This window comes from Pseudomonas khorasanensis, assembly GCF_014268505.2.
Taxonomy (GTDB): domain Bacteria; phylum Pseudomonadota; class Gammaproteobacteria; order Pseudomonadales; family Pseudomonadaceae; genus Aquipseudomonas; species Aquipseudomonas khorasanensis.
Map to the genome: position 1 here is coordinate 57389 of NZ_JABWQP020000006.1, position 55169 is coordinate 112557.

68 protein-coding genes and 1 pseudogene (1 of these 69 cut by a window edge) are annotated in these 55169 nt (G+C 58.1%); 12 read left to right on the forward strand and 57 right to left on the reverse strand.

Features of this window, described 5'->3' with window-relative positions:
- The first annotated feature begins 82 nt into the window (after positions 1-82).
- The 3 genes from HU727_RS15035 (at position 83) to tsaA (ending at position 2201) form a co-directional block, all read left to right on the forward strand.
- Positions 83-793 (forward strand): rRNA pseudouridine synthase, encoded by a 711-nt coding sequence (locus HU727_RS15035; RefSeq protein WP_186533038.1) that lies wholly within the window; start codon positions 83-85, stop codon positions 791-793.
- 73 nt (positions 794-866) lie between these two features.
- Positions 867-1337, forward strand: coding sequence for a YehS family protein (locus tag HU727_RS15040; RefSeq protein ID WP_186533039.1), 471 nt, complete (start codon positions 867-869; stop codon positions 1335-1337).
- 165 nt (positions 1338-1502) lie between these two features.
- Positions 1503-2201, forward strand: coding sequence for a tRNA (N6-threonylcarbamoyladenosine(37)-N6)-methyltransferase TrmO (gene tsaA / locus HU727_RS15045; protein WP_186533040.1), 699 nt, complete (start codon positions 1503-1505; stop codon positions 2199-2201).
- Positions 2202-2437: 236 nt separating this feature from the next.
- Here tsaA and fpr read toward each other — a convergent pair whose 3' ends face one another.
- Complete coding sequence (gene fpr, locus HU727_RS15050; RefSeq protein ID WP_007908723.1) at positions 2438-3217, reverse strand: ferredoxin-NADP reductase; 780 nt, start codon at positions 3215-3217, stop codon at positions 2438-2440.
- 133 nt (positions 3218-3350) lie between these two features.
- Here fpr and HU727_RS15055 point away from each other — a divergent pair, with 133 nt between their 5' ends.
- Entirely contained in the window at positions 3351-4277 is a 927-nt protein-coding gene (locus HU727_RS15055) for a LysR family transcriptional regulator (protein WP_085729869.1), read from the forward strand.
- Here HU727_RS15055 and HU727_RS15060 read toward each other — a convergent pair.
- From HU727_RS15060 to HU727_RS15070, 3 genes are all read right to left on the reverse strand, one after another.
- Entirely contained in the window at positions 4274-4636 is a 363-nt protein-coding gene (locus tag HU727_RS15060; protein ID WP_042557932.1) for a diacylglycerol kinase, read from the reverse strand. The two genes, HU727_RS15055 and HU727_RS15060, sit on opposite strands and share 4 nt — an antisense overlap.
- 74 nt (positions 4637-4710) lie before the next feature.
- On the reverse strand, positions 4711-5361 hold the full coding sequence (erdR, locus tag HU727_RS15065) for a response regulator transcription factor ErdR (RefSeq protein ID WP_186533041.1): 651 nt from the start codon (positions 5359-5361) through the stop codon (positions 4711-4713).
- Positions 5362-5585: 224 nt separating this feature from the next.
- Positions 5586-6332 carry a tRNA-uridine aminocarboxypropyltransferase gene (locus HU727_RS15070; RefSeq protein WP_186533223.1) on the reverse strand — a complete coding sequence of 249 codons (747 nt, stop codon included), beginning with the start codon at positions 6330-6332 and terminating at the stop codon, positions 5586-5588.
- Between the two features lie 189 nt (positions 6333-6521).
- Between HU727_RS15070 and HU727_RS15075 the strand changes: the two genes are divergently transcribed.
- Positions 6522-6947, forward strand: coding sequence for a PA3611 family quorum-sensing-regulated virulence factor (locus HU727_RS15075; RefSeq protein WP_186533042.1), 426 nt, complete (start codon positions 6522-6524; stop codon positions 6945-6947).
- On the opposite strand, the gene HU727_RS15080 is transcribed toward HU727_RS15075, so the two are convergent.
- Entirely contained in the window at positions 6948-7142 is a 195-nt protein-coding gene (locus HU727_RS15080; RefSeq protein ID WP_186533043.1) for a hypothetical protein, read from the reverse strand. It lies immediately after the preceding gene.
- A gap of 348 nt (positions 7143-7490) precedes the next feature.
- Between HU727_RS15080 and HU727_RS15085 the strand changes: the two genes are divergently transcribed.
- On the forward strand, positions 7491-8609 hold the full coding sequence (locus tag HU727_RS15085; RefSeq protein ID WP_186533044.1) for an LOG family protein: 1119 nt from the start codon (positions 7491-7493) through the stop codon (positions 8607-8609).
- A 54-nt stretch (positions 8610-8663) separates the two neighbouring features.
- Here HU727_RS15085 and recX read toward each other — a convergent pair whose 3' ends face one another.
- The 44 genes from recX to HU727_RS15305 form a co-directional block, all read right to left on the reverse strand.
- Positions 8664-9131 carry a recombination regulator RecX gene (recX, locus tag HU727_RS15090; RefSeq protein ID WP_186533045.1) on the reverse strand — a complete coding sequence of 156 codons (468 nt, stop codon included), beginning with the start codon at positions 9129-9131 and terminating at the stop codon, positions 8664-8666.
- Positions 9132-9139: 8 nt separating this feature from the next.
- The gene (recA, locus tag HU727_RS15095) at positions 9140-10198 is read right to left on the reverse strand and encodes a recombinase RecA (protein WP_186533046.1); all 1059 of its coding nucleotides are present in this window, start codon (positions 10196-10198) and stop codon (positions 9140-9142) included.
- Positions 10199-10281: 83 nt separating this feature from the next.
- Entirely contained in the window at positions 10282-10782 is a 501-nt protein-coding gene (locus HU727_RS15100; protein WP_186533047.1) for a CinA family protein, read from the reverse strand.
- A 67-nt stretch (positions 10783-10849) separates the two neighbouring features.
- Positions 10850-11368 (reverse strand): lysis system i-spanin subunit Rz, encoded by a 519-nt coding sequence (locus HU727_RS15105; protein ID WP_186533048.1) that lies wholly within the window; start codon positions 11366-11368, stop codon positions 10850-10852.
- Positions 11347-11913: a glycoside hydrolase family 19 protein gene (locus tag HU727_RS15110; RefSeq protein WP_186533049.1), complete on the reverse strand. Its 567-nt coding sequence runs from the start codon at positions 11911-11913 to the stop codon at positions 11347-11349. The genes HU727_RS15105 and HU727_RS15110 overlap by 22 nt, the downstream gene beginning before the upstream one ends.
- A gap of 36 nt (positions 11914-11949) precedes the next feature.
- Positions 11950-12204: a hypothetical protein gene (locus HU727_RS15115; RefSeq protein WP_186533050.1), complete on the reverse strand. Its 255-nt coding sequence runs from the start codon at positions 12202-12204 to the stop codon at positions 11950-11952.
- Positions 12204-13364, reverse strand: coding sequence for a glycine-rich domain-containing protein (locus tag HU727_RS15120; protein WP_186533051.1), 1161 nt, complete (start codon positions 13362-13364; stop codon positions 12204-12206). Before HU727_RS15120 ends, HU727_RS15115 begins: the two co-directional genes overlap by 1 nt.
- 9 nt (positions 13365-13373) lie before the next feature.
- Positions 13374-13814 carry a phage tail assembly chaperone gene (locus HU727_RS15125; protein ID WP_186533052.1) on the reverse strand — a complete coding sequence of 147 codons (441 nt, stop codon included), beginning with the start codon at positions 13812-13814 and terminating at the stop codon, positions 13374-13376.
- Between the two features lie 2 nt (positions 13815-13816).
- Positions 13817-14737 carry a gp53-like domain-containing protein gene (locus HU727_RS15130; RefSeq protein WP_186533053.1) on the reverse strand — a complete coding sequence of 307 codons (921 nt, stop codon included), beginning with the start codon at positions 14735-14737 and terminating at the stop codon, positions 13817-13819.
- Between the two features lie 41 nt (positions 14738-14778).
- Positions 14779-15246, reverse strand: a complete 468-nt coding sequence (locus HU727_RS15135; RefSeq protein WP_186533054.1) for a tail fiber assembly protein — start codon at positions 15244-15246, stop codon at positions 14779-14781.
- The gene (locus HU727_RS15140) at positions 15246-16172 is read right to left on the reverse strand and encodes a glycine-rich domain-containing protein (protein ID WP_186533055.1); all 927 of its coding nucleotides are present in this window, start codon (positions 16170-16172) and stop codon (positions 15246-15248) included. The genes HU727_RS15135 and HU727_RS15140 overlap by 1 nt, the downstream gene beginning before the upstream one ends.
- 128 nt (positions 16173-16300) lie before the next feature.
- Positions 16301-16816, reverse strand: coding sequence for a phage tail protein (locus HU727_RS15145; protein ID WP_186533056.1), 516 nt, complete (start codon positions 16814-16816; stop codon positions 16301-16303).
- On the reverse strand, positions 16813-17970 hold the full coding sequence (locus HU727_RS15150) for a phage tail protein (protein ID WP_186533057.1): 1158 nt from the start codon (positions 17968-17970) through the stop codon (positions 16813-16815). The genes HU727_RS15145 and HU727_RS15150 overlap by 4 nt, the downstream gene beginning before the upstream one ends.
- A 14-nt stretch (positions 17971-17984) precedes the next feature.
- On the reverse strand, positions 17985-18584 hold the full coding sequence (locus HU727_RS15155; protein WP_186533058.1) for a YmfQ family protein: 600 nt from the start codon (positions 18582-18584) through the stop codon (positions 17985-17987).
- Positions 18572-19618: a baseplate J/gp47 family protein gene (locus tag HU727_RS15160; RefSeq protein WP_186533059.1), complete on the reverse strand. Its 1047-nt coding sequence runs from the start codon at positions 19616-19618 to the stop codon at positions 18572-18574. Before HU727_RS15160 ends, HU727_RS15155 begins: the two co-directional genes overlap by 13 nt.
- Positions 19608-20006: a phage GP46 family protein gene (locus tag HU727_RS15165; protein ID WP_186533060.1), complete on the reverse strand. Its 399-nt coding sequence runs from the start codon at positions 20004-20006 to the stop codon at positions 19608-19610. Before HU727_RS15165 ends, HU727_RS15160 begins: the two co-directional genes overlap by 11 nt.
- The gene (locus HU727_RS15170) at positions 20006-20515 is read right to left on the reverse strand and encodes a phage baseplate assembly protein V (protein WP_186533061.1); all 510 of its coding nucleotides are present in this window, start codon (positions 20513-20515) and stop codon (positions 20006-20008) included. Before HU727_RS15170 ends, HU727_RS15165 begins: the two co-directional genes overlap by 1 nt.
- A gap of 141 nt (positions 20516-20656) precedes the next feature.
- Complete coding sequence (locus HU727_RS15175; protein ID WP_186533062.1) at positions 20657-21700, reverse strand: phage baseplate assembly protein; 1044 nt, start codon at positions 21698-21700, stop codon at positions 20657-20659.
- 4 nt (positions 21701-21704) lie between these two features.
- A complete protein-coding gene (locus HU727_RS15180; RefSeq protein WP_186533063.1) occupies positions 21705-22940 on the reverse strand; it encodes a DNA circularization protein in 1236 nt (411 codons plus the stop codon).
- A complete protein-coding gene (locus HU727_RS15185) occupies positions 22927-24489 on the reverse strand; it encodes a phage tail tape measure protein (RefSeq protein WP_186533064.1) in 1563 nt (520 codons plus the stop codon). Before HU727_RS15185 ends, HU727_RS15180 begins: the two co-directional genes overlap by 14 nt.
- Positions 24490-24619: 130 nt before the next feature.
- Positions 24620-24916: a phage tail assembly protein gene (locus tag HU727_RS15190; protein ID WP_007908778.1), complete on the reverse strand. Its 297-nt coding sequence runs from the start codon at positions 24914-24916 to the stop codon at positions 24620-24622.
- Positions 24913-25260, reverse strand: coding sequence for a phage tail tube protein (locus tag HU727_RS15195; protein ID WP_007908779.1), 348 nt, complete (start codon positions 25258-25260; stop codon positions 24913-24915). Before HU727_RS15195 ends, HU727_RS15190 begins: the two co-directional genes overlap by 4 nt.
- Before the next feature lie 67 nt (positions 25261-25327).
- Positions 25328-26824, reverse strand: coding sequence for a phage tail sheath subtilisin-like domain-containing protein (locus HU727_RS15200; protein ID WP_186533065.1), 1497 nt, complete (start codon positions 26822-26824; stop codon positions 25328-25330).
- Positions 26824-27006 (reverse strand): DUF2635 domain-containing protein, encoded by a 183-nt coding sequence (locus HU727_RS15205; RefSeq protein ID WP_186533066.1) that lies wholly within the window; start codon positions 27004-27006, stop codon positions 26824-26826. Before HU727_RS15205 ends, HU727_RS15200 begins: the two co-directional genes overlap by 1 nt.
- Positions 27003-27587 carry a phage tail terminator protein gene (locus HU727_RS15210; RefSeq protein WP_186533067.1) on the reverse strand — a complete coding sequence of 195 codons (585 nt, stop codon included), beginning with the start codon at positions 27585-27587 and terminating at the stop codon, positions 27003-27005. Before HU727_RS15210 ends, HU727_RS15205 begins: the two co-directional genes overlap by 4 nt.
- Before the next feature lie 95 nt (positions 27588-27682).
- The gene (locus HU727_RS15215) at positions 27683-28561 is read right to left on the reverse strand and encodes a hypothetical protein (RefSeq protein WP_186533068.1); all 879 of its coding nucleotides are present in this window, start codon (positions 28559-28561) and stop codon (positions 27683-27685) included.
- An 87-nt stretch (positions 28562-28648) separates the two neighbouring features.
- Positions 28649-29014 carry a phage tail protein gene (locus tag HU727_RS15220; RefSeq protein WP_186533069.1) on the reverse strand — a complete coding sequence of 122 codons (366 nt, stop codon included), beginning with the start codon at positions 29012-29014 and terminating at the stop codon, positions 28649-28651.
- Positions 29011-29328: a hypothetical protein gene (locus tag HU727_RS15225; protein ID WP_186533070.1), complete on the reverse strand. Its 318-nt coding sequence runs from the start codon at positions 29326-29328 to the stop codon at positions 29011-29013. Before HU727_RS15225 ends, HU727_RS15220 begins: the two co-directional genes overlap by 4 nt.
- Positions 29328-30452 carry a hypothetical protein gene (locus HU727_RS25735; protein ID WP_225919845.1) on the reverse strand — a complete coding sequence of 375 codons (1125 nt, stop codon included), beginning with the start codon at positions 30450-30452 and terminating at the stop codon, positions 29328-29330. Before HU727_RS25735 ends, HU727_RS15225 begins: the two co-directional genes overlap by 1 nt.
- Before the next feature lie 87 nt (positions 30453-30539).
- A complete protein-coding gene (locus HU727_RS15235; RefSeq protein WP_186533071.1) occupies positions 30540-31277 on the reverse strand; it encodes a hypothetical protein in 738 nt (245 codons plus the stop codon).
- Positions 31274-31564 (reverse strand): hypothetical protein, encoded by a 291-nt coding sequence (locus HU727_RS15240; RefSeq protein WP_186533072.1) that lies wholly within the window; start codon positions 31562-31564, stop codon positions 31274-31276. The genes HU727_RS15235 and HU727_RS15240 overlap by 4 nt, the downstream gene beginning before the upstream one ends.
- Positions 31561-35079, reverse strand: a complete 3519-nt coding sequence (locus HU727_RS15245) for a TipJ family phage tail tip protein (protein WP_186533073.1) — start codon at positions 35077-35079, stop codon at positions 31561-31563. Before HU727_RS15245 ends, HU727_RS15240 begins: the two co-directional genes overlap by 4 nt.
- Positions 35080-35148: 69 nt before the next feature.
- On the reverse strand, positions 35149-35754 hold the full coding sequence (locus tag HU727_RS15250; RefSeq protein ID WP_186533074.1) for a tail assembly protein: 606 nt from the start codon (positions 35752-35754) through the stop codon (positions 35149-35151).
- A 1-nt stretch (position 35755) separates the two neighbouring features.
- Positions 35756-36589, reverse strand: coding sequence for a C40 family peptidase (locus HU727_RS15255; RefSeq protein ID WP_186533075.1), 834 nt, complete (start codon positions 36587-36589; stop codon positions 35756-35758).
- A 2-nt stretch (positions 36590-36591) separates the two neighbouring features.
- Positions 36592-37275, reverse strand: a complete 684-nt coding sequence (locus tag HU727_RS15260; RefSeq protein ID WP_186533076.1) for a phage minor tail protein L — start codon at positions 37273-37275, stop codon at positions 36592-36594.
- A gap of 68 nt (positions 37276-37343) precedes the next feature.
- Positions 37344-37682, reverse strand: a complete 339-nt coding sequence (locus tag HU727_RS15265; protein ID WP_186533077.1) for a phage tail protein — start codon at positions 37680-37682, stop codon at positions 37344-37346.
- 36 nt (positions 37683-37718) lie between these two features.
- Positions 37719-38948, reverse strand: a complete 1230-nt coding sequence (locus HU727_RS15270; protein WP_186533078.1) for a phage tail tape measure protein — start codon at positions 38946-38948, stop codon at positions 37719-37721.
- A gap of 55 nt (positions 38949-39003) precedes the next feature.
- Positions 39004-39258 (reverse strand): hypothetical protein, encoded by a 255-nt coding sequence (locus HU727_RS15275; RefSeq protein WP_186533079.1) that lies wholly within the window; start codon positions 39256-39258, stop codon positions 39004-39006.
- 29 nt (positions 39259-39287) lie between these two features.
- Positions 39288-39638, reverse strand: coding sequence for a phage tail assembly chaperone family protein, TAC (locus HU727_RS15280; RefSeq protein ID WP_186533080.1), 351 nt, complete (start codon positions 39636-39638; stop codon positions 39288-39290).
- Between the two features lie 8 nt (positions 39639-39646).
- Entirely contained in the window at positions 39647-40138 is a 492-nt protein-coding gene (locus tag HU727_RS15285) for a phage tail tube protein (RefSeq protein ID WP_186533081.1), read from the reverse strand.
- Positions 40139-40229: 91 nt separating this feature from the next.
- The gene (locus HU727_RS15290) at positions 40230-40421 is read right to left on the reverse strand and encodes a hypothetical protein (RefSeq protein ID WP_186533082.1); all 192 of its coding nucleotides are present in this window, start codon (positions 40419-40421) and stop codon (positions 40230-40232) included.
- A 26-nt stretch (positions 40422-40447) separates the two neighbouring features.
- Entirely contained in the window at positions 40448-40795 is a 348-nt protein-coding gene (locus tag HU727_RS15295; protein ID WP_186533083.1) for a phage holin family protein, read from the reverse strand.
- A 522-nt stretch (positions 40796-41317) separates the two neighbouring features.
- Positions 41318-42061 (reverse strand): LexA family transcriptional regulator, encoded by a 744-nt coding sequence (locus HU727_RS15300; RefSeq protein WP_186533084.1) that lies wholly within the window; start codon positions 42059-42061, stop codon positions 41318-41320.
- Between the two features lie 1045 nt (positions 42062-43106).
- Positions 43107-43901, reverse strand: a complete 795-nt coding sequence (locus tag HU727_RS15305) for a hypothetical protein (RefSeq protein WP_217847132.1) — start codon at positions 43899-43901, stop codon at positions 43107-43109.
- Between the two features lie 371 nt (positions 43902-44272).
- Between HU727_RS15305 and HU727_RS15310 the strand changes: the two genes are divergently transcribed.
- Positions 44273-45133, forward strand: coding sequence for a hypothetical protein (locus HU727_RS15310; RefSeq protein ID WP_186533086.1), 861 nt, complete (start codon positions 44273-44275; stop codon positions 45131-45133).
- A gap of 89 nt (positions 45134-45222) precedes the next feature.
- Here HU727_RS15310 and HU727_RS15315 read toward each other — a convergent pair whose 3' ends face one another.
- The 5 genes and pseudogenes from HU727_RS15315 to HU727_RS15330 all read right to left on the reverse strand — a co-directional run bounded on the left by HU727_RS15315 (position 45223) and on the right by HU727_RS15330 (position 48334).
- Entirely contained in the window at positions 45223-46206 is a 984-nt protein-coding gene (locus HU727_RS15315; RefSeq protein WP_225919846.1) for a DUF4113 domain-containing protein, read from the reverse strand.
- Between the two features lie 144 nt (positions 46207-46350).
- A pseudogene (locus HU727_RS25970) lies at positions 46351-46434 on the reverse strand (DUF4113 domain-containing protein); the annotation flags it as partial.
- Positions 46435-46725: 291 nt separating this feature from the next.
- The gene (locus HU727_RS25870; RefSeq protein WP_256556348.1) at positions 46726-46854 is read right to left on the reverse strand and encodes a hypothetical protein; all 129 of its coding nucleotides are present in this window, start codon (positions 46852-46854) and stop codon (positions 46726-46728) included.
- 94 nt (positions 46855-46948) lie between these two features.
- A complete protein-coding gene (locus HU727_RS15325; protein ID WP_186533087.1) occupies positions 46949-47584 on the reverse strand; it encodes a transmembrane anchor protein in 636 nt (211 codons plus the stop codon).
- Positions 47585-47596: 12 nt separating this feature from the next.
- A complete protein-coding gene (locus HU727_RS15330) occupies positions 47597-48334 on the reverse strand; it encodes a HupE/UreJ family protein (protein ID WP_186533088.1) in 738 nt (245 codons plus the stop codon).
- Positions 48335-48847: 513 nt separating this feature from the next.
- Here HU727_RS15330 and HU727_RS15335 point away from each other — a divergent pair.
- The 4 genes from HU727_RS15335 to HU727_RS15350 are packed head-to-tail and all read left to right on the forward strand — an operon-like array spanning position 48848 to position 51472.
- Positions 48848-49141 (forward strand): metal-sensing transcriptional repressor, encoded by a 294-nt coding sequence (locus HU727_RS15335; RefSeq protein WP_186533089.1) that lies wholly within the window; start codon positions 48848-48850, stop codon positions 49139-49141.
- Between the two features lie 7 nt (positions 49142-49148).
- Complete coding sequence (locus tag HU727_RS15340) at positions 49149-50285, forward strand: nickel/cobalt efflux protein RcnA (RefSeq protein ID WP_186533090.1); 1137 nt, start codon at positions 49149-49151, stop codon at positions 50283-50285.
- Between the two features lie 12 nt (positions 50286-50297).
- A complete protein-coding gene (locus HU727_RS15345) occupies positions 50298-50735 on the forward strand; it encodes a YqaA family protein (protein WP_186533091.1) in 438 nt (145 codons plus the stop codon).
- The gene (locus HU727_RS15350) at positions 50732-51472 is read left to right on the forward strand and encodes a TraX family protein (RefSeq protein WP_186533092.1); all 741 of its coding nucleotides are present in this window, start codon (positions 50732-50734) and stop codon (positions 51470-51472) included. Before HU727_RS15345 ends, HU727_RS15350 begins: the two co-directional genes overlap by 4 nt.
- A gap of 40 nt (positions 51473-51512) precedes the next feature.
- On the opposite strand, the gene HU727_RS15355 is transcribed toward HU727_RS15350, so the two are convergent.
- Positions 51513-52823 (reverse strand): MFS transporter, encoded by a 1311-nt coding sequence (locus HU727_RS15355; RefSeq protein ID WP_186533093.1) that lies wholly within the window; start codon positions 52821-52823, stop codon positions 51513-51515.
- A 253-nt stretch (positions 52824-53076) separates the two neighbouring features.
- Here HU727_RS15355 and HU727_RS15360 point away from each other — a divergent pair, with 253 nt between their 5' ends.
- A complete protein-coding gene (locus tag HU727_RS15360) occupies positions 53077-53229 on the forward strand; it encodes a YHYH domain-containing protein (protein WP_225919847.1) in 153 nt (50 codons plus the stop codon).
- Between the two features lie 104 nt (positions 53230-53333).
- On the opposite strand, the gene chrA is transcribed toward HU727_RS15360, so the two are convergent.
- Positions 53334-54692, reverse strand: a complete 1359-nt coding sequence (chrA, locus tag HU727_RS15365; RefSeq protein ID WP_186533095.1) for a chromate efflux transporter — start codon at positions 54690-54692, stop codon at positions 53334-53336.
- Positions 54685-55169, reverse strand: partial view of a chromate resistance protein ChrB domain-containing protein gene (locus HU727_RS15370; RefSeq protein WP_186533096.1) — the 3' portion only. 460 nt of this gene lie beyond the right edge of the window; the window shows 485 of its 945 coding nt (coding positions 461-945); its start codon lies beyond the right edge, outside the window; the stop codon is at positions 54685-54687. The genes chrA and HU727_RS15370 overlap by 8 nt, the downstream gene beginning before the upstream one ends.

Sequence of the window (55169 nt, forward strand, 5' to 3'; positions counted from 1 at the left end):
AATTCAGCGCCTGCAAATGGAACCGGGCTTAACCGGCGCCAGACAGGTACAATGTTCACCCCTTTTTTGTTACGGCCCCGTCATGACTGACCCGATTCGCCTCTCCAAACGCCTCATCGAACTGGTCGGTTGCTCCCGCCGGGAGGCCGAACTGTTCATTGAAGGCGGCTGGGTCACCGTGGACGGCGAAGTCATTGACGAGCCGCAATTCAAGGTCGGCGACCAGAAAGTCGAGCTCGACAAGGACGCCAAGGCCACCGCGCCGGAGCCGGTGACCATTCTGCTCAACATGCCTGCGGGCATGGACGTCGAGACGGCCATGCAATCGCTGAGCGCCGAGACGCTCAGCGACGAGCACCGTTACGGCAAACGCCCATTGCGCGGGCACTTCCTGCGTCTGACCGCCAGCGCTGACCTGCAACCCAAGGCGAGCGGTTTGATGGTGTTCACCCAGGACTGGAAAATCCTGCGCAAGCTCACCGCCGATGCCGCGAAGATCGAGCAGGAATATATCGTGGAAGTCGAAGGTGACATGGTCGCCCACGGCCTCAACCGCTTGCAGCACGGCCTTACGCACAAGGGCAAGGAATTGCCACCGGTCAAGGCCAGCTGGCAGAACGAAAACCGCCTGCGCTTCGCCATGAAAAACCCGCAACCGGGCATCATCGCGCAGTTCTGCGAAGCGGTGGGCCTGAAAGTGATCGGCATTCGCCGCATCCGCATTGGCGGCGTTTCCATCGGCAAGGTCCCGGTTGGCCAATGGCGCTACCTGTCCGGCAAAGAGAAGTTCTAAGGCCCGGCCAGCCGCCACACATTTTTGGCAGTGCGCCCGCCGCGCTGCCCACCACGCATCAGGAAATACCGACATGGTTCATAACGACGTACTGCGCAGCGTGCGCTACATGCTCGACATCAGCGACAAGAAAGTGGTCGAGATCATCAAGCTCGGCGGCATGGATGTCGAGCTCACCGACGTGGTGACCTGGCTCGACAAGAAAGAAGAAGACGAAGAAGGTTTCGTGCGTTGCCCGGACGAAGTCATCGCTCACTTCCTCGATGGTCTGGTGATCTTCAAACGTGGCAAGGACGAAAGCCGTCCGCCACAGCCGATCGAAGTGCCGGTGACCAACAACATCATTCTGAAAAAGCTGCGGGTGGCCTTCGAGCTGAAAGAAGACGACATGCACGCCATTCTCAAGGCAGCCGAGTTCCCGGTGTCCAAGCCCGAACTGAGCGCGCTGTTCCGCAAGGTCGGCCACACCAACTACCGCCCGTGCGGCGACCAGTTGCTGCGCAACTTCCTCAAGGGTCTGACGTTGCGCGTTCGCCCTGCCTGATCCTTTCTCTGGCGACCTTCGCGAGCAGGCTCGCTCCCACACTGGAAATGTGTCGTTCGGTAATCCATGTGGGAGCGAGCCTGCTCGCGAGAGGCCGGTCCCGCCGACACAGGCTTGAGGGCTGCCGGGTTATCATGGCCCCCCTGCCCGCTTTGAATGCAGACCATGACTTACAGCGTTTCCCCAATCGGCTTCGTACGCTCCTGCTTCAAGGAGAAGTTCGCCATTCCGCGCCAGCCACAACTGGCTCCCGCCGCCCGTGGTGTTCTGGAACTGGTGGCGCCGTTCGATCAGGGTGACGCGGTGCAGGGGCTGGAGCAGGTCAGCCATGTCTGGCTGCTGTTCCTGTTCCATCAGGCCCTGGAAGAAAAGCCACGCCTGAAAGTCCGCCCGCCGCGCCTGGGCGGCAACAAGTCCATGGGCGTGTTCGCCACCCGGGCGACGCATCGCCCCAATGGTATTGGCCAATCGGTGGTGAAGCTGGACAAGGTCGAAAGCAATCGTCTGTTTATCTCAGGCATCGACTTGCTCGACGGCACCCCGGTTCTGGACATCAAACCTTATGTGCCGTACGCCGATATCATCCCCGATGCCAGAAACAGCATCGCCAGCGCGGCGCCGCCGTTGATCGAGGTGCGGTGGACGGACCCGGCGCTGCAGCAGGCGCATTCGCATGCCCAGCGCCTGGGCGAGCCATTGGTGGAGCTGATCGAGCAATGCCTGGCCCAGGATCCACGCCCGGCGTATCAAACGCCGGCGCCGGAGCGCGAGTACGGGGCGCAGTTCTGGGATCTGGACGTGCGCTGGCATTACCCGACGCCAGAGCAGATTTGCGTGCTGGAAGTAATCTGCGCCTCAGCCTGAGCTCCGAAAATAAAAACGCCGGCAGTGCCTCTCGGGTGACGCCAGCGCTTTGCGTACTGATCGTTCCCACGCTCTGCGTGGTAACGCATCCCGTGACGCTCTGCGTCACAGCGGACGCGGAGCGCCCGGGGCGGCATTCCCAAGCAGAGCGTGGGAACGATCAAATGGTGCCTGTCCTCCAGAGCATAAAAAAGCCCCCATTGCCTGGGCAGGCAATGGGGGCTTTTGCTTGGCGCTTACTTCTCGACGAATGCACGCTCGATCAGGTAGTCGCCCGGCTCGCGCATCCGCGCCGAGATCTTCAGGCCGAAGCTGTCGAGCACTTCGCTGGTCTCGTCGAGCATGCTCGGGCTGCCGCAGATCATCGCGCGGTCGTCCTGCGGGTTGATCGGCGGCAGGCCGATGTCGCTGAACAGCTTGCCGCTGCGCATCAGGTCGGTCAGGCGGCCCTGATTTTCGAACGGCTCGCGGGTCACGGTCGGGTAGTAGATCAGCTTGTCGCGCAGGGCTTCGCCGAAGAATTCGTTCTGCGGCAGGTGCTCGGTGATGAATTCGCGGTAGGCGACTTCGTTGACGTAACGAACACCGTGCACCAGGATCACTTTTTCAAAGCGCTCGTAGGTTTCCGGGTCCTGGATGACGCTCATGAACGGCGCCAGACCGGTGCCGGTGCTCAGCAGATACAAATGCTTGCCCGGGTTCAGGTCGTCCAGCACCAGGGTGCCGGTAGGCTTCTTCGAGATGATGATCTCGTCGCCTTCCTTCAAATGCTGCAACTGGGAGGTCAGCGGGCCGTCCTGCACCTTGATGCTGAAGAACTCCAGATGCTCTTCCCAGTTCGGGCTGGCGATCGAGTAAGCGCGCATAAGCGGGCGGCCGTTGGGCTGCTGCAGGCCGATCATCACGAACTGACCGTTCTCGAAGCGCAGGCCCGGATCACGGGTGCACTTGAAGCTGAACAGAGTGTCGTTCCAGTGATGAACACTGAGGACACGCTCGTGGTTCATGTTGCTCATGTACGTTTGACTCCTGGAGATTGGGTCTGCGCGGCTCGTCGAGGCTTAACGTGCGCAATTGCATCGCATTCTAATAGCGACGACAATATCTGTTAACTGGATTATTAAGATAAGGGTTATCGGTTATATCGATATGCGATTTACTCTCCGTCAACTGCAAGTCTTCGTCGCCGTCGCCCAGCAGGAAAGCGTGTCCCGTGCTGCGGGTCTGCTCAACCTCTCGCAGTCGGCTGCCAGCACCTCAATCACTGAACTGGAGCGCCAGTCCAGCTGCCAGCTGTTTGACCGTGCCGGCAAACGCCTGAGCCTCAACGCGCTCGGCAAGCAGCTGTTGCCGCAAGCGGTGGCCCTGCTCGATCAGGCCAAGGAAATCGAAGACCTGCTCAACGGCAAATCCGGCTTCGGCTCGTTATCAGTCGGTGCGACCCTGACCATCGGCAATTACCTGGCGACCCTGTTGATCGGCGGTTTCATGCAGCGTCACCCGGAAAGCCAGGTGAAGCTGCACGTCCAGAACACTGCCAATATTGTGCAGCAAGTCGCCCACTACGAAATTGATCTGGGTCTGATCGAGGGCGACTGCAGCCATCCCGACATTGAAGTGCAGAGCTGGGTCGAGGACGAACTGGTGGTGTTCTGCGCCCCCCAGCATCCATTGGCCAAACGCGGCAGCGCAACCATGGAAGAGCTGACCCACGAGGCATGGATTCTGCGTGAACAAGGCTCAGGCACCCGGCTGACGTTCGATCAGGCCATGCGTCACCATCGCAGTGCGCTGAATATCCGTCTGGAGCTGGAGCACACCGAAGCGATCAAACGCGCAGTGGAATCAGGTCTGGGGATTGGCTGCATCTCACGGCTGGCGCTGCGCGATGCGTTCCGGCGCGGCAGTCTGGTGCCGGTGGAGACGCCGGACCTGGATCTGGCGCGGCAGTTTTACTTCATCTGGCACAAGCAAAAATACCAGACCTCGGCCATGCGCGAGTTTCTCGACCTGTGCCGCGCCTTCACCGCCGGGGTGCAGCGCAGCGACGAGATCGTGTTGCCCACTATCGCTTAAAGCAGAATTACCGCCCACACCAACGCGATCATGCTCAGCGCGACAAACTGCGCGGCGCTGCCCATGTCCTTGGCGTTCTTCGACAGCGGGTGCAGCTCCAGCGAGATGCGGTCGATGGCCGCCTCAACCGCCGAATTCAGCAACTCGACGATCAGTGCCAGCAGGCACACGGCGATCAGCAAGGCCTGCTCGACACGGCTGACATTCAGGAAGAACGTCAGCGGAACCAGCACGACATTGAGCAGCACCAGTTGGCGGAACGCGGCTTCGCCGGTGAAGGCTGCGCGCAGGCCGTCCAGTGAATAACCGGAGGCGTTGAGGATGCGTTTCAGGCCGGTCTGGCCCTTGAAAGGTGACATATGGAGGAAACCAACCAAAAAGGAGTGAGGAAGCTAGATCAACAAAAGTCAAAAAAGCGTGAAACCGCCAGTCTTTACTGGCTCGGAATTGACTCAAGTTGTTGCAGCAATAATGCCGCTTGCGTGCGAGTACGCACATTCAGCTTGCGAAAGATTGCCGTGACGTGAGCCTTGATGGTGGCTTCCGACACGCTCAATTCATACGCAATCTGCTTGTTCAGCAAGCCTTCGCAGACCATGGTCAACACGCGAAACTGCTGCGGCGTCAGACTGGCCAGGCCATCGCTGGCGGCTTTGGCTTCGTCAGAGACGCTGACCGCCTCGAACGCCTGCGGCGGCCAGAACACATCGCCATCCAGCACTTGGCGCACTGCTTGCTGAATCACGCTCAGATCGCTGGATTTGGGAATAAAGCCGCTGGCCCCGAATTCGCGGGACTTGACCATCACCGACGCTTCTTCCTGGGCCGAAACCATCACCACCGGAATCTGCGGATACTGACCGCGCAGCAACACCAGGCCGGAAAAGCCGTAAGCGCCGGGCATGTTCAAATCCAGCAGAACCAGATCCCAATCGTCTTTTTCACTCAAACGGGTTTCCAGTTCGGCAATGCTCGCCACTTCCACCAGTCGTACATCCGGGCCCAGCCCCAGCGTCACCGCTTGATGCAGTGCGCTGCGAAACAGGGGGTGATCATCGGCAATCAGGATGTCGTATGTGGCCATTTTTCAAATGATCCTGTTTTTTGGGGCCAGACGCGGTGCGTTCCGGTCTGACCCAAGCAACTCAAGACGCCGCTTCAAAGCGAAATCCACAGGGGCACGTTCAACGCCAATAACCAACAAAAACGGCGTTTCAAACCTTGGCCGCACCCTGAACGGCGCCAAGCATGCCCAGCGACGGCGGGGTGGTCAAGCAGCAAGGCCGACCCTGGGCACAGTATGGGCCACTATTGCGCCAACACCGGCTGCGGCTTTCGTATATAGGGCAGCAACTCGGCATGGGCCGGCGTCGATTCATTCAGGTCCAGTTGCTGTTTGGCACCGAGGTAATGCTGGCTGAACACATCGAAATAGGCGTCCAGCGCAGAGGCGGCATCCGTGTCCCCGGCCAGCTCCAGGCACAGCGCGGCGACCTCTGCAGTGCACAGATGCTCGCTGCGGGTCGAACGGCGCAAGCGGTAGCGCGAAAGCTTATCAGGCAGCAGGCTCAGGATCGGCAAGCGGTCGAAGTATGGGCTTTTACGGAAAATCTTCCGTGCTTCCGTCCAGGTTGCATCAAGCAAAATGAACAGCGGGCGCTTGCTGCTATCGATCGCAACGGTATTCGTCACCCGCGAGGGTTCGACGTATTCACCGGGGAATACCAGGTACGGCTGCCATTGCGGGTCGTTGAGCAGCGCCAGCATCTGCGGGTCCGGCTCGGTGCGAGACCAGATGAACGCATGGTTGTCGCGCACTACATCGGCGATCAGCCAGCCGGTGTTGCTCGGCTTGAACACTTCCTTGCCGGTCATGATCAGACAGACAGCGGAACGCGTTTTGACGGTTGGACGCCAGGCGCACAGGCAATGGCTGATGATCACGCGGCAGTCGCGACAGCGCTCGGAGCGAAAACCCCGGGCCTGAATCGGCTTGATACCCTCGTCCTCGCGCTGGTCGCGCAGGCGGGCTACAGCGTTGGGAGCGTGATTGATCACGTGCGGCGCCACACAGAAGGAAAACTCGACACGAACGACACTCGGCAGGGCAATAAAGGCGCGCAGTTTACCAGAGCGGCGAGCACAAGCCTGTACCGTCCAGACCCGCTCCCCTATAATTCGCCGCCACTGAACGCACAGTCACGTGGCTGGTCGAACCACCAGTCACTGAACCAGGAGAGTTTCATGCTGCGCCTTATCGTTCCCACCGCTGCCATTCTGCTGGCGTCGTCCTTCACCGCTCAGGCCGCGTCCTTGAGTGAGCAGAATCTGAACAGAGAGCTGCGCAACGTCGCCGCCCAGAGCAGCGTCGGCACACCACGCGCAATCAATGAAGACATTCTCGATCAGGGCTACACCGTCGAAGGCACTCAGTTGATCAACCATCTGAGCGTGCAAAAGAGCCACGCCGACAAGATGCGCGCCGACCCTAAAGCCGTGTATTTCCAGCTGGGCGCTTCTGTCTGCAACAACCCGTCCTACCGCAAGCTGATGGCCAAGGGCGCGGTCATGCGTTATGACTTCACCGAAGTGAAAACCAACAAGGCGATCGGCTCGGCCAGCTACCAGGAATCGGACTGCCCGAAAGCAGGACCCGCGAAGAAGAAATAATCATCGTGAATTGGCGCGCCGCTGCTCATCCTCGGCGCGCAATTCGGCCAACAAGGCCTGTAAATAGTGCGAACGGCGCTCGCCGCCTGCCAAACGTCGGCAACATTCCTCCTCGAGGCTCAGTTCATTGGCCTCGGCCGATGCTTTCAACATTCGATACAGCTGCGTATCGATTTCCAGAATCAATCTGGCCATCTGCCCCGCCTCCTTGCCACCCGCAAAATCCTTGAGCTGCCTGCGCCTCGCTACGGTCTTCGAAGCGATTTCGTATAGCGCTTGTAAATGAGTTAATCAGAGGGAAAGCCGTAGGGTGTATGTTCGGACGAGCGGTAGGCTTGCCTGTGAATATCCAACGAACGGTTGCCAGCCAGAATGTTGCGGCGTAATCATCAGGCAGCGCAAATGCCTGCGAAGGTCTAGATTCAGAGTATTCCCGAATCATTTGTCACCGGCAGAAAAGGAGCTGTCGACTGTGTGTTTTTTGCAGCGCGGCACTGACGCCGCTCGTCAGGGCCACCCGCTCTGTGCAGAAGGAGACATTGAATGCCTTACCAACCGAATGACCTGCTCAGTCGCCATTTTCAGGAAAGCGGCCCGGACCTCATCAGCAAGGTCGAAGAGCAACTCAACCGTGTTTCTCCCAACAGCCCGAACATTCCCATCTATCGCGACATGATCCTGACCGTGCTGCGCATGGCCCAGGAAGACCACAACCGCTGGAATGCCAAAATCACCCTGCAGGCACTGCGTGAACTGGAGCAAGCGTTTCGCGTGCTGGAGCAATTCAAGGGCCGACGCAAAGTGACCGTGTTCGGTTCGGCGCGAACCCCGGTCGAACATCCGCTGTACGCTTTAGCCAGAGAGCTCGGCGCGGCACTGGCACGTTCGGACATGATGGTCATCACCGGGGCCGGTGGCGGCATTATGGCGGCCGCCCACGAAGGCGCGGGTCGAGACCACAGCCTCGGCTTCAACATCACCCTGCCCTTCGAACAGCATGCCAATCCCACCGTGGACGGCACGGGTAACCTTCTGCCGTTTCACTTCTTCTTCACCCGCAAACTGTTCTTCGTCAAGGAAGCCGATGCCCTGGTGCTGTGCCCCGGGGGCTTCGGTACGCTGGACGAAGCACTGGAGGTGCTGACGCTTATACAGACAGGTAAAAGTCCATTGGTGCCAGTGGTGTTACTGGACGCGCCGGGCGGCACATTCTGGCAGGGCGCAATGGATTTCATCCGCGAGCAGTTGGGCGAAAACCACTACATTCTGCCGACCGATATGAAGTTGATGCGTCTGGTCTACACCGTAGAGGAAGCGGTGGACGAGATCACCCGGTTCTACAGCAACTTCCACTCCAGCCGCTGGCTCAAAGGCCAATTCGTGATCCGCATGAACCATAAGCTCAGCGAGCAAGCGCTGGCGCACATGCAGGACGCCTTTGCTGATTTGTGCCTGAGCGATCATTTCCATCAACACGCCTACAGCGGCGAAGAGCACGATGACGCGCAATTCAGCCACCTGGCGCGTTTGGCATTTGCTTTCAACGCACGTAATCATGGGCGACTGAGGGAACTGGTGGATTACATCAACCTGCCGGAAAACTGGTCGCATGCCACAGCGCAAGTCGCGAAACGCAGCCAGGAACCCTCTAAGGCAATTTAAAGGCAAAAAAAAACGGCCCGCTATTTTCATAGCGGGCCGTTTCGTTTTAACCAATTAATCGTCCTGGCCTCTTCCGCTGAACAAGCGGTTGATCATCTCCATCGAGAAACCCCGGTACGCCAGGAATCGGCCTTGCTTGGCCCGTTCCCTGGCATCAATCGGTAAATGCCCGGAGAACTTCCGCTGCCAGGTTTCCTGAAGCTGCTCCTGCCAGCTGATACCGCTTTCGCGCAGGGCGAGTTCGATATCCGCACGTTGCAAACCACGTTGGCTTAGCTCTTCGCGGATTCGCAATGGGCCATAACCGGAACGTGCCCGGTAGGAGACAAAGCTTTCAAGATAACGCGCCTCGCAAAGCAGCCCTTCTTCCGTCAACCGGTCGAGCGCCGTTTCGATCATCTCCGCAGGTGCGCCGCGCTGACGCAGTTTACGCGTCAGCTCGACTCGACCGTGCTCGCGACGTGCGAGCAGGTCCATTGCGGTTCGTCGCACCGCGACGAGGGTATCGAGTACAAGTGTCATTCAGGACTTCAAACGTCGATGTCGGCCTCGGCCATGTCATCAACCTTGTCCCTGTTCAGCACAGCCTTGACGTCGGCTGCCGGTGCCAGCAGCTTGTCGCGCAGTTGCTTCTCGAGCTTGGCGGCGATTTCCGGATTGTCTGCCAGGTACTTGGCCGAGTTGGCCTTGCCCTGACCGATCTTGGTGCCTTCGTAGGCATACCAGGCGCCGGATTTTTCGACGAAACCGTGCAGCACACCCAAGTCGATCATCTCGCCATTGAGGTAGATGCCCTTGCCGTAAAGAATCTGAAACTCGGCCTGACGGAACGGCGAAGCCACCTTGTTCTTCACAACCTTGACGCGGGTTTCACTGCCGACCACTTCGTCGCCTTCCTTCACCGCGCCGGTACGGCGGATGTCGAGACGAACCGAGGCGTAGAACTTAAGCGCGTTACCACCGGTGGTGGTTTCCGGGCTACCGAACATCACGCCGATTTTCATACGGATCTGGTTGATGAAAATCACCAGGCAGTTGGCGTTCTTGATGTTACCGGTGATTTTACGCAGCGCCTGGGACATCAGACGGGCTTGCAGGCCCACGTGCATGTCGCCCATTTCGCCTTCGATTTCAGCCTTCGGCACCAGTGCAGCCACGGAGTCGACGATGATCACGTCAACGGCGTTGGAGCGCACCAGCATGTCGGTGATTTCCAGCGCCTGTTCGCCGGTGTCCGGCTGGGAAACCAGCAGGTCATCAACGTTGACGCCCAATTTACCGGCGTACTCGGGATCGAGTGCATGTTCGGCGTCGACGAATGCGCAGGTCGCACCGGCTTTTTGAGCCTGGGCGATCACCGACAGCGTCAGCGTGGTTTTACCGGAAGATTCAGGACCGTAGATTTCAACGATACGGCCTTTTGGCAGGCCGCCAATGCCGAGTGCGATGTCCAGACCCAGAGAGCCAGTAGAGATGGATGGGATCGCCTGACGGTCCTGATCGCCCATACGCATTACGGCACCCTTGCCGAATTGACGTTCGATCTGACCCAGGGCCGCAGCCAAGGCTTTCTTCTTGTTGTCGTCCATTAAAGTCCTCACGTAATCAATAAGGCCTGACGGCCAACACCTGTATAAGTAGACAGTATTATTCCACAGCGTTCGAAGATCGCCTACCCCTGATTTTCGATTTCTCGCTCCGCCAGTCGGAGCAGCCCCTCTAGCGCGGCCTTCACCGTTTGTCGGCGGACCTCATCGCGGTTACCGGCGAAGTGCTGAACCTCACTGGAAACCTCATCGCCCACGCCCCAGGCCAGCCACACCGTGCCCACCGGTTTGTTCGGCGTTCCACCGTCGGGCCCGGCCACACCGCTGACCGCCACGGCAAATCGCGCCAGGCTCTGCTTCTGCGCACCCCGCACCATGGCCTCGACCACTTCGCGACTGACTGCACCCACCGTTTCGAACAACTCGCCCGGCACATTGAGCTGCCGGGTTTTCTGCCGGTTCGAGTAGGTGACATATCCCGCCTCGAACCATGCCGAACTGCCCGGGATCCGGGTGATCGCTTCAGCAATCCCGCCGCCGGTGCAAGACTCGGCAGTGGTGACATGGGCATTGAGCACTTGCAGACGTCGCCCAAGTTCAGCAGCCATTTGGGTAATCTCTTTCACGGCGCGCTCCGGATCGTGTGGAATGCCTTCACCGTACACGAGCCGACCGTGCTTTCAATACACAAGATCATTCAAGATGTTCGGGCGCCAGCGCTCTGACATAGGCTTGACAGGCCTGCAACGCAATCACTGCACGGTCACCGGTGTCGGTGATGGCGATAATTCGTTGAGCATGCGCCGGGTCAAGTCGGGCGCGTACGGCTGCATGATCCACGCCGCCGGTGATGGTGGAGGCTGGCACCGCACAGCCTGGGGCAGCGTCGCCGGCGTCGACAAGGACTGACAGGCGCAGATCAGCAGTGGCAAGACGATCGCGCAGGCGATCCTGATCACGTTGGGCATCGTTTAATGCTCGATAGTGGGTTTGTTCGCTGACGGCGAGCCGCTGCTCCAGCGCCAGACGTTTATCCTGCTCGGCCTGTTGCAAAGCCGCGGCCGCCAACGACAGCTGGTTGAGCGTTTCGGCGTTTAATCGGGCTTGCTCGGCCAATTGCCGCCCGTAGCGCCAGTCCTGAAACTGCCAGGCCGTCGCAGACGCGCCAGCCAGCAGCAGCAACAGGCCAATCACCCGCCAGGAGATGGACATAGCACCGCCCTCGCCCGCGCCCAGATGTCGAGGCGATCCTGCAAACCGTTCAACCCGCCGTTGATCCGACGGGTGATCGTGTTGAACTGATCAGCGTCGGCCAGTTCATTCAGGCCTTTCTGCGCCCAAAACCACGCTGCAGATTCGGCGGCCCATTGCGGCTGCTCAAGCAACTCAGGCAGCGATAGCAGACGCTCGTCGCCAAACAGGCCGAGGCTGCACTGACGATAATTGGCGCGACCGGTGATTTGAATCAGCCCGCGCCCTCGATATTTTTGCCCGTCGCCGTCGGCTTCCGGGGTATTGCCCAAACGCAGCGCCAGGGTGCCGGTGTCGTACTTGCTGAGATACTGGTCGTTGCCCAGTTCGCGTACGTAACGCAGTTGGCCGGACTCGTGACCGACCTGCGCGAGAAACGCAGCGATGCGCTTTGGCGTATCGATTCGATGCCGGACCATGGCGCTGTTGAGTGCAGAAACAAAAACGCCCGCTTGGCTGCGGGCGTTGGGCATGATGTTGAAAAGGTCATTTTCAGTTATTTGCATGATGCGTAATCCTCCCTGGATGTTGCCCCGATTGAATCACGCCTGGGCCCTGATGCCTGCGAGCCATTTATTTGCGAGAGTTTTCAGAGGGCTGACCGGTGCCGGCGCTTCGGGTGATGCAAACACCCAACCGAGGGTTCCGAAGTTGGCTGTCCAGTCGATCTGTGGCGCCGGCGCTATCTCGGTGATATCAACCCAGACCAAATCCGGGTGAAACATCTCGGCCATATTACCCTCGGTGGAGAACAGCTCGACTACAACGTTATCGACGATGCGTGCGTAGGATTTCATCAACTGTACTCGTAGATGATGACTGCACCTGGAGCACCTGCAGCGCCGGGTCTGCCAGGTTGACTGGGCGCGTTGGCGATGCCTCCCGCACCTGATCCGAATCCTGAACCGGGTGCTGCGATTGCGCCCAGTGCGCTGCTGCCATTACCACCGCTACCCAATGGAGAATTGGCACCATGCCCGGCGAGCGTCGAGGCGTTGATGGAAATGCCTGGTGATCCCGCCGCACCTGCCATGCTGACGATATTTCCGCCTTTCGCCGCCACGCCCGGATAACCCCCGGCATAAAGCCCTGTACCCGGGGCGCTAGTGAAACCAATCCATACCGAGCCACCACCGCCGGGCGCTGATACCAGCGATCCGAACGAACTGGTCCCACCTCCTCCAGCATCTGCGGCAATCTGTCCACCAGCTCCGCCTGGGCCCACGGTCACGATCTGATTGCTCCCGATCGTCGCCGACGAAAGCCAGGCCTGCGCATAGCTACCGGAAGCCCCGCCGCCAACTACCGAGTATTGCGAGGCGACAGTGGCGCCGATTCCGGCGCTCCCTCCGCCGCCGCCGACGACAGTGACCAGCACACCTTTCACACCTGCAGTCGGCACATAAGTGCCCGACGCAGTAAACGTCTTCACCGCCAGCAACCGGCCGCTTGCCGCATTACCGCCGCTCGCATACAACAGGACCCAACTGTCCAGCGGCGCGCTGAACACCACCGAACACAGGCTCCCGCCGACGACCTCGCCAGGCCGCAACGCACTGAGCCCCAGGCTCAACAGCGGCTTGGGCATCAAACCGTTCGGCGCAAACGTACTCGCCCCGGTGTTGGCATTGCCAGCGGTGAATCGCAGCGCCGAACCATCTTTCAGCATCGTGATTGCTGGCGAATAGTTGGCCATGTAGAGATTGGCCGCCCCGATGTCACCAGCGTGTTTGTCGGCGCCGGTTTGACTGAGTTTGTTCACGGCCTGCAGCAGCTGTGTCACGTCGCTTTCGCTCGGTTCGATACCGGCAGCCTTGACGACATTCAATAATTCATCGGTAACGGTGTTGCCCCAGGTTGCCGGTATCAGAGAACCGGGCAATCCTGCGACGACGTCTTCATTGACGAATTTGCCATTCACCAGCCCTACGCTGGGAACGCTTTTTGGATAGTCCATACGGGTTCCTCAGCTGTGGGCCTGCAGTAAGTCTTCGAGCCAGTCCGGTTCGATTGGACGAGCGTGCACATCGGGGAAATCAGGATCATCAGGCCAATCACGCAGCGCCTGTCGATACGTCAGCAGTTGTTTAAATTCTTCTGCGCGCAGGGTCGTACCTACGCCTGCTTCCAGCTCTTCGGCGTCCCGAAATACCAGCCACTGGGTGTTCTGCAACACTTGGTTGCGCCATGCGCGCTCATAGCTGGCCCGCGTAACCGGGGAAATGAGCGGGCCGTTAAGTACAGGCTGGCCAGAGGGACTGGCGCCGATGACTTGGCCGGCAGCCTGTCCGCAAAACAGTTCTTCGTACTGCGCGCGGGTGATTTCCACGGCACCTTCTGGCCGTTCGGAAAGCGGGCTGTCGACGTGATCGAAGCCCAGGCTCTGTGCATAAAAGTAAATCGTCATGGTCAGTACCCCCAAACCAGGATGCGGCCCGAAATTCCCGACGAGGGTTTTATACCGGTAGGGTCAATATTCCTGACCCGTGCCACAGCCACTGTCGGTGTCGATGCGCCGAGATCGAGCGCCCATACGGTCGCATTGCTCGCCGACCAGCCCGCCGGATTAGCCTCGTTGGCGATGCCACCCAGAATGGCCGATGGAAACCTCATCGGCAGCGACAGGGACATATTGCCGGCGATGTCAGACGCTCCAACTACCCATTGCAGGATCAAACCACTGGGCAGTCGCTGATAACCCGGCGAGTTGATCTGAGCAGCGAAGGAAGAGGAGTATTTCAGCCCGGCAGTACCATAAACCACCCACACACCAGACTCCCTGACGAAGTTCGCGCTCTCGCCGTTGTTCATCACGATGGAGTTCAGAGCAGCCCCTTGAGGACTGATCTGCGTACCGGTCAGGCTGGCCACCGTCACCGGTGCGCTGTTGCGACAGTGCAGGCTGATCGTCGCGCCACTCGGCGCCGCTGCGGCATCCGGAAGCGTCACGGTATAGGCCGCATTACCGCCCAGACCGATCGAGCAACCGACATCGGCCAGGGACAATTGGGTAGCACTCAAGACTCCTCGTGCACTGGTATGGCTACCCAGTGCTCTTTGCACAAACTCGGTGGTGGCAGCCAACCGGCTGTTATCAAACTGCGCAGCGGTCATGAACAATGCCGGACTGCGCAGCGCGGCCAGTAACTGATTATTCGACGTCTCATTCGGCGTGATCCCCGCCGCCTGGACGACGTTGAGAATTTCCTGCGTGACACTATTGCCCCATGTCGCCGGGATCAATGAACCCGGTGTTCCGGCAACAGGATCCTCATCGACAAACCGACCATTGACTAGTCCGACACTCGGCACGTTCTTGGGGTAGTCCAATGTTCATCTCCTTGAACTCGAATAAATGGGTCGCTTTGGCCTCAGCCCGTCACGCTTGCCAGCCATGTCGGTGCTGCCGGACGTGAATCCGCTGCGGGAAAAAGCGCCGACTCAGGCCATTCGCGCAACGCTTGTCGATGTTCGAGCAGCTCCAGATACTGCCTGGCACTGAGCGAAGTTCCATGGCCCAGATCCCGTTCATCGCGATGTCGGGCGACCAACCATTCGGTCGTTGAAAGAGTCGCTTCGCGCCACGTACGGGCTGGCGTCACGGAATCCTGTTCTGCAACCACGGGAGCCTGTACAAGCGCACGATTCTGTTCCGCAGGCATTGGTTCTGCGATTGCGGAAAACTCGCCGACCGGCGCGCCGATTTCGACGTCCTGGCCATCCGGCACGCGCACCATCGACTCGACGAAGAGCGGGGCGAACAATTGACTGATCGCGTACTCACCGGTGTCGATCCGTTCGACGACCACACCGTTTTCTACCCGCGCATAATTGGCCATTATTCGTACTCCCAGATTTCACAGAAAGCGTTGCCGCCGGCACCGCTGATAACTGCAGCCGAAGCATTGGTTGAGCAAGAGCCGCTGCCACCGGAACCGCGTCCGCCGGCAATGCCAGGCCCGTTGACACCCACTCTGGTACCGCCACCGTCATACGGGCTGGCACCGCCCGCGCCGGAAAGGACGCCCCAATTGGCGTTGTACATCGCATATTCACCGGGTACACCCCGAGCACTAGCAAGATTTCCGCCTGTGACGGCTTGTCCCCCGGCACCGCCCTGAACGAAACCAACTGCTGTGGCTGTTACTGCAACGGTAAGAACCTGCCCGCCTGCACCGCCCGCAGCACTCATGTAGGCACCGAACGAAGCGCCTCCGCCGGCAATCCCCATGGCGTTATTCGCAGCGCCGCCGCCGCCCAGCGTCACGGGCACGCCTGCAAGTATTTCTGGAGTCACTTCATACAGGCTTTGTGCAAAAGCTCCAGAGCCTCCGCCGCCGCCAATACCTTGGTAGCCGGCGGCAACGGGCGAACACCCACCACCGCTCCCCCCCGCCCCGACCAACCGCACATGGATCCGCTTGGCTTTGGGGTTTGGCTTGTAAAGCGTGATCCCTACCTTCTCAATCTGCCTGACCGCCAACAACCGCCCCACCGCATCGGTGATGCCGTAGCCGCTCAACGTGGTCGGGGTGTTTTTGAGTTTGGTGAAATCGACCAGCGCACCGATCGCCGTGGCCAGCTGGTCAGTCCTGGCCTCATCGGGCGTCAACCCGGCCGCCTTGATCGCGTTGAGAATTTCCTGGGTGACGCTATTGCCCCACGCAGCGGGAATCAACGATCCCGGTGTTCCGGCAACAGGGTTTTCATCGGTGAACCCCCCGTTGACCAAACCAACGCCGGGAATAGTTTTTGGGTAGTCCATAGGTTGTTCGTTCCTCTGAAAATGAAAAACAACCCGTATCGATGCAATGCCTGATACGGGCTGACTTGCGAAAATAAAAAGCCCACATTGAAGTGGGCTTGGGTTGAAACAGGACGAAGGTTAGTCAGTCAGTTGGAATGGCCGCTGGCGCGCTCACGAATGGCAGTCAATGCTTCATCCGCTGCGCTTCGAGCCAGATCCATTTTGCCCTTCGCAGCCTGCGCACGAATCTGTGCCTTGGCTTTCAGGCGCAACGTGCGCAGGGCCAAAAGGTGATCGGTGAGTTGATCCGCCTTGCTTAAAATCTGCTCTGCCGCTTGCTTGGCCGTGCGGCCCTTGACCACCCAGGCCGCGACCGACAGAGGCACCTCCTTTTTCGGATAACCGGCGTCCTGAAAGGCCTGCGCATCGGCAGCCGCCTGCGCGTACTCCATCGCCTTGAGCGGATCGCCGGCCAAGGCGATGCGGGCGCTGTCGGCGGCGGCGTCGACTTTGCTGCAAAGACGTTCGGTTTCCTGCTCGTCCAGCACGGCCTGCTTTTGCCCGTTTGCAACCCACTTCTCGCCGTCCCAGTCATGAGCGGCAGAGGGTTGAGGCGCCCGCAACTCCCCATCGAACTGATGGAGTTCTTGAATAACGATCATCGAATGAGCTCCCACGACAGTTGTACGTTTACGGCTTCCGCAAAATTGACCGCGATGCCGACACTGTAATCAGTCACCGGATGGCTCTTTATCCCCATGCTCAGCAACAGCTCATCGCTCTCGGCATTCAACTGTCCCAGGTTGTGCTCCGCCTGATAACACTGCCAGAGCGAGCGCAAATTGGCGTGATCGAAACTGGCGACCAAAGTAGAAACCGTGACGTCGCCGACAATGTTGTTAGTGAACAGAACGCACGGTGAAATTGTCGCCGGGTTCCATCCCGCTGCGTTGTTTGAACTGCTGGCAACAATGGGCGACAGGTAGCAATAGTTGCCGCCGGCCCAACCGGTTGACGGAAAAGCGACCGAGGTCACCGAGGTCGACGACGGCGTCGGATTCCCTGCGACCAATCGGGCCGCCCTCGCATGAGGATCCAGCGGCAGAAATATCGCCCCGGTGCCGTTCACTGTCTGCGTCCAGGTCAAGCGCGCCCGGTTGTAGATTGTTCGCACCGTCGGCACCGAACCGGGTGCGCCGGTGATCACCCAAGCAAGGCACATGTCCAGAGGCGTTGACTGAAAACCGCCACCGGCAGCGCCGTTGATTGTTCCTTTCAACGAGTCGGGCGCCACGTCATGAATACCGCCTCGTTGCATGTATAACGTCAGCGACCCCGCGATCACTTGGGCTCGCAAAAAGTACTGGCTGCTGGGAAGCAAATCAGCGCTGCTCCACGCCATCGTCACGAAGGTGCGCGAACGCCCCAACTGGCCGCTGACCACTTCCTGGCCAAGACTGATGAACGTGCCTGCCGCAATCGAAACCCGACCGCCGCTGCTGGAAGCCGCGGCCGGGCTGACCGGCAGACGCGAATCAGGCGTGGCAACCGTGGGCAGTGGCAGAGCCGCCAAAGGCAGCGCCATATCCAGATTCCAGCCCTTGGCTGTTACAGACTGAATCGCCTGCAACAGCTGATCGTATTTCTTCTCGTCCGGGGTAAGGTCCGCAGCCTTGATCACGCTGAGAATTTCTTCAGTAACCCCGTTCCCCCAATCCGCCGGAATCAACGACCCCGGCGTGCCCATCAGCGGGTTTTCATCAACAAATTTTCCGTTCACCAGACCGGCGCTGGGCACACTCTTCGGATAATCCATGCTGTCACTGCTCCCTAGTCATAATTGATGTGCACCGTGGTATGCGCCGGCGCGCTGCGATGGATCAGGCATTCGAGCGCAGAACCCGGGTTTACGCCGAAACGTTCGCCCCAATAGCTCGCGCCGAACCGTCGACCCAGCAGCAAGCGGCCACCGGTGTTGAGCGTCCACATGAACTGCGCCTCCCAGGTGCCCCAGTGCGCCGAGCCGAAGCGTGCGCGGCCCATGCGAGGGGCTTCGTGTTCGGTGATGGACGCGTTGGGGTAGCCCTGGCTTTTGGCGATTTCGAGGTAGTAGCCGACGGCCTGGCTGCCGACCGCCAGCAGCCGCCGGCGTACTGCAAGGCGGCGGTCGTCGAACAGTGGCGTGGCGCCCAGGCAAGGGTCGGGCAGCTCCATGACTTTTTCCCAGTCGGGCACCAGTTCGCTGACGCCGGCCGGGTCCATTTCATTGAGCAGGTCGGCGGCGCGGGCATCGAGGCGGGCCAGTTCGATGGCGACGCCTTGCAGCACTTCTTCCAGTTCCGGGACGCGCTCCGGGTCCCATGCCGGCCCGCTGGGCAGCAAGGCACGCAACTGCGCCTGATATTGCGCAGCGTTTCTTATGCCCCCCATACGCAACCTCCAAACGTGAGCAATTCGCTTTTCCCGGCCGGTACGTCGGCGGCAGGTGCCGTGAGGCTGTGATCGTATTCGCCGCCGGCGCTGCTGATCGCCTCGCGGATGTGGCTGATCAGCAGCGGCACGCCAAGATCCGCCTCGCGGTTATGCAGGTCGCGCAGTTGCGCTTCAACGGCGGCCCGTACGGCGGTGGTGTCCGGGTTGACGCTCTTGAAGCGATAGACCACCGGTACCTGGACCGGGCGCTGCACATGCACTTGGGCGGTGACCGGGCGCAGGGGTTCGATGTAGTCCTGAACCTGAGCCAGTTGTTCGTCGTTGGGCACCGGTTGCGGATCGTCGTCACGCATGATGAACACCGTGACGGTGCCCGGGCCGAGCAAGCCGCCACGGCACCAGGCGCGAGTCACGCCCGGCACTTCCAGTGCCCAGGTCTCGTAATCGCTGGCCGAACCGCCATGAGGAATGACCCGATAAGAACGGATCACCCGTGAGCGCAGCGACTCCAGGCTTTCGCGCGCCACGCCACCGCTCAGCCCCGGCGCCAGCACCACGAAACTGCTGCCGACGATGCCGGCAATCGGTTGCACCGGCGTCAGCGCCAGACCGGCATCGGCATTGCCCAGACTTCCGGCTTCAAGGGCTGCGAGAGTGGTGCTGTTGCTGCCGTTGATCGTGGTGCGCGCGGCGGTCACTTTGTAGGTGCGACCGTCGTTGGATTGCAGCAGCGTATCGACGTCGAGCAGCGCGCCCGCCGTCGCGGTAAAACTGACGTTACCGGTGGCGACTTGCGCGGGTTTGCGCGGCTGATTCAGGCGCAGCGCGGCGATGCGTTCAAGGGTCGATTCATCGGCCTTGTCCGGCAGGATCTGTTCGGCAATCCAGTCGAGATAACCGTACAGGCCGTAAGCGGCGCCGCCGAGGGTACGGGCCAGCACTTGCGCATCGGACTGGCGCAGCGAATCGCCGGCCAGGTCGCTTTGGGTGCGCTTGATCAGCACCGGCAGCGAAGGGGTTTCAAACGGCATAGATCACCTGCCAACTGTTATCGGGGTTGATGTCCAGACGTTCGCCATCGGCCAGGGTCAGGACCGTGCGCAGGTTCAGGCGCTGGGCGTCGAGGCGTTCGCTGATGATGTCGATGGCGCTGCAATGGCCGTCGTCGAGCAGCCATTGCAAGGCTTCGCGGGCATAGAATTCGGCGTCCATCTGGGTCTGTCGGGTCAGTTTGACCCGCCGCAGCAGCCACAACCGCGAGCCGATGCGATCGTCGGCGACGGTGGGAAAGGTGTCGCCCCACCAGCCGTAACGTTCATCGTCATCGAGGGCGTCGTCATCGGCGGCGCGACGCCAGGTGAACAGGCTGATAAGCACGGCGCGGGTCAGCGCGGCGTGGAGGTTCTGGCTGACAAGCATCATTTGCCTCCTGCCGGCGCACCGGTCTGGCCGTTGCCGGCCTGCACGCCGACGTGCACGTGTTTGATCTGGCTGATGCCGCCAGCCAATTGATCTCCGGTGGAGACGATCTTGCCGGTCTGATTGATGACCGGTGTATCGAAGTTCACCGCGCTGCTCGCGCGGATGTTCAGCGTGGCGGTTTCGATGTCGATGATCCGCCCGCGCTTGAAGTGAATTCTGTCGCCTTCGTCGGTGTAGATCGCCACTTCGCCGGAGGCCAGCGACTGCAGGCGATAGCGGCGGTCCGCGATGACCAGGGCGATGGCGTGGGAGCGGTCACCGCCAATGAACGTGACGATCCCTTCGGCGCCTGCCAGCGGGTTGCTGGTGAAGCCGTAGGGTTCGAAGTGTTCGAGGTCATCGCTGACTTCGCCGGCGGTGAGGCGCATTTGCAGCGATTGCAGCTTGGATGCCGAATTGGCGAGCACGACAGTGCCGCGCGCCAGCAGGCGTGTCAGTAGGCTCATGGGGTGTCCTTTTAAAGAGTCGCCCGAATGGGATCAATGTGGGAGCGAGCCTGCTCGCGAAGGAGGTGGGTCAGGCGCTGTGATGTAAGGGCTGCCGACGATTTCGCGAGCAGGCTCGCTCCCACAGGTTCGGCGTATGGCTCAGGTTTTTTTGGCTGGTGTTGGATTGGCATCGAAGGTGTGCGGCGGGGCTACCTGCAACGTGGTCACCGAGCCCTGTGCCGACAGCGAATAGGTGACTTTGGAAATCAGCATGTCGCCATCGAACCCCAGTACCGGATCCTTGACCCGCACCAGCGTGTTATGGCGCCACAAATCGCCGTTGCTTTGCCGCCAGCCCTGCACTTGATAGGTGGTGGTCTGAGCGCGGCCCATGCGGGTGGCGCTTTCCCATTGGGCACGCTGCTGCGCCAATTCAAAGGTCAGTTGCGTGCCTTCATTGATCACCGTGGTACGGCGGCGTTTGAAGCTCAGATCCGTTGCCGTCGATTCAACCTCGCTGACCGCCGCCCCGCTCTTCGCGTCCGAGCCTTTTTGCTGGCCGATTACCCGGTACTCGGAAAACACCTGGCTGAAATCCATCGGCGCATTGGCCGACAGAATATTCTTGCCCAACTCCAGCGCATCGCTGGCGCGGCCGCCGCTGCCTGGGCTGGCCAGCACCAGCCTGCCCTGCTCGTCATCGGTGGAAAACACCCGCAACAGCGAGAGCAAACGGTCGATCGACTGAAACACCGTTTCACCGGGCACGATCGTGTGCTTGGTCAGTCGCGCGGTCTCGGTAATTTCATTGACCACCGTCAGCCCATATTCCCTGGCCAAATCCTGGACGATATTCAGCAATGGTTGCTGTTGCCATTGACCGGGCAGGTTGCGGGCAGCGCAATCGACCAGATCCTGGGTCCTGGAACTGCCTTCGATGGTCAGGCTGATCTGCCGCCCGTCATAGCGAATCGGGGCCTTGAACACGTAGCCGGTCAGTACCAGGTCCTTGCCGATTTTCACTTCGCAGGGGTCGCCGGGTTTGATCCTTTGATCCACGGTCTGCCCCGGCCATTGCCAGGTGATGTCGAGCTTGAAGGTGCGGAACTGACGCTCCAGATCGGCGCTGATCTCGACGCTTTTCCAGCCGCCGTACTCCATGTCGTTGACTGTCAGCGTGACGTGGTTATCCATGTCATTCATGGCGTCACTCCCGGGATACTTTTACTTCGTTGGGCGAAAAACCGGGATGAGTAATCCCGTTGCGCTGAGTCACTTCCTCGGCCCGCGTGGCGTCGCCAAATTGTTTGTACGCCACGACCACTGCCGGAAGGCTCTCCTGAAACGATTTGCTCACTTGCCGCACCCCGGACGACGCTACCGCTCTGAGATGAGCCACCAGCGCTTCCTTCACATCGTTGATTGCCTGAAAGTGCACAGGTCCGGCTTTCGCCAGCATCGGATCGATCGCCGCAGTCACCGCTGCGCGCAAGGCTTGCATGTCATCGCTGACGGGCACTTCCTGACGGCTGACCGGCGACGTCGACTGTTGTGCCACCGACGGCGTCGACGCCAGCTTGACCGGTGTGGTTGCCACCGGCATCGACGCGACCCATTGCGCGACTTTGACGAGCATGGTGTCCTGCACCAGATCGGCCATCGCCTGCGCTGCTGCGCTGGTGTCCTTGCCGGTGGTGATCTTCGGCGCGTCGGCCTTGCGAATCGCTTCGAGCTGTTGCGACACGTCGGCAATCACGCCACGGTAGCCTTCCTTGGCAAATGCTTTCAGCTCCTTGATATCGCCGAGCAAACCCTTGAATTCAGCTGCTACTTCCTTGGGCAACTCTTTCACGGCTTTGACCAGTTCGGTGATCTGTCGGTATTGATCGATCAATGGTTGAAGCTGCTCCTTGATCACCTCATAAACCCCGGTGAGGCTGTTGCGTAAATTGGCGATGCCGATCCGCGCTGCCTTGATCAAAGTCATCGCCTGTTCGAACCGCGCCACCGCCGAGCCCAGTAGACCGTCGGCTTTGGCCAGCAGCACTTTCTGCGTGCTGACCGTCGCCGTCGGAAACGGCAGAGGCTGATCGGGATAGAACTTAAGCGCGAACGTCACCAGCCCGCCGTCCTGGCGGCTATGAGTCATGTCGCATTCGCCGACCTTGACTTGCAGGCGTCCGAGCCACGGATGCACCAGCTCGCCATTGCCCGCCTCCAGCGCCTTGAGCAGCTTGTCGCGTTGCTCCAGGCAGTTGGCGCCGACGATGAATGCGGTGATCTCGTGGATCCTGGCCTGCTGGCCGAGGTCCTCGAAGTACGGCAGGTCTCGTTGCGGATATTCGTGCAACTGACCTTTGCGACCGACCGGGGTTTTCGCCTGGTCGATCCAGAAGCCGACACCGCGAAAGGATGCCGGCAACAAGCGGTCACGCCAATTCATTGGAACCTCCTGCCGACAGCGAGCGATAACCGATGCGCGACGACAGCGCCAGGCCCGGTTGATTGGTTTGTGGTTGGTCGGTGCGCAGCCCCGGCGGCGCATTTTCAAAGCGCACGGTCAGGCCGCCTTCGAGTTGCGTACGGTTGTTGGCCGCGCTTTGCTGGATCAGGGTGTTAGAGGTTTGCGACAGTGAGCCGCTCTGAATGGGCGGTTTGCCCGGCAGCGTTTCGGACGTCGAAACCGTGCTGGATGAATTCGCGCTGCTGCTCGTGAAAAAAACCGGTGCCAGCTCGCCGTTACCTTCGGCATTGGTTTTAAGCTGCGCCTGGGTAAACACATCAACCCGGGCTTTGGCATCGGCGATCAGCTCACCGAAGCCGCTATCGAAAAACGCCTTGATCGGCGCGATTGCATCCTGAAACTTCTGCGCCCACTTCTCGATCCACGCCGTGACAGGGGCCCAGTTTTCGATGATTTTTTCCAGCGGCGACCAGCCCAACTGTTCGCGGATGACCGCGTACGTCGCCAAAAAAGGCAGCTTGATGTAATCCCAGATTGACGTGAACACACTGACCACGCCGCCCCAGATCGCCTGGATCACCTCAAGCGGTGACCAGTCGAAAAACTGCCTGAGGAAGGTCTGGACAGGTACCGACACTGCTCGGAGCAAATCCCAGATCGATGAAAACAAACCGACCAAGGGCCCCCAGTTGTTCAGAATCACCCCCTGCGGTGAATAATTGAACCAGGCTTCGAAGAACTCTATCACCGGCGCAGAAACGGCTTTGACGCCGTCCCACAACGTTGCGAAAAACGCCGTGACCGGCCCCCAATGACTGATCAACTGCCCCAGCGGCGTGTAGCCGAACATCGTCCTGAAGAACTCCGCCATCGGCACCACCACCGGAGCAATTTTTTGCCAGAGCCCACTGAAAAACGTTGAAATCGGTTTCCAGTACGCCACGATCAAACCGGCAGCCAAGGCAATCCCCGTGGCAATCAATATGATCGGATTGGCCTTCATCACCAGGCTCATGACGTCGAACACCTGAGTAGCACCTGCCACAGCGGTTTGCATGGCCGAAAAGGCGATAGCCCCGGCCGCCAGGCCCTGCACCAGCTCAGGGTTGTCGGCGAGCAGGCTGCCAACACCGTTGAGCAAGGGCTCCAGGCTGATGACGACCGCGCCTACTGCCGGCACCAGCGCGGCATTCACCGCCGTGGAAACTTTCTCCATCGAAGCGCTGAACACGTTCATGTTCTGCGCCGCGACTTTCGGTGCGGCGGGCAAATCCACGGTGTTTGCGATGTCGCTGACCTCGCTCAATTTGCCCTGAAACGCGGCTGCTGATTTGACCCCCTCCACGAACGGCGTGACCACGCTGCCGCCCTTGAACAACCCGCTGATGTCGAGTTTGCCGAGCCCGGTCTGTTCGAGGTTTTTCCTGAAGCTTTCGACCTTCGCCCGCAACGCGCCGAGCTTGGGCGACAGCTCATCGATGCCCGTGATCAGCACCGGCGTCTGCACTTTCTTTTCTTCGTCTGCCATCACTGCACCTGCTGCATCGCATTGATCCGTTGCGCGTGCTCCAGCGATTCGCGGAGCACGTCCAGGGGCCTGGCCATCATCTGTTCGGGGTCAACCTTCCAGAACCAGGCCAGGTCATAGGCGACGGCAATCAGGTCGGTGATGGCGCCGACGCCGCACTCATGAAAAAACTCGCAACGGCCCAGCTCAGCGCGTTGAGGTCAGCCAGGTCCAGCTGGTTGACCGACGACGGCGGAATGCCGGCGCACACGGCGATGTATTTCGCCGCCACGTCCATGTCGAGGCTGACTTCTTCGCTCTTGTCGATCTTGTACGGCAGCGCCTTGATCGCTCGCACTTCCTGCACCGTCGGACGGCGCAGGACGAGTTCGGTCAGGGGCTCGCCGTGAGCTTCGATCGCAACCTGAAGCTTCACGGCGCCGCTCATTGCCAGGTCCCCTTGATGCCTTCGAACTTCAATTCGATGGTGGCGTCATCGCCTTTGGAAACGGGCTCTTCGACCAGGTAAGCGCCGGCCAGCACGTAGACTTTGCCGTTGCTGAATTCGCAGGTGACGGTGATATCGGTGCCTTCGATCAGCTTCTTCAGCGGAAAGTCGGCAGTGTGCAGCGCGGTCACTTTGAACGACGGCGCGATGTCGGTTTCCTTGTAGAAGCCGGGCACGACAGTTTCGCGTTTCACGGCCATCAGCGGGGCTTCGCAGCCGCCATTGATGGTCAGTTGTGCGCCGTCGACCTTGACGTAGCAGGTGCCTGCAATCAGTTGACCCATGGTGTAACTCCCTTGAAATAAAAAGCCCACGCGAGGTGGGCTGAATGCGTGACGCCGAACGCGGTTATCAGGCCGCGTCGTCGTACTGCAGGCGGAATTGGTTGAGCAGTGCGAACACGCGCAGACCGTTGATGTAATCCGGCGGGAACAGCACGTTCACGCGGCTCGGGTCCTGCACGTCGCGCTCGACGATCAGGTGCTCGGCGAACAACTCGGCGTTCTCGACGTGGCCTTCGAGTTCGAGCTTGGCGTACTGCGCGATCAGCTCGCCGCGAATGGTCGCTGGCGTCACGATCGGCTGGCCGGCGCCGAAACGGGTGCCGTCGGACGCCAGTTTGTGCCGACCGTATTTGCTGGTGATCACGCTTTGCAGACGGCGCACGATGAACGCCGACTGGTGCATGGTTTCGCTGTCCAGATAAGAGTTGTCAGCCTGGCCGTAAGCGTTTTTCTGGTAGGTGGTAATCGAACGCTGAATGCGCACGTAACCGCCTTCGTAGTAAGCGGTGGCGATGCCGTAGTTGAGCAGCGACTGACGCTCGGTCAGGGTGAAGCGCTCGCTGGCCGGCGCCGGATCGACACCCGGCAGGCTGCCGCTTTGGGTCGGACGGCTGGCGTCGGCGGAGATGAACACGGCGGTGCGTGCGGCCAGTGCGGCAGCTTGCACCCAGAACGGTTGTGGCACGCCCGGTTCCACTGCCTGAATGGTCATGTGTTGGTCATTGCGGGCCTGGCCTGCGGCAACGAGTGTGCCGACAGTGCCGCGCTTGGCGCTGTAGATGTGACCGAACAGTTGCTTGGCCCACGACCAGCGACCGGTGCTGTCATCCATCACCGCTTGCCAGGTATTGAGCGTCGACTGGTCGGACCATGGCAGCGCGATAAATTCGAACGGCTCATCGCCCAGTGCCGCGACGGCAGCCATCTGATCCGGCACACCGACGCCGCCAGTCATGGCGGTCACGGCGGTGGTCAGGCCGGCCGGGGTTTCTTCGCCGTTGCTCTTGCCCAGGCGATTGAATTGCAGGCTGATGTCATTACCGCTGTCGCCAGTCCACTTGGCAGTGAGGGTGACTACACCTTCGGCAGCGGCAGCGCTGACCGGCAGATCCGCGGTGGCGTTGATTTTCTGCGCCAATGCAGTGGCCGCTTGTGCAGCGGTGGCCCCGTTTACCACGGTAGCCTGCACACGTACGCCGCCAACGTACAGGTTAAGCATGCCCGCCTGAGTCGCGGTACCGGTCAGGGTCAATACGCCCTTGGCAATCGCGCCCTCAGCGTTGTGCAGCGGCAGGCACCAGATTTCGCCGATCGGGTCAGCCTTGCGGAAGGTTTCGTACATGGATGCGAGCATCGAGCCTTGGCCGCCGATGCTCTTGGCCAGCGCAACACTGGACACCAGCACCAGTTTGCCGACTTCGCTCGGGGCGATGTTGTCGTTGACCTGAGCGACGATCAGACGGCGCATCGCCGAGGTCGCGCTATTGGCGGCCGAGTTGTCCATCTCGGCATAGAACAGCGGTACACGAATGTCCGCGGGGATGTTGCTGAATCCGATCGCCATTATTTGGCTCCCTGTGGTTTAGCCGCTTTCGCGGTTTTAATGGTGATATCGCCGTCGGCCAGACGCCGGCGCCACCAGGCGCTGTCCAGCACTTCACGGCCTTCGACGGGCAGCAGATCGCCCGCCTCCGGGTCAGGTACGACACGGCCGGCGGCCGGCAATACGGTGATGCGATTGCTCATGGGGTTACGTCTCCAGAGAAAGTCATTTCCACGCGCCCATCAGGGCCCGGGCGTTTCAGGTTGGGGTCGGCGGGGTCGATCGCATCGACCCGCACGGTGGCCCCGGCAAAGGACGACAAACCGTCCAGTTCGCGCTCGTGCCAACTCTCCGCAGGCTGATCGGGCAGATTGCGGCCAAGCTGGAACTCGGCAAAAAAGCGAAGCCGGTAAAAGGCGCGGCTGCTATTGATCGAAACCAGTTCGCCGCCGTCATAGGCAATCGCGCTGTACTCGGCATCCAGTTTGAAACCGACCAGTGCGCGCCAAAGCTCCGCGCGCAGGTCGTGCAACAGATCCAGCGCTTTTGTGGCGTCGGTGGCGTCAAGCACGAGGACGATTTCGAAGCGGTCACGGATCGGTTGGGTGATGAGGTTTTGCGCGGTGCTGCCACTGGCCACGTCGGCCAGTGGCAGCACATGGGCCGAGGGTGTCGGCAGATTCGGGTTGCCTTGCAGCAATGCCAGATCGACACCCACAGCGATTCGATCGACCAGGGTTGGGCACTGAGCACGCAGTTGCGTGACCAGAGGAGTCATTTTCATGAGGAGGTACCGAGTGGGGCCGTCACAGGTCCGCGCCTGCACTTAACCCGGATTAACGATGTGCCTCAGCCGTTGGCGGTCGGGCAGGGTTTTCCTTAGAACCATCTGCCGATGGCGAAGCAGTCAAAAGAGACCATTTGCTCGTCGCCTTGCACGAACTGTCCAAGGCTGAATGCACAGATGCTGGCGAAACCGAGGCCCCGGCTGTAGGCGCCGACGCTGGTCACCTGTCTTGCCACGCCCAGTACGCCAACCAGGTTCCCGATCACAAATCCCGGCGCCACGAACGGTATCGGATACGTCCAGTTAAAGCCCATATTGGACGGGTTGTTGAACGCAATGCCACCTCGCCCGTAGAGCGTGCAAATCAGCGTACCGTCGGCGAACTTGACGTACTCACCATTGGCATTCGCGCCACGTTCAATGACTGCACCTGTCGGAATGCCTTTATCCTGGCTGACCGTTCCGACCACCGCGGCGATGGCCGCACTTCCCAGTCCGAGGCCCGATCGAGCAGTCGCCGGGGTAGTTCCGCCCGTGCCACCTCGTGCTACCGGTACGAGAGCGTCCGTGGCCACAGCGCCGAGCCCCAGCGCAAGTCGAGCCGAGGCGGCATCCGTCGAGCCGGTTCCGCCTCTGCTCATGGGTAAGACATCAAAATTTCCCGTAGGACCTAGCGCAGCCAGTTTCGACCCGTACTGAACATTCAGATTGTTGAACGCATCGGCCAGCGCCTTGGGATATCCCTGCACCGGCATGATCGAATACGCTGCATCGTTAGCCGTTGCCCCTTGGTAAGTCGGGGTAATGGACAGCATGTCCGGACTGGCAATATTGGTGACTTCATACTGTCGCCCATCCGGGCCGACGAAGGCATCGCCTACCCGCACGTTGGTCACGAAATCCACATTGACGCCGCTCACCGCAGGCGAGCTGTTGCTGACATTGACCGTACCTGCTCTAAGCCATGGCATGGTTAATCCCTTGTTTTTTAGCAAAAAAAACCGCACTTGGCGGCATTGGGGTGTGATGGCGATCTCGGCCAGGGATGTACGGGAAAGCTACGTCAAACTGGCAGCCGGCAAGATCGGGTCAACCACAATGATCGGAACAGCGGGCTGAACAGGCCAATCCGGCGCCACTGGCCAGACAGCTTGTGCGGCCACTTTGCCCAAGCTGAACTTGTACGCTTTCCAATGTTTCAGGTTGGCAAGCAGTGCTTGCTGCTCCGCCTCATCGTCAGATGTCGCCTCGCCCAGATCGATGCCGTAACCGAGGGTCTCGATACGATCCTGAATGCGCTCGACCTGCATTGCGGCCGATTCGTTTCTGGTCTTGAGCAGTGCTTGAGCTTCGGTCAATCGTGCTGCGGCAGCCGCTGCCTCTTTCATGGCTTTGGTGATCAATTGCGACCAGTCAATATTCATACCTCAACCTCCGCTTGCGGCAACGGCTGTGGCAATGCCACGTCACCGTCAGGAATATCGATCAGGTTCGCGGGAAAGGCTTGCGCCTGGCTGTAATGAGCAGGAATCGGCAGCAACAGGTGAAGGATCAAGTGACCCTGCTCGTGGGAAACATCACCCACGAACCATTCGGAGTCAATCGCACTTTGCGGCAACGTGTCGCCGTCGGACAGCTGGGAGAAATCGAAGGTTTCGCCGTTCACGGTGATCAGCGCACCCGACTTGTGCAGTGTCAGAGAGTCGTCTCTGCGCTGCGGAGACAGAACAATGTTCATCAATACCACCTGCCTATGGCGATCAAATTGATTTGCGCAGCCGAGGCTGCGTTCGTTGTTGCGATAGCGCGCCAGGCGCCCCAGTTGGCAATCGAAGGAGGAATCCAGGCACTGGCCATGACGCAATCGACGTTTACCCTGCCAATCGCTGCGGACGTCACAGTAGGTATCGACGCGTAGGCTGAGGGATAAGCACCGGGCGCATAGGCATCGCTGCCGAATAACGCACCTACTCCATAAGTACCCGTCGAGTTGGTAGCCATGACCTTCCAGCAAACGAGCGTGCCATCGGCAAACTTGGTGTATTCACCATTGGCGTTGGCCCCCCGCTCAATGATTGCTCCGGAAGGCGCCCCGGCACCCGAAACGACCCCAACGATGTTGTTCTGTCGGTAAACCATGCGCCATGGGCCGAAAACGCCCGTACCGTATTGATCTCGCTCCCAGGTGCGTAAAGTGCCACCGCCGGCGATGCCGCTGACCTCGTGCCACGCCTGATGAACCGGCTGACCGACGTATTTGATGGTATCCATCAAACCGTAAGATGACCCTGCCGGTTTCACGCCGGTTGCGGTGTTAATGACAAAACAGCGTCCCGCCGGAACAGTCGCCGTGTCGTCGATGTTGCCGTTGTAGACCGGGGCGTCACCGCCGATCCCAAATGCGCCAACCTGCATGACGCGCCCGGCGGTTGCATCGCTGGGAGTGGTTTGAACTGTGGCGGAAGCGGCACTGCCCAGCTCCAGAGCAGCGCGAGCTGCAACCGGCGTTGTGCTACTGGTTCCCCCTCTGGAAACTGGCAGTACATCGAAATTAGCGGTTGCTCCCAGCCCCGCAAGCTTCGCTCCATACTGATTGACCACGCTGCGCAGCTGATCCGCGGAATCCTTGACGTAACCTTGCATTGGCGCCAGTGAATACGCCCCGCTAGCGGAACTGCCGCGGTATTCCGGCAAAATGGATAGTGCCGTGTCGCTGGCAATATTAATGACTTCGTACCATCCTCCATCGGGGCCATGAAAAGCATCACCTATACGGCTGTTGGCAATAAACGCAGTGCCGCTACCGGTGACGGTGGTTGAATTCTGGACGACAGTAACTGTTCCAGTTTTATACCAGGGCATATGTACTCCAGAAATGTTAGAAAATTGCAGGGCGCGGTCACGACCAAACAAAAGACATACGTTGTCCGCCTACCAAGCGGGGGACACTTATTCTTTGATAATTGGAATGGCCGGCATGGAATAGTAGATAGCTTGGGGAATCCCCGGATAATTCGTAGTGAAGCCAGTGCGTGAATCGAGCATCAATCTCGGTTCGCCATTGGCAGCGAACCCCCATCGGATATAAGTAATCGCATTGACCGTCACGCCATTGACTGCCACTTGTCCCAACTCCACATCAAGCGCCATACCGACGGCCAGATAGATACTCGAGCTGGTAATCCATGAAGCTGGGCGATAGATATCCATGCGTGCTGCACCGGCAATCGGTTGTCCCGAGACCAGTATCCAATCCTGGGGAGCGCCGCCCAACTCTCTTTCAAAGACCGGGGGGCGAAGCAAGGAATCAAACACGACTTCCCCGCGTTCATTGCGCACGCGCATTCCATAACCACTGATGGAACGCAGGTTATAGGCGTAAACGCGTATGGCAATGGTCTGGGATGTATGGCCGCCGTTGCCGATAAAGGCCAGAACAGCCCCTGTCCAGTTTCCCGGCCCACCAAGGTACTGGACACTGTCGTAGAACAGCGCAGGATTATTCCATGCCCTGACGGCCAGAATAGGTGGTGCCGCCGAGGTTACCGGATAGGGAAAGACCAATTGATACACTGCACTCGTACTGACCGCTATGTTTTGTTCCAGCAAAATTCCGAGATTATGGAATTTGCTATCGATAATTGTTGCACCGCCGGCGTTACGCACGAGAAGCCCAAAGCTACTCATGATTTCGCCACCACATAGAGCGTCCCGGCAGTGTGGTAAGCATTGCTCCACCAACCGTAGAATCCCCACTCGACATAGCCATCGCGCATAAATGCCCACACCGGACGCTTATTGACCTCGTTGCCGACCACATAGGCAGTTGCATTGTTTGAGTTAAAACCAGGCAAAGGAAAAGTTCCCGAATCGGCAAACTTTACGGGCATCGAATGAATAACTCTCAGTGCTCGATCAGTCACATCAATGGACATTTTTCCCTGCGCGTCGAACGTTCTGAATCCGAAAGTCATGTTGAGAGCATCCCCATTTCAACGCGTACCGTGCCAGCCTGATCCACCACCGTCCATCGGCCACCTTTGTCCAGAGTCCAGATGGGCGTGCCATTGTTGGCCAATGCCGTGGATTGGATGACGTTGCCAATTTTTGCGTTGGTGATCGTGCCGTCCTGGATGAAGGCAGAATTGATGAAGGTCTGATTACCAGAAACCGTGAACGGTGACGTCGGTGTTCCTTTGGCCAGGTTCAACAACATAAAGGTGTCCGCCCGCACTACGAACTGCGATGAAACACCGGATGGATCAACCTGCAGGCCGAGACCGAACGACGCCGCGTATCTCTGGCCACCTGCAGTCGTGTCCATTTTCACCGACCACAGAGTCGACAACTTACCGCTGGTATCCGCCAATGCTGTTGCAGTCTCTCTGACGGTTGCGCTGTTTTGCCCGACCTGTGCGGTCAACTGGTCGATTTTCGAAGCTGTCGCGGCGTTCGTCGTCGTCACCGCTTTTTCGAGCGAGGTGACAATCGCCGTGTTCAGATCAGTGGTGACCTCAACAGTTGAAAGACGCTGTGCCGTCGCCTCGTTCTGGGACGCTCGGACGCTGCTTTCGACGGCGATCGCCGCGGTGCTGGTCCAGCCTTTGAGCGCATCCGCCAGCTCGCCTTCACCGTTGTCGTCCCGAGACGCTGCGCGCAGCGCCTGGAATGCGGCGGCCTGAGCTGTTACCGCGCCGTCGATCTTGCTGATATCGGCGGTGTTGGTGCCGACCTGCTGAACAAGACCGGTGGCGGTCTCGACCGTTTGCCCCACATCGACCCAGTACTGGGCGTTCGGCGGTGGCAGATTAACGGGTACGAGTGCTTTGGCCTGATACAACCGATCGCCCTGACGCACGATGGCGTATTTCGCATACGTTCTCGTCGCGTCATAGCTTTCGCCAAGGGCATCAATCTGGTTCTGCAGTCCGGGGATTTTTTCGATGTCGCTGAGCAGGTCTTTACCCAGTTCGGTCTGCGAGATTTTCCCCGCGAGCATGTCGAGTATCGGTCCGGCCTCGGAGCTCGCTTGGCCGAGTACGCCGTTGCCTGTCGGATACCAAGGCCCGATATTGCCCGTGCGATCAACCAGCCTTGCCCAGAAGAAAAACGACGTTCCTGCCAGCAGGCTCTGCATCGTGTAATCACTTTGCGGATAGGCCAGGTCGGCCAGCTTGGTAGCGGCCTCGAGGTTTGCCGTTGGCCCGTACCAGATTTCGGTGCGCTGCGTGTCTTCGGCACCCGCGGGAAACTCCCATTTCAGGCCGATGCCGAACAGCAGGCTGTCCGTCTTGAGGAATGTCACCGACGGCGGTGGTGTGGTTTTCCCTGACAGTTGAGTCTCGACTGACGTCGCGTAGATCGAGCCGATGTCCAGCGCATTGATCGCCCGAACCTTGGCCACGTAACGCCCGGCATAGATGCCGCGCACCTCCATCGATGCCCCGCCGGTCCGGCCGGCATACACCCATTCGCTGTCGTTCTTGCGCCAGTAGACCTCGTAGGCGATGGCACTGGCCGGGCGCGCCCATTCGATCGTCATCACACCGATCGCACTGCCTTGGTCGACAAAGTGGTTATTACTGATCGTGACCGAAGCCGGAGGCGCCTGTATGCCTGGCGGTATGACCGTGACAGGGGGGCGCTCGATACGAGAACCGTTGTCGATCGCTCCGTACTTGCTCGGCACATGTTTGACTGCGCTGATGCTGTACTTGATGTCGCTGTCGGTGAAGTCTTCGGCAATCGACAGCACGCGAAATTGCTGGGTCGCCAACGACGATGAATCAATGGCCCACATCGACTGCGCCGGTGGAAGTTCACTCAAGGGTTGAGCAAGAACCACGCGCTGAGCCTCATTACTGATGCTCACTGATTTGATGACACGGGAAACGGCTTTACCCGTCGGCATGATCAGGGTGACGGTGTCGCCGGCTTCGGCACTGACGTGAGCGTCCAGAGTCAGTGTCTGGAGCGTCGCGTCCTGCAGACGTCCACCAATGCGTCGCCCGGCACGGTCGTTGTCGGCTACCCGAATTATCTGCCCGGGGCGGGTCAAGGTACCGTCCAGACCGACCGAAAAGGAGACGCTTTCTGTTTCCAGACGATTAGTCAGCAGCGCCCATTTACCAATTCGCTGGGCCTGTGCCTGAGAGGTGCAACCGGTAGCCGTGATTTCGGTTTGTTGTACACCGTAACGCGCGATGCCGTCGGCATCGTCGACGTACTGAACCTTTTGACGATAGAAATCTGCCGGATCATTCCAGCTGACCAGCGCTACGGTGTAACGAGTCTTCTTCGCCGACCCGCCGTAGACGAACTTGCCGTCAATGACGTTGGCGTTGGAATAGGTGTACACCGGATCTTCCGGGATATCGGCAACCGCCATGACCGAACCCGCGCCCCAATACGACATGCCACGAAACGTGGTGGCGAGGTCCTGCAAGACCTTCAGCGCATCGGCGCGTACCGACAGGTAAAGGTTACAGGTGAAGCGCGGTTCAGTACCGCCCTTGCCGTCGGACACCGGCTGGTCGCAATACTGACCAATACGGTACAGCTCCCACTTATCGACCTGACCGGCATTGAGCAAATGGCCCAGACCATAGCGCGGGTGCAACAGCAGATCGTAATAAATCCAAGCCGGGTTATCGGTCCAGGCCGACTTGAAGGTGCCATCCCAGACACCGCTGTAGACGCGGCTTTGAGGGTCATAATTGCTCGGCACCCGGATGATACGTCCCAGCAATTCGAACGAACGCGATGGAATGGACTGGAACTGCGACGCATCGAACTGCAGACCGATGACCGCAGAGCCGGGGTAACGCAACTTGGCGTCGATTACCTCGGTGCTCGATTCAACACTGGTGGTGTCGGCAATTGTGCCGCTGGTGGAATTCGGCGTCAGCCTACGCACGCGCAAGGTCCAGCCGCTTTTGGCGGGCGGCAAATCGATGCGGTGCGAGCGTTCATATTTAGAGGTGGTCTTGCCGCTGAACGCGGACGCCAGCACCTCGACGAACGCAGCGCCGTCGGTGGCCAGATCAATCGCGTATTTGACCGTGTAACCGTTGGTGTCGCCGTTACTGGTATTGGTCTGCGCCATGCGCGACACCGCCAGGCGAATCCGCACAGCCGACAGTTGCAGATTGGTAAAAGCCTTGGTCCACGGTTGGTCGCTTCGCAGCTCAACGGCCGCGACCGACTCGTTTTCCACGGCTGGGAAACCGGGGATGTGTGCCTGGTCCTGGCTACCGGTGCGAACATCCAGCGTCACACCGTCGAAGTTCAGACTGCCGTCTTCATTGCCCAGCGGCGTTTCATCCAGAAACACCGAGCGAGTATCGTTTTTCAAACCGACGATTTCGCCTTCGCTGACGAGATCGAGGATACGAGCATAAGCCGTGCTTTGCAGGCTGTCTGGAGCCTCTACGGAGGGGCGCGGCTTGGCCCCGCCGCCTTTGCTGCCAGCGAGAATGAGGTCAGTCATGGCTTTCCTTCAGGCGAAATAAAACCCGCACAGGGCGGGTTGGGTGGAGGCCGGTAACCGGGAGGCGCGTTAGAGTTGATCCTGCGCGTAAATCCCGGCACTGATCACGGCGCTGCCGATAATGGCCTGCCCGTAAAGCAGACCTACCGGATTACCTTGAGCGCTGGTATTGACCGGCCCGTTGAAGCTGTAACTGGCGCGGTTGGCCGGGCTGTCCTGGGCGCCGAGGCCTTTGGCTTGTGGCGATAGCATCTGCATGACGCCACCGAGCACCATCGATATGCCCACTGAACCAACAGCCCCCCAGGCGCCGCCAGCAGCAACGCCTGCAATGCCTCCGGTGAAAAACGCTGCCGCCGCGATCAATGCGATTCCGACAATGGTCTGCAACGACCCTGCCCTTTTGCTGCCAATAACCACAGGGGCAATTCGAATATCCGTCTTGCCACTCGGTGCTCTAAGCCTGTCCTGGCCGATATTGTCGCGCCCAAGAAAGATGGAGTACGTCACTCCCCGATATTTTGACTCCATAAGAAAACGCTCGAATCCCGGAATCAGAACGCACAAGGCATGGATCGCTTCCGCTGCGTTGTTTACAGCTAGACGGTGTATACGGCCAAAGTTGGCCCCCAGAGTGCCGTAGAGGCGAATCGTCCTGAGTTTTTGTTCATGCATCTCATCGCTCCTTGCGTAGACCTGCGGTTCGGTTTCGATCATTTGGTTTGGAGTTTCCCGGCGATGAGGACATTGTCGAGCCATGCCGCCAACAGCTCACCGTCACCTCTGCCCAGTACCCGCCGTAAGTGTCGCGTCTGCTATCCCGACCATACAGGTGATGGAGAATGGTGCCCGGCGAAGGAAAGTGCTGCGGCTCACTCTTCAGCATGCCGTCTTCGAGAAAAATGGCTGCATGGTTGGGCACCGGTGAGCGAATCTGCATCAGCACGATATCGCCCTGCTTCGGTCGGTTGACTTGTTCGAAGCCGGCGGCAGGCAGATTGTCCAGATAGAGGTTGCCCCCTTTATCCCACCATCCGTCCTCGCGCAGATAGTCACCCAGTTCGATGGCCATTTCCCGTCGGTAATAGTCCAGAATGATGCTCAGACAATCGTGCACACCATGAGCAAATGCGCGCCCAATCAAGGGGGCCTGATAGCCAATGGGTTTGATAGTGACCAGTTCACCTGCGTAAACCTGACCCTCATCGTCCTTGCGGACTTCGAGAATGTGCCAAGGCAATCCCGATACCTCACATGAGACCCGGTCCGCCTCACTGGCAGTCGCCGGATAATCCGGATGGCTGTGAACGACGGCGAAGATCTCACCGCACTCTTCAGCTTGCGCATAGTCTTGAGGAGCCAGACGAAAGTGCTCGCTGGGTGTCGTGGCGATATTGCGGCATGGCATGTAACGTTTTCGGCGCCCGTCGCGAATGATCAAACCGCAGCACTCGCTGGGATACTGTGCAATGGCGTGACGCGAAATCGCATTCAGGATGGCCTTGTTCATGCTCAGCTCCGAACCAGGCCAGCAGCCGGGAATGAGCCGTACGGCAGCGGATTGTTTTCACCAAAACGCAACTTGCAACTGCTCAGGCGACCGCCACATTTGTCCTTGGCGGCATCGCTGACAATCACGTCATTGGCATCCGCCACAGGGCCACCGGTATAGCCGCAGTAAGGACCTCGGTAACCACCGCAACTGAGCCACCAGCAGACGTTGGCTACGATTTGTCGGCGCGGCAATTGCACGCCATTGAAATCCAGAGCACTGGCGAGTTCGAACTTCACCACTTCGTTGTCTTCACTGACTTTGCGTTCGATGTACCAGACGTCCGGCGGCAGTTCTTCTTCCGGATCGGCCTCGGGCTGGCCATCAAGGTATTTGCCCAACGTTCTATGACGAATCAGCCGGGAACCGACCAGGTCTTCGAAATACAGCACCAGCGCGGTGATGAAGCCGCCGACATTGCCCACCGATAATGATGGGGTTGGCTGTGTGCCCTGCCCCGTCAGCTCGAATCCTTCGGCCTGTATCGGCCACGGTGAATATTCCAGGCCTTGCCAGAAAATCGAGGCTTGCTGTGGATATCCATGGAAACGGTACAGCTCGGCACCGAGGCTGGTGGCATCAAGTTCAAACAGCTCGACCCAGGCGCCCGGTTCCAGCAATTGAATATCTGCGCTTATGGACATTTGACTCTCCGTAAAAAGAAAACCCCGCAGCAGCGGGGTTGGAGTTATGACCGCTTGCCTGGACGGGTCTACGGATGAAACGCTTGCTCGAACGTAGCCGCAAGCGTAAACAGACCAGCACCCATCGGGGTCGGTTGGTAGCCTTTGCAGCGGTAGAGGGCTGGCTCACCCAGCGGCGCAGTCCAATAGAACGGCGTGGCGCCGGCGTGACGATCAAGAAACTGCACGATGGCTTTGATTCGCGCCTCATCGCCGACAAACGCCAGCGGCCAGGACTGCGATTTGTTGTTTATGCCGTCGGCGGCGACTTGCTGATAGCCATCGCCAAACTTCGCGGACTTCAGGCGAAACTCGACATTGCCAACGGGTTCAATCTTCGGGACCCAGCTAAATGTTTCGATGGTCATGTTTTCTCCGGGCGTGAGTGGTTGCGACCGCTCATTTCAGCGGCCATTGATGGCGGACCAGATCTGCCCACCCGGTTTGAGGTCGCGGGCAATTTGCTCGGCAGCGCCCTGTTTCGCGGCGCCGGCGTAGGCTTTGGCAACAGTCTGCGAATTCATGTCGCCGACAGCGCCACCGTCCGAGCCGTCACCGACATTGATGGTTTGCTGAATCACTACTTGATGACTGCTGGTACCGCCCAGTGCGCCACCCTGCACCTGAACACCGAGTGAGCCATCGGAGCCACGGCTGAGCGGCATGATGGCTTCCGGTCCGGCTTCACCGAACAGGGCCATGGGTGCGAGAGTTGGCCCGGTCGCGACACCGTTTGTGAATGCGCCGCCCTTGGCGAATGTGCCGTATTTGAAATCCGCCCCTAGCGACAACTCACGGTTGAAAACATAGCTATTGCCGCCCAGATCGCCGGTCGTTGTGCCGGGCGCGGCGCTACCCCCTGTTAAATATGCCGATGCCGCCGTTCCCACCAGCCCGAACAACGAACTCAAACCTTTGGACATCGCCGTTTGTGCAGCCAGTTTGGCCATGTCACCGAGCACCGATTTGGCGAAATCGGAAAACGAAAACTTGCCAGTCATTGCAAATGTCGAAACTGCATCGCCCATGGTGTTGAATGCACTGGTGAACACTGCCCTGGATTTGGCTGCGACGTTGTTGGAACTTGTCAGGTAATCATCCCAGGCGGAGGTAGCCCCGTTGATCCAGTTGCCCTGTGCTTCGGTCATCGCCTCGTAGTTGCTTTGAACCTGCAGAGTCATCTGCTCGTGTTCGGTTTTCAGCTCACCGAGCTTCATGCCGTAATCAGCACTTTCCTGGGGCGCAATGCCTCCCGCCGCGGGCGTATCCAGCGCCTTGCGGGCCAGCGCATATTTCTGGTCGATTTCACTCAACGCCTTGGCGCGTTCACTTTCCCTTGTACCCATTGCAACTTGCGCGGCAGCAAGAGCACCTTGGTTGCGCAACTTGTCAAAATCGTCTGAATAGTTGATCTGCTTGGTGGCTTGCTCTTGACCATCGACATAGGTCGCAATGTTCGCCTGAGCAATCGCACTGGCTGAGGTATGCAACGTCACGCCAATTTTCTTTGCCGCGTCCTCGATCTGCTTTTGCATCTGCCGCAGCTTTTGTTCGGTAATACGCGACGCCTGGGTCCAGGCTTGTTCAAGGCCGTCGAGGTTCGGCGTCAACCCTGCTGAGGAAATAACTGCCATGTGCATTTCTCCGGGCTATGAAAAACCCGCCGAAGCGGGTCATGTAATTGTCTGCCTACCGCCATTGCTCAATTGCACGTTCGAGGGACACCCCCCGACGCTGTTCATGGGGCATGAAGTCCAGCAGTTCCGCCAGGCCGCCGCCCAACCGGTAGGTCTGTAGCGCAACCATCGCGCTCCCCGCCTCCAGCCGCCTGCCAATATGTAGCGAACCATACCGATCGATATAGCGGCCCCAGGCCAAGGCTTCGTGGTAGGTCATGCGCTCCTTGGCTTCGGCAATCGTCCGGCCGCCGACTCCGTTCAGCACCAACTCGTGCCAGAACTCATCGGCGGCGGTCAGTTTTTTGTTGAATGACCACCCGTGCCATTCACCTCATTGACTGCATTGAGCAACAAGAATCCCAGGGAAGGCTCGAGGTTGTAGGCATCGTCATGGGACAGCGCTTCCGTGCCATCCGCCCCCAATGAAACCGAAGCGGCGATGTAATTCGCGTTGCGGCTTTGCTCGCTTTCGTCCTGGACGAACAGACGCTCGATGACGCCGAACGACTGGCGCCGGATATGCAGAATGAACGTGTCGGTCACTTCCTTGCCCGACTTGCCGTCAAGATGCGTCCAGCTGACTTCTTTCTTGATCGGCTGACTGTCGACAATGCCGCCCTTGGCTTTCAATTGTTTGAGGTTCATGGCATCTCTCAGGCTTTCTTGATCCAGGCGGAACCGCCGGTACGCTGAATGGTGACAGTGGTGGTGACCACGGTATTGAGAGCGAAGTTGAACGGGAAGTCCGACACGTAACCATCGAAGGCAAACCAGGTACGGGTGGCTGGCAATTCGAAGTCATTGCCCTGCGCATTCACGCTTGGCGCCACGCCTTTGCCGTCCGACCAGCCCACAACCCATTTGATGCCGGTATCACCATCGGCTTCCGACAATTGATGCAGACGGATATGGCTGGCGTTGGTCGGGTCAGCGTTGAGGCCGAGGCTGGCGGTACCGGGTGTACGGAGACCTTTTTTATAGGTGCGCTCTTCAGCATTGAGACTGGTGTCTTCAATCTGTTCTGCTGGAGCACCACCCGGATCGAACGAAGTGGCGTGTTCGATCTCCAGCACGGTGTATGGGCCGGTGCCTGTGGCTGGCGGAACAAGGGCGAAAATCTGAGTACCTTGGGTAAGAATCGACATCTGGCGTTCTCCAATGAACGAAAAAACCCGCAATGCGGGGGTTGGGGTATTACCGGGCTTGAACTGTCTCGGCGTTGCGAGCGGCGTTCAGTCAGGGTGCAGGTGTACCGTCCAGATAGGGCGGTGCGTTGGGATCCGGTTCTCGGCTCTTGATCAAGTCGACCAGCGCCTGATTGCTTTGCGCCAACAATCGTATGGAGGCACTCAATGCCACCTGACTGTCGGACTGGATTTGCAGCGCCGCAACCAATCGGTTGATTGCGGCCAGATCTTCGTCATTCATGTTCAGCGTTTCTCTCTTTGCTGGAATCAGGGATCGGTCGGTGAATCGCGCGGCGGCACGTCGCAGAGGCCAATCCGCTTGGCCGCCCAGCGTTCATATAGGCCGATTGCTACATCGGCGCCGGCCATCGCCGTCAGGCAACCAAACGCGCCGGCGGCCCAGATAGATAATCCAGCGGCATACAGCAGCATGATCGCCGACACACCGCAAATCATGCAGGCGCCGGAGCGCAGTGCCAGGCGCCGCACCAGCGACCAGCCGCGCGCGCCTTCCTTGTCGGCGCGCCACATTTCGCCGGATACCCCACCAATCACGGCAAGGAGGATGACCAGCCAAATGGGCATGTCCGCCAACGCTTGTTGCTCGTTTGTCATGTCACGCCTCCTTGAGGTGAGTGATGAGTGAGTGTGGAATTACGATTCTATTCAGGCAGGCATTCCAAAAAGCCCGGTGCTTGCACACCAGGCTTTTCAGTAATGCGCTCCTTCGCCTTCCTTCAAATCCTGTGTTCAAGAAGGAAGCTGACTTTTCGGCGCTACTGGCGCGGTACGAGTCCGTTCATATTGTTTTTCCGACCGCGGTCCCTGCCCGCCGGATAACTGCTTCTGGTGCTTTACGCTGCACACCCGGGTCAGTTGCCAACCCTCTGAACCGTTGAGGCCGGTTCATCGCTGCCTGTTCTTGCGGAACTAAAGAGCTTGTCTTGCCAGCCGCGTTGTCGAGCGGCTTGGTTGCAAGAATATGCATGGATGCATATACAGTCAATGCATTAATGCATTTATTTATGCATTAATTTTGCACGCATGCATTGAAGCCGCGCAGGACAAGGGCTGGATGGATTTCTGCAGGCGAAAAAAAACCTGCCTGGCGGCAGGTTTCGGTTCGATCGAAGGGGGTCAGCGGGCGTACATGCCCCACCAGAAAACGTGGCCGAGAATGACGATCTGCTCTTCCTGGATTTCCTGGAAGCTGTAGTCCTCGTCCGGGTGTTCGTCGCGGTTGAAGCTTCGCAGGCGGATGCCGGTGGGAAGGCGATAAAGTTGCTTCACGCGTAATTGGCCATTGTGGTTGATTGCATAAAGGTCGCCATCAATGATGTCGCCTATGCCGCATTTGCCAGCATTCACACCGACGGTGGCACCATCGCGCAGCACCGGCAACATGCTGTTGCCGCGCACCGTCACGCACTTGGCCTGGTCGAACTGAACGCCGTTATGGCGCAGGCTACGCTTGCCGAAGCGCAGGCTGGAGCGTTCGCTCTCCTCAATGACGAATCTTCCTGATCCTGCAGCCAATTCAACCTCGCGAAGAAACGGCACCGACACCTCGTCATCATCGACGGGGGTGTCGTCGTCCCACAGCATTATGTCCTTGAGTTCCGCGTGCACATCAGCACGCCCGGCAGCAGCCGATGGCGCAACGTCTGCGCGCCCGCGTAGCTGATCGGTACTGATGTTGAAGTACTCGGCAATCTTCGAGATGTGTTTATCCGAAGGATCGACGATCTTCCCGCTGAGGATCCGAGAGAGAGTGGATTGAGGCACGCCTGTGCGACGGTGGAGCTCCGTGGGGGAGATCCCGTGCTGGTCGAGCAGTGCTCTTAAGACGGAGGATACGTTGCGTTTTTGCATAACGCGCATAGTGCTTGAAGTTTTTATTCAATACAAATGCTGAATTGCATAAATCGTGCATACGCCGTTTTTTTCAATGAGAACACCACCCGCCGGACGCGATGCCTGCGTCGGCAAGAGCGCCCATGGTAACCTTGCGCCCATCGCGGAAAAGCCCGGCCGTTGCCCCGCTTTTGCCCTACATCTTTTAACGAGTTGCCTGACAATCCGATGAATAAAGCCGTCTCCGACCTGTCCTCCCACACCCCGATTGTGTTGGAGTAATTCAGCTTTTAGGCCTCTGCCCCTCGTGTTTACTGGGTTAGGACGCCAATTTGGTTCGCATGCATTTATGCATGATTGGCACTGAGTGGCATTGTTTGGCGTACGGTTTGCCCCATTTTTGCCCCATGACAGCCGGGCGCTGATTGAGCGGCAGAGCACTCACCATCGACCGACTTTCCCGCACTATTGCAGAACAGACGTTCAGGAACTAGCATCGACCCATTCCAAGGTGCAAGCCCGCCAAGCCCCACAAGGGCGATTCTGGGCAGATCTTCATCTTCTCCAGATCGATCTCTGGGTAGCTTTGAATCAGCCGGGAACTCAACTTCAATTACTGATTTGGGTACCGACCAATGTTAAAGCACCTCGCGGCTTGCCTAGGGATTGTTGCTACATCGCCTCAGCTACGACTTCTCTTATTTCCCATATCACTTTCCATTCCTGTCCTATCCTTTGCCTTGCTGATCTGGGTGAGTCACTCCACATAGTCGCAAGCAGAAAGCTGCTTTTCCACATGCCTGATAGCTTTGGGTAAAGGGGAGCGATTGAATTATCGGGGTATGTATCGGAATTCGCCCCCCTTCTGGAGCCATTGCAGGCCGCTTTAGCCCACCAAAAACGGCGCTTTCTCCCTTCGCCGTTGGCGTACAGTGGGCTCAAGCGGCCTCCCATATGACCTAATTTTCCCTTAAACATTAAAAGCGAAGCCATTGATTTGGCTTCGCTTTTTTATTGTTTATGTGGCTTATTTACGCTCTTTATTTACATGAAACCGGTCTGCATCATAGTTCTAACTAAGAACTTGCACAGGCTTACCGTCGACTATCCTGTAGCTCCTTTGAATGAGTGTTATCGGGTTCGACGTGAAACTCTCTACGGTGGTGATCTGAGTGATATCTGATAGATCTCCGATATTTAGCTCTAACGCCCCTCGATCATTTAGTGCCTCAGGTTCAGCGCCAAGACATAGTCTGTATTCTCGTTGCCAAGCATACTCAATCGGTTTGCGAAACAATCCTATCGGGCCGCTGTAGTCGTTGAAATCTACGTAATCGACCTGGCCGTAGCCACCTTCAAAGAAGGGAGAATTATAGAGGTGAGGGTGGGTTGCAATAGCTTCTGACAGCCTTCTAGAAAACTCTACGTGGTTCGTAATACGAAGGACATGGGTACCAAACTCTCGGAAACGCTCACTGAATTGCAGCATTCCATTTTCGAGCCCCCAAATCTGACCGTCATGTCCGGCTGAGACAGAACCCAGGCAGTACACCATGACGGTTTCAGGTCGAGGCAAATGCAGGGTCATGATTGTCTCTGGGTTCAATACGATTTCGTCGTGACCTTCAACCTGAAGTGCGAGCTCGCTGACAACCCCATCCCTCATGCCAGAGCTGAGCTTAAGGTACACATTCTCAAGCTCGTCCCTTCGAAGTGCAGCGCCGGCTTCACCTTCAAGCTTCGCGAAAAAGTCGACGCTGTTCATGTAAAGCAGACCACGCTGCAGCGCATGTAGTCGATCTAAATTAGCCACCTTGAACAGCATCCAACATTGCTTATTCGGCATGCGGTCAGGTACCGCTTGCATCTGCACTTCACCAGATACCATCTTGCCCCCTAATCTCTACAGATCATTGTTCAACCAACGGGATGGAGACTGACAACGGCTCGACGCTTGCGGTGCCACCTCCGCACCCCCTAATCGCACGGCACCGATATTATCGTCAAGGTTCGCTAAGGCACCATTCACTTCACCCCACATCAGTATCACCAGGCACTACCGCACCAGGCGAGCCAAAAGGTACAGGCAAGTTCACACCACCAATCCAAGGGCCAAATAAACCTGACGTTATAAAGCTAAATTTCCAGCAGTGGCTCTCTCTTTCCTGCTCCTAGTAGCGTTTCCCTTGAACTCGTAGTAGCTTAAAGCCACCCTTCGCATTAGGCAGCATCATTAGGATGAATACCCATAAGAAATTATCTGAATCGCGAATTTTCCAAGCAGCGCTGTTTACCCCTTTAGCAATTGGCTCTTGCTTGCTCACAGTGATAGCTTATTTCAACTCCAATTATTCGATCTGTTTCACATCCGATTGTATAAACAATTTTTTCAATCTGTATAAGTATCCGCTGTCAATTATGGGGCTTGGGATCCCCCTGAGCGCGATTGCTGCAGCAGTCCATCGCTCAGAGGAAACATCCTTACAAATTAAGGCCTCACAAAACCAGCTCGACGAAACCTTAAAACAGAACAAATTCAATAACTACATAAAGCACAAAGAAGAATTCACTGAATTCCTTGAAAAGCTAGAAGGGGTTTGTGATTGCAAATTTACCGACCCACTTTACCTCTACAAGAGCATATTCCCAAAAAACAGCTATCGAAGAGTAAGCTTCAGAGCCCACGGCCATCACGACCTTAATCTTTTCCCCAACAAGTTCCTTACAGACCTAAAAAACAATATGTGGGACTTCGTGGCAATCTTGTACGATGATGCATCTGATAATAAAAAGCTTACTGAAGCAATTCTAGCTCTTCACCAAATAACACAATCCCTTAAGTTAAGTAGAAATACTACAACCAAGCACGACTCGGAAACGCGGAACCTTATATGGCCGGATAATTTTTCGGAAACCTCTTTCAAAAATCTACAACGTATCATTCGAAGCCTAGCTTCCTTTTCTACTTTCGAAGAGGAGCAAAGTGAAAAACGTGATAACGCTATGAACCTCTTGAGGCGACAAGGTTCTGGTCATACCAGGTCCCGTAACTTACTCGCCATGGACAGCCTCGCTGCAGAAATCGACGACTGCCTGTAAGCCAAATAACAAGTTCATATTGATGAAGATCGAGTAGTTGGCTGTTGTGCTGTGATCGGCAAAGCGCAGTGGGGCTTTGCCCTCACAACTCACCGGCAGCTCACTGTCCAAAGTTGATCCAAGCGTGTCGTATAGCTTTGACTCATCATCTCCCGCCGCATGCCCCAGTCTGGATTGCTCGGCACACTTGCGGACCGGAGCGTCCCCCTCCCCCATCTCTCATTGATTTTGTCCAGTACCGCCATCACCCTCGTCGCCTCAGTGGGTTGTGAAATGGCAAACAGATCGTCCGTGTATTCACCCGGCTGGCATAGACTCAACAATAGGACTTCCGCCTTGCTGTAACTGAAGCCAGGACGGAACACGCGATCAAGTGCGTCGACGGCTGCCGCCGTTAGCAGCCGAACATCATCCGTTGGATAAGGTAGATCGACCACGACACCGTTTGCGTATTTAGCCTCATCGGGATTGAACATGCCGGTGCGTATGCTGACTCGAATCTTCTTGCACAGCGACTTCTGTGCCCGGAGTTTCTCCGATGCCCGCATCATGTAGGTTGCCACGGCCTCCTTGATCGGCGGCAGCTCCTTCAGCCTTTTGCCGAACATCCGGCTGCAGCAGATCTCCTGCTTTGGCGGATCCGGCTCGTCCAGCTCCAGGCACGGCGTGCCAGCCAACTCCCGAGCAGTTTTCTCGATCACAATGCTGAAGTTTTTTCTTAACGTCCACGGGTCGGCCTTGGCCAGATCCATGGCGTTTTTGATACCCATGCCATCCAAATGCATTTTCATGCGCCGGCCTACTCCCCACACCTCCGCTACGTCCGTATTACGCAGTACCCAGTCGCGCTTGATTGGGTCGCAGATGTTCACGACGCCACCGGTTTGCGCCTGCAGGCGCTTGGCAGTGTGGTTGGCCAGCTTGGCTAAAGTTTTGGTGTGAGCGATGCCGACACCGACCGGGATGCCCGTGCAGCGCAGCACCTGGCTGCGGATCTTGCGGCCGAGGGCGTCTAGGCCATTAATGCCGGTAAGGTCGACGAAGGCTTCGTCGATGTAAAGGAAAGATGTCAACCCATGGACATCGATTTGGATGAATATTTGTCAGGTTTGAATTAGGTATCCGATGTCCATAGACCACACGCACTTTTCACGGAAATGCATCAGGTGGTGTCCATGGCAAATACGCGAATTTTGTGGCGATGAAAGCTAGCGTGATCAAGATGAGCCCGATTCAAAAGTCCGAAGCTCATCCAATCTGGTTGTATAACTGGGACTCTTAAGCTCTCTCCTCATACCCCATTAAGGTCATACAGGGGGTGCTGGCAGTCCGCAATGTACCTCTTCCCCACTTGGCATTTATCTCATCCAAACATTCATCACTCGCCCGCTTGCTTCTGGCTGTGATGGCACAAATAGGTCGCCGGTGAAAGCATGAGCACTGTGCTGGAGGCGCTATCTGGACATCCTTACCCCGTAGCAGCTGTAAATTACGGGCAGCAATCGACCCAATGACGGTGGAGACAGCGAATTTGAGGGCGATTCACTAAACAAAAACAAGGCCGCAATCACGGCCTTGTTTTTTTTGGGGTGTTACTCGTGTGAATGGCCGTGCTCGGCGCTCTCGGAGGTTGCGCCTTTCTCGCCACCGCCGCATGCCGTCATCAGTCCTAGGAAGCAGATCAGAAGCATCGAACGAATCAGAGTAGTTGGGGTTTTCATGGGAAGACTCTTCATAAAATAGGTTTAAACAAATGATCTGTAGTCAGGCTGAACGCTGGATTTTCGGCAGCAGAACAGCAATTGCTGTTTTGAATTACTGTTTGACGCTCAAGTAATCGCCGTTGGTTTTAAGTGCAATGGTCACGTCATTGTTGCTGCGATTACGCCAAAACCAACCATGGGTGCCATCAAAAATGGCGGTAAATTCACCCTTGTCACTTTTGACCTGCTTGCCCTTGCTGTAGCTATGGAAGTAACCCTTCTCACCGTTGTAGGGCTCGCCATGGGTATCGAAGTTCACAGGCCCACCAACCGCAGTCCATTCGTAGCTAACAGACTTGCCTTTCAAGACTTCGAGCTTTATTTCCGTCCCTTCACCTGGCTTGAGCGTGACGCTCATTTGATTAGTCTTCAAAGCTGAAGTGGGTGTGGGCGTCGGCTGAGCAACAGGTTTCGCAATAGGCTGGACTTGCGCAACCTGCGGAGCTGGAGCTGGAGCTTGCGGTGGCGCGGCATCCGCCAAAGCTTCCTGAGCAAGGATGATCTTCAATTCGCCCATTTGGGTCAGTCCCAGTGCTCGGCCCACACCCGTTGGATCGACGGCATATTCCGAAGGCATAACCACTGTCACCAGCAGGCCGACCGCAGTCAGCAGGGCAATGACAGTGGAGCGCACCAGTTTGCGAGTGCTTGGCAATTCATTAACAGTTGGAAGCGGAGTATTGAACATGGTCAGAATTCCTTACGCGGAGACAAACAGGCCGGTGATCTGGTAACCCATCAGGAGGAAACCGGCACTCATCATGGCGACGTTGGCGGTATAGGCATGGCGCCAGAAACTGCCGGTGCGCCGCCAATACCCCATCAAAATGAGAATCGCGCTAAGTGCCAGCAATTGGCCGATCTCAACGCCTACGTTGAAGGCGATCAGGTTCGGAATCAGGCCATCAGGCGAGATTTCGTATTCCTGGATCTTCGTTGCCAGACCAAAACCATGGAGCAAACCGAAGATCAGCGTGGCCACCTTGGTGTTGGGTTGGAAACCGAACCAGCGCTGGAACGCGCCCAGGTTATCGAGCGCTTTGTACACCACCGAGAAACCGATGATGGCGTCGATGATGTAAGAGCTGATGCTGACCTCAGTCAGCACGCCGAGCAGCAGCGTGACCGAATGGCCCACGGCGAATAGCGTGACGTAAAGCCCAACATCCTTCAGGCGGTAGAGGAAGAAGATCACCCCGAACAAAAACAGCAGGTGGTCGTAGCCCGTCATCATGTGCTTGGCGCCCATGTAGATGAAGGGCAGCAACATGACGCCGGAGCTTTCCTGAATGAAGCCCTTGTCGCCTTCCGCAACAGCGTGAGCCATCGCCTCGGGCATTCCGAGGAAAAGTGCAGCGACAAGTAAAAACAACAGCAAAACGGGGCGGTGCGAAGGCGCAGTAACCGCGCCGACGCCGCTCATCGAGTACGAATGCATAGATCAATCCTACGTTGCAGAGATCGAAGGCCGCAGTGCGGCCAAGGTCAAGATGCGAACGAAGGACGGGGTGGACGCTCGATCAAGAATATCGGCGGCAGGGGAACAGAGTGTCGAAGCGCATCGACCCGGATGGATAGCATCGGGGATGTCGCCAGCATCAACGCGGCTGTGAGTTGCGGTGTTTCGTGCTGGTGATCAGGGGTCAATGGCGAGTGATAGTGATCTGAAAGACTTGAGTAGCTGGATGAAGCCTCTTCGCCGTGGGAGTGATGGGCATCTTGTGCGATCTCCCAGGCTGGCTGTTTCGACGTCACTGATAACGAATAGGTATGCCCGGCCCAGGCCACAAACATGGCGAGAACAAGCGTGACTACCACCGTCGATGTCAGTGTTTTGCTGAACATAGCGTTCGGGATTCAACTCGTTTTGTAGGGATTTGATACGTTTGACCGCATCCCCATGGGGGGGATATGATGCCAGCGTAATTCATTGAGGCCTGAGGCTCAAGTCATGAGTGAGCACGAACACAACCATCCCCACACCCACCAAAGTCACGAAGCGATCATCAAGCGTCTCAAAAGGGCGGATGGCCATTTACGCGGCATCATCACCATGATCGAAGAGGGGCGTCAGTGCGTGGACATCGCTCAGCAGCTGCATGCTGTCGAAAAGGCGGTGTGCCAAGCCAAACGTACGCTCATCCAGGATCACATTGATCACTGCTTGGAAGACACCGTCTCGGCGCTCGGCAATGGGGAGCGCGCACCACTGGAAGCTTTCAAGCAAATCACCAAGTACCTCTAGGTCTGACATGCCCAATTTCGCTGAACTGCTGCAACAAGGCGGGGCTCACGCATGGCTGTATTTCCCGAGCGCGATCCTGCTCGGCGCCTTGCATGGCCTGGAGCCGGGACATTCCAAAACCATGATGGCGGCCTTCATCGTGGCCATCCGTGGCTCGGTCAAACAGGCTGTTTTCTTGGGCTTGGCCGCGACGCTGTCGCATACCGCAGTGGTGTGGTTGGTCGCCATCGGCGGCATGTACCTGGGCAAAGGCCTGGATGCGCAAACCACTGAGCCGTATTTCCAGCTTGCCTCATCTGCGCTGATCATCGTGATTGCGCTGTGGATGCTCTGGCGTACCTGGCGCGGTGAGCAGATGTTCAAGTTCGAGCAAGGTGATGATCATCACCACGGCGAGCACGACCATGGTCATCATGATGAGACCCATCGAATCGATACTGGTCATGGCCGTGTCGAACTGTCGATTTTCGAAGAAGGCATGCCACCGCACTGGCGCCTGAAGACACTGACCGGGCACGCCTGGTCAGCCTCAGATGTTCGCCTGATGACGACGCGTCCGGACGGTAGCACCCAATCGTTCTCTTTCGTTGAGCGCGACGGCTTTCTGGAGTCGATGGTCGATATTCCGGAACCACACGAGTTCAGTGCTCGCTTGAGTCTGGGCCATGCGGGCCACTCCCATGATTACGATCTGGCATACCAGGAACATGATCACGGGCATGCGCGCTCCGAACTGGAAGGTCTGGAACTGTCGATTGATGGCTATCAGGATGCGCATGAACGTGCGCATGCCAACGATATCCGCAAGCGCTTCACCAATCGCGAGGTCACCACGGGCCAAATCGTCATGTTCGGTTTGACTGGTGGTCTGATTCCTTGTCCGGCTGCCATCACCGTTCTGTTGCTATGTCTTCAGGTTAAAGAAGTCGCGCTGGGAGGCATGCTTGTCCTGTGTTTCAGCATCGGATTGGCGCTCACCTTGGTCACTGTCGGTGCTGCTGCGGCAATTGGTGCTAAGCAGGCCTCCAACCGTTGGCCTTGGCTGGGCACCGTGGCTCGTCGAGCGCCGTACCTGTCCAGCGTGCTGATCATTGGTGTTGGTCTGTACGTGGGCTTCCATGGCTGGATCGGCCTGAACGCGTGAGGCAAGTCTTTCGTGTTTGAACTCACGAGCTACATTGGTCTGTTCGTGGCGGCATTCGGTGCCGCCACGTTATTGCCAATGCAGTCTGAAGCCGTGCTGGTCGGGATGTTGCTCTCCGACCGGTACGTCGTTTCTACGCTATTGGCGGTAGCCACTGTTGGCAACGTGCTTGGCTCCGCACTGAACTGGCTTCTGGGCCGTTCCGTTGAGCGATTCCGCCACAAGCGCTGGTTCCCCGTGAGCGAGAGCAAGTTAGAAAAAGCCCAGCAGTCCTATCTGCGCTACGGGCGCTGGTCACTGTTGTTGAGCTGGGTGCCAATCATTGGCGACCCGCTGACAGTCGTCGCCGGAGTTATGCGCGAGCCACTTTGGAGTTTCCTGCTGATTGTCACCCTGGCCAAGGGCGCGCGTTATCTCGTGCTGACCGCCGTCACGCTGGGGTGGGCATGACGATACCTACTGTCCCGCTTTCCCTACTCAAGAGCCGAAGCAGTAGCTTGGATCTGATCAAGTGGCTAGCGATGTTGACCATGGTTATCGATCACCTGCGGTTGGTGTGGCCGGAGATGAGCAACCTGTTCATTCCGGGAAGACTTTCTTTTCCGTTGTTCTGTGTCGCTATTGCGGCCAACGTGGCGCGCTCCAAACAGGGTGAGTTGCTGACGGCGGCGAACGGTCGATACCTTGCCTTGATGCTGGTGTTCGCTGCCATTTCAGAAGTACCGTATCGCCACATCAGTTCTTCGGGATCATTCAACGTGTTGGTGACGCTGGCATTGGGACTGGTGATTGCCTGGGGATGGCAACATCGCACCCTGTTGAGCAGTGCTATGGCGTTGATGGCCTCCGCAATTGCCTACGTGCTGGATGATCCACTGATGTACGGCTTCTACGGTGCGCTTGTTCCAGCGGCTGTCTTAATGGCAATTAAAGGCCCCGGTGTTCTTTGGCTGCTGCCTGCGGCTCTATGCTTGATGAGCAATACGCGAAGTAGCATCGTAACCAAGGCGCTGGACTTGGAAGTCTATTCATTGGTGGCTTTGAGCTCGGCGTTCGCGGCGCCGCTGATCGGACTCTGGCTACTGCGTCAGACCTTCACCTTCAATGTCTGGCCGGTGCGGCAATGGGGATATTGGTTTTATCCGGGCCACCTTGCAGCTTTGCAAGCGCTACGGTTGCTGGTCTGAATACCGGTCACCAGCTTTAGCAAGTCTTAGGAGCTCACGATCATCTGTTGGGCCATCGGCGATGCTGATCATCGATCACGTATGGATGTTCGTGATCCACACCGTCCTGGCCGTCGATGTGCGCGTGATCGCCCGGCAGATTCTCATGGGTGTGTTTGATCGACTCCTGGTCATGAACTGGTCGCCAGATCACGATACTGACCAGTAATGCACTGCCTGCCACCACTGCAAGGCCAACAAACGACGCCGTGAGGCTGATGTTGGCTCCCAGCCATCCCGCCAGTGGATAAGTAATCAACCAGCAAGCATGGGACAGCGCAAATTGGGCGGCAAACAACGCCGGGCGATCTTCGGCATGTGCCGAGCGGCGCAACAGGCGACCGCTCGGAGTCTGGGCCAGCGAATAGCCCACCCCGAGCACCATCCACAGCGGCAACAGGAAGTTGTAGGTGGTCAGGTTGATGCCGACGGCCAAGCCTGCGACCAGTATTCCTCCGCCAAATAACATGGCCGTTCGGTCTTTGATGTTTTTCAACAGCCGAGGCAAGACCAGGGCTGCGACCATGGAACCACCCCCAAACGCAGCCAGCGCCAATGCCGTAGAGCTTTGCGGCAGAGCGAAGCGCGACTGAACCAGCACCACGGTGTTGACGATGACCATGGCACTGGCAGCCGCTACCGTCAGGTTGAGAGCCAGCAGCCCTCGCAGGCGGGGCGTCGCTAGGAATATGCGCATGCCACGGGTAGTTCGTTCATAGATGCTGCGTCGTGGTACTTGCTTAGCCTTTGGCAACAACACCGTGGCGACTAGGGCGGCAGAAGCGAGGAAGCCGATGACCGTGCCGGCAAAAAGGTTGTGGAAGCTGATCACCGTCAGGAGCGCGGCAGCGAGCATAGGGCTCGCGACACTTTCGAGATCGTAAGCCAGACGCGATAGCGACAAGGCACGGGTGTAATCGTCTTCATCCGGCAGGATGTCTGGAATGGTCGCTTGGAACGTTGGAGTGAACGCTGCCGATGCGGACTGAAGGACGAAAATCAGCACGTAGATTTGCCAAACCTCGGTCACAAACGGGAGAGCCAGCGCGACCACGGCCCGCACCAGATCCAGAGAGACCAGCATGGCTCGGCGAGGCAGGCGCTCTGCAAAAGCCGCTGCAATGGGCGCAACGCCAATGTAGGCCGTCATTTTGATCGCCAACGCCGTGCCGAGAACGGCACCTGCTTGGGCGCCTGCTAGATCGAACGCCAGTAAACCGAGCGCGACGGTGGCAAGGCCAGTCCCTACGAGTGCAATCACTTGAGCCAGGAAAAGATGGCGATAGGTTCGGTTGGCTAGGATTTTCAGCATGAGAAATCTCAAAAAAAACGCGTGCGCCTATCTTGTTACTGAGATTTCCCGAAGATAAAAGAACTACGAGTTTCTCGTTTTCAGATGATTTTGTATCCCCCCTAGGGGGATATGAATTCATCCTAAACCAGAGCCAGAAATAGCTCAAGAAATAAGCATTCGACCTTTGATCGAGTCTCCGGAGAAGTAGCTTGCTCAGTGAAGGCACTTAGCCATACGCTGCCGGGCGTGAGACCTCTCACGGATATAAAATATGAGCAAGGAGCAAGCCCTGATGAAACTGTCCGCCATTTTGATCGCCGCTTTACTTTCGATTACGTCCGTTGCTGCCTTAGCGCACAGCGGCGGTACTGATTCAAAAGGTTGCCATCGCAACCATAAAACCAACGACTACCACTGCCATTAAATGGCAAAAGCCCAGCGTCAGGCTGGGCTTTGGTGTGAGCTGGTCACTTCAGATCTGACGGGGCCTGGGTGTCTGACGGACGCTGTTCAATCCGCTCGTGATAGCTAGCGCAACAGATGTACTGCCAGACCAGCGAGCGCACAGGCCATCAGTACCTGAATGACGCCGCGCTTGAAGCGGAACAAAGCTATTGCCGCTGCGATGGCGATCAATGCAGAGGGCCAGTCTAGGTTGCCGCTAAAGCCTTTCGGCCAAAGCACGTGATACCCGAAGAAGCACGCCAGATTGAGGATCACCCCAACTACGGCGGCGGTGATGGCGGTAAGCGGTGCAGTGAACTTGAGTTCGTTGTGGGTCGACTCAACCAGAGGGCCACCCGCAAGGATGAACAGGAACGAGGGTAAAAAGGTGAACCAGGTCACCAGGGCAGCTGCGACAGCTCCGGCCAGAAACACCTGATCAGCCCCGAACACTTGCGAGACATAGGCCCCGACGAAGCCGACGAAAGCCACCACCATGATCAGCGGCCCTGGCGTGGTTTCCCCCAGCGCAAGGCCGTCGATCATCTGTGTCGGGGTTAGCCAGCCATAGTGACCGACTGCGCCTTGATAGACATACGGCAGTACGGCATAAGCCCCGCCGAAGGTCAGCAATGCAGCTTTGGTAAAGAACCAGCTCATCTGGGTCAGGGTTCCTTCCCACCCAAAGAGCGCGGTCAAAACACCCATCGGCAAAGCCCATAGAACGGCACCAATCAGTGCGAGTGAGGCCAATTTCAACCAGTTGAACCGAGCATGTTCAGGGCACGGCGTATCGTCATCGATTAAGGCCGGGCCGAAGGATTTTTTGGCGGCGCTATGGCCACCGGCTCTGAACTTCTCAGGTGCTAGGCGCCCGCCGAAATAGCCAATCAATGCTGCCCCTAAGACGATCAGCGGGAACGGAACATTGAATGCAAAGATCGCGGCAAATGAAGCCGCTGCTATCGACCACAGCCAATTATTCTTCAGTGCCCGAGAGCCGATTCTATGGGCAGCCTGCACCACGATGGCCGTCACGGCGGGCTTGATGCCGTAGAAGAGTCCGGCTACCACGGGTACTTCGCCGAACGCGATGTACATCCACGACAGCGCGATCAGGATGAATAGTGAGGGCAGCACAAACAGCGCGCCGGCGATCACGCCTCCCCACGTTCGATGCATCAACCAACCAATGTAAGTCGCCAGTTGCTGAGCCTCGGGCCCTGGCAACAACATGCAGTAATTGAGGGCATGCAGAAATCTGCGTTCTGAAATCCAGCGTCGCCGCTCCACCAACTCCTGGTGCATGATCGAGATCTGGCCCGCTGGCCCGCCGAAGCTAATGAACCCGAGCTTCAACCAGAACCAGAACGCCTCACGCAGACTAATCTGTTCAGGCCTCAACGGATCCGCTTCAACCTCTGGTGCCATAACTTTACTCATTGGGCTGCTCCTCTTTCACAAACCCGGCGAGCAGGCCGTCGAAGATGGCACTCGCGGCAGCCAGCAGTTGGTCGTCGTCGGTAATGGTTTCTCGCAGCCCTGCCAGTACACGTTCGATGCCGGCAGCCTCCACCGGCTGAATACCGCCGACATCAAGGTAGTGCACCAATGCGGCGATACGGTTTAGGCCGGGTTCTTCAAACTCGAAACTGGCTTGCAATGTTTCGAACGTCACGCGGTTGCCGACATGGCTGAAGGTCGCGTCATCGAAATCAAAACCCAAGGCACCGACTGGACAGTCCTGCGGCTTGTCTAACCAGAGAATCTGCGCATTGGGGTCAATGAAACGGCGAATAAGCCAAGCACATGCCAGACGGTCTACCCAAGGGCGTTTACGGGTTGCCCAGACACGCCCCTGATAATCACCAAGGTTGAGTGCCGTTATTGGTTGGTCGCGGCTATGGGGCTCATCGGCAG

Coding starts and splice junctions, on each gene's coding strand:
- HU727_RS15035 (WP_186533038.1), top strand. CDS start 83: ATGACTGACCCGATTCGCCTCTCCAAACGCCTCATCGAACTGGTCGGT.
- HU727_RS15040 (WP_186533039.1), top strand. CDS start 867: ATGGTTCATAACGACGTACTGCGCAGCGTGCGCTACATGCTCGACATC.
- tsaA (WP_186533040.1), top strand. CDS start 1,503: ATGACTTACAGCGTTTCCCCAATCGGCTTCGTACGCTCCTGCTTCAAG.
- fpr (WP_007908723.1), bottom strand. CDS start 3,217: ATGAGCAACATGAACCACGAGCGTGTCCTCAGTGTTCATCACTGGAAC.
- HU727_RS15055 (WP_085729869.1), top strand. CDS start 3,351: ATGCGATTTACTCTCCGTCAACTGCAAGTCTTCGTCGCCGTCGCCCAG.
- HU727_RS15060 (WP_042557932.1), bottom strand. CDS start 4,636: ATGTCACCTTTCAAGGGCCAGACCGGCCTGAAACGCATCCTCAACGCC.
- erdR (WP_186533041.1), bottom strand. CDS start 5,361: ATGGCCACATACGACATCCTGATTGCCGATGATCACCCCCTGTTTCGC.
- HU727_RS15075 (WP_186533042.1), top strand. CDS start 6,522: ATGCTGCGCCTTATCGTTCCCACCGCTGCCATTCTGCTGGCGTCGTCC.
- HU727_RS15080 (WP_186533043.1), bottom strand. CDS start 7,142: ATGGCCAGATTGATTCTGGAAATCGATACGCAGCTGTATCGAATGTTG.
- HU727_RS15085 (WP_186533044.1), top strand. CDS start 7,491: ATGCCTTACCAACCGAATGACCTGCTCAGTCGCCATTTTCAGGAAAGC.
- recX (WP_186533045.1), bottom strand. CDS start 9,131: ATGACACTTGTACTCGATACCCTCGTCGCGGTGCGACGAACCGCAATG.
- recA (WP_186533046.1), bottom strand. CDS start 10,198: ATGGACGACAACAAGAAGAAAGCCTTGGCTGCGGCCCTGGGTCAGATC.
- HU727_RS15105 (WP_186533048.1), bottom strand. CDS start 11,368: ATGTCCATCTCCTGGCGGGTGATTGGCCTGTTGCTGCTGCTGGCTGGC.
- HU727_RS15110 (WP_186533049.1), bottom strand. CDS start 11,913: ATGCAAATAACTGAAAATGACCTTTTCAACATCATGCCCAACGCCCGC.
- HU727_RS15115 (WP_186533050.1), bottom strand. CDS start 12,204: ATGAAATCCTACGCACGCATCGTCGATAACGTTGTAGTCGAGCTGTTC.
- HU727_RS15120 (WP_186533051.1), bottom strand. CDS start 13,364: ATGGACTATCCAAAAAGCGTTCCCAGCGTAGGGCTGGTGAATGGCAAA.
- HU727_RS15125 (WP_186533052.1), bottom strand. CDS start 13,814: ATGACGATTTACTTTTATGCACAGAGCCTGGGCTTCGATCACGTCGAC.
- HU727_RS15135 (WP_186533054.1), bottom strand. CDS start 15,246: ATGGCCAATTATGCGCGGGTAGAAAACGGTGTGGTCGTCGAACGGATC.
- HU727_RS15140 (WP_186533055.1), bottom strand. CDS start 16,172: ATGGACTACCCAAAAACTATTCCCGGCGTTGGTTTGGTCAACGGGGGG.
- HU727_RS15145 (WP_186533056.1), bottom strand. CDS start 16,816: ATGATCGTTATTCAAGAACTCCATCAGTTCGATGGGGAGTTGCGGGCG.
- HU727_RS15150 (WP_186533057.1), bottom strand. CDS start 17,970: ATGGATTATCCGAAGAGTGTGCCCAGCGCCGGTCTGGTGAACGGAAAA.
- HU727_RS15155 (WP_186533058.1), bottom strand. CDS start 18,584: ATGGGGGGCATAAGAAACGCTGCGCAATATCAGGCGCAGTTGCGTGCC.
- HU727_RS15160 (WP_186533059.1), bottom strand. CDS start 19,618: ATGCCGTTTGAAACCCCTTCGCTGCCGGTGCTGATCAAGCGCACCCAA.
- HU727_RS15165 (WP_186533060.1), bottom strand. CDS start 20,006: ATGCTTGTCAGCCAGAACCTCCACGCCGCGCTGACCCGCGCCGTGCTT.
- HU727_RS15170 (WP_186533061.1), bottom strand. CDS start 20,515: ATGAGCCTACTGACACGCCTGCTGGCGCGCGGCACTGTCGTGCTCGCC.
- HU727_RS15175 (WP_186533062.1), bottom strand. CDS start 21,700: ATGAATGACATGGATAACCACGTCACGCTGACAGTCAACGACATGGAG.
- HU727_RS15180 (WP_186533063.1), bottom strand. CDS start 22,940: ATGAATTGGCGTGACCGCTTGTTGCCGGCATCCTTTCGCGGTGTCGGC.
- HU727_RS15185 (WP_186533064.1), bottom strand. CDS start 24,489: ATGGCAGACGAAGAAAAGAAAGTGCAGACGCCGGTGCTGATCACGGGC.
- HU727_RS15190 (WP_007908778.1), bottom strand. CDS start 24,916: ATGAGCGGCGCCGTGAAGCTTCAGGTTGCGATCGAAGCTCACGGCGAG.
- HU727_RS15195 (WP_007908779.1), bottom strand. CDS start 25,260: ATGGGTCAACTGATTGCAGGCACCTGCTACGTCAAGGTCGACGGCGCA.
- HU727_RS15200 (WP_186533065.1), bottom strand. CDS start 26,824: ATGGCGATCGGATTCAGCAACATCCCCGCGGACATTCGTGTACCGCTG.
- HU727_RS15205 (WP_186533066.1), bottom strand. CDS start 27,006: ATGAGCAATCGCATCACCGTATTGCCGGCCGCCGGCCGTGTCGTACCT.
- HU727_RS15210 (WP_186533067.1), bottom strand. CDS start 27,587: ATGAAAATGACTCCTCTGGTCACGCAACTGCGTGCTCAGTGCCCAACC.
- HU727_RS15215 (WP_186533068.1), bottom strand. CDS start 28,561: ATGCCATGGCTTAGAGCAGGTACGGTCAATGTCAGCAACAGCTCGCCT.
- HU727_RS15220 (WP_186533069.1), bottom strand. CDS start 29,014: ATGAATATTGACTGGTCGCAATTGATCACCAAAGCCATGAAAGAGGCA.
- HU727_RS15225 (WP_186533070.1), bottom strand. CDS start 29,328: ATGAACATTGTTCTGTCTCCGCAGCGCAGAGACGACTCTCTGACACTG.
- HU727_RS25735 (WP_225919845.1), bottom strand. CDS start 30,452: ATGCCCTGGTATAAAACTGGAACAGTTACTGTCGTCCAGAATTCAACC.
- HU727_RS15235 (WP_186533071.1), bottom strand. CDS start 31,277: ATGAGTAGCTTTGGGCTTCTCGTGCGTAACGCCGGCGGTGCAACAATT.
- HU727_RS15240 (WP_186533072.1), bottom strand. CDS start 31,564: ATGACTTTCGGATTCAGAACGTTCGACGCGCAGGGAAAAATGTCCATT.
- HU727_RS15245 (WP_186533073.1), bottom strand. CDS start 35,079: ATGACTGACCTCATTCTCGCTGGCAGCAAAGGCGGCGGGGCCAAGCCG.
- HU727_RS15250 (WP_186533074.1), bottom strand. CDS start 35,754: ATGCATGAACAAAAACTCAGGACGATTCGCCTCTACGGCACTCTGGGG.
- HU727_RS15255 (WP_186533075.1), bottom strand. CDS start 36,589: ATGAACAAGGCCATCCTGAATGCGATTTCGCGTCACGCCATTGCACAG.
- HU727_RS15260 (WP_186533076.1), bottom strand. CDS start 37,275: ATGTCCATAAGCGCAGATATTCAATTGCTGGAACCGGGCGCCTGGGTC.
- HU727_RS15265 (WP_186533077.1), bottom strand. CDS start 37,682: ATGACCATCGAAACATTTAGCTGGGTCCCGAAGATTGAACCCGTTGGC.
- HU727_RS15270 (WP_186533078.1), bottom strand. CDS start 38,948: ATGGCAGTTATTTCCTCAGCAGGGTTGACGCCGAACCTCGACGGCCTT.
- HU727_RS15280 (WP_186533080.1), bottom strand. CDS start 39,638: ATGAACCTCAAACAATTGAAAGCCAAGGGCGGCATTGTCGACAGTCAG.
- HU727_RS15285 (WP_186533081.1), bottom strand. CDS start 40,138: ATGTCGATTCTTACCCAAGGTACTCAGATTTTCGCCCTTGTTCCGCCA.
- HU727_RS15290 (WP_186533082.1), bottom strand. CDS start 40,421: ATGAATGACGAAGATCTGGCCGCAATCAACCGATTGGTTGCGGCGCTG.
- HU727_RS15295 (WP_186533083.1), bottom strand. CDS start 40,795: ATGACAAACGAGCAACAAGCGTTGGCGGACATGCCCATTTGGCTGGTC.
- HU727_RS15300 (WP_186533084.1), bottom strand. CDS start 42,061: ATGCGCGTTATGCAAAAACGCAACGTATCCTCCGTCTTAAGAGCACTG.
- HU727_RS15305 (WP_217847132.1), bottom strand. CDS start 43,901: ATGCAAGCGGTACCTGACCGCATGCCGAATAAGCAATGTTGGATGCTG.
- HU727_RS15310 (WP_186533086.1), top strand. CDS start 44,273: ATGAATACCCATAAGAAATTATCTGAATCGCGAATTTTCCAAGCAGCG.
- HU727_RS25870 (WP_256556348.1), bottom strand. CDS start 46,854: ATGAAAACCCCAACTACTCTGATTCGTTCGATGCTTCTGATCTGCTTC.
- HU727_RS15325 (WP_186533087.1), bottom strand. CDS start 47,584: ATGTTCAATACTCCGCTTCCAACTGTTAATGAATTGCCAAGCACTCGC.
- HU727_RS15330 (WP_186533088.1), bottom strand. CDS start 48,334: ATGCATTCGTACTCGATGAGCGGCGTCGGCGCGGTTACTGCGCCTTCG.
- HU727_RS15335 (WP_186533089.1), top strand. CDS start 48,848: ATGAGTGAGCACGAACACAACCATCCCCACACCCACCAAAGTCACGAA.
- HU727_RS15340 (WP_186533090.1), top strand. CDS start 49,149: ATGCCCAATTTCGCTGAACTGCTGCAACAAGGCGGGGCTCACGCATGG.
- HU727_RS15350 (WP_186533092.1), top strand. CDS start 50,732: ATGACGATACCTACTGTCCCGCTTTCCCTACTCAAGAGCCGAAGCAGT.
- HU727_RS15355 (WP_186533093.1), bottom strand. CDS start 52,823: ATGCTGAAAATCCTAGCCAACCGAACCTATCGCCATCTTTTCCTGGCT.
- HU727_RS15360 (WP_225919847.1), top strand. CDS start 53,077: ATGAGCAAGGAGCAAGCCCTGATGAAACTGTCCGCCATTTTGATCGCC.
- chrA (WP_186533095.1), bottom strand. CDS start 54,692: ATGAGTAAAGTTATGGCACCAGAGGTTGAAGCGGATCCGTTGAGGCCT.